This window comes from Streptomyces bluensis (assembly GCF_014650715.1).
In the GTDB taxonomy this organism is placed as follows: Bacteria; Actinomycetota; Actinomycetes; order Streptomycetales; family Streptomycetaceae; genus Streptomyces; species Streptomyces bluensis.
Map to the genome: position 1 here is coordinate 57,672 of NZ_BMVM01000014.1, position 57,671 is coordinate 115,342.

The window sequence follows — 57,671 nt, forward strand, 5'->3', positions numbered from 1 at the left end:
TGTTCATGAGCGCGCCACCCGCGGTGACGGCGCCCTCGAATACCAGCGGCTTCAGCGACGCGCGCGCGGTGTAGAGCGCCGCTGTGTAGCCGGCGGGCCCGGACCCGATGATGATCACGTTTCGGACGTCGCTCACGGCTTGATTCCTCGTCTCTGGAGACTGCTGCCTACTGCTGCCGGTGGGAGCTTCTCTGACAACTCTCATCCCACCCAACGGATCCTACGGGGCGTGCATTCCCGGTGTGTCCGGGCACACGGAGTCCCGGCATCGCGCAGGGATGCCAAGGGGAAACCGGTGTCGGGACGCGGCAGCTCAGCGACCGCTGGAAGGTGCTGCTGAGGGGCGCGGATAGGAGTGCTTCAGCAGGATGTCACCGGGGGATGCCGGGGTCTTGCCCACACAGGCGGCGTCGACGACGTACGCGGTGACGCGGTCGGTGCGGGAGACATCGGGCATGACCACGAGATACGCGGGAGCCTTCTTGTACTCGCCTTCCTTGGCCGCCAGCGGGCGCTCGCTGCGGCCGATGCCCTCGGTGATGCAACTGGGCACGTCGACCGTGTTGAAGATGTTCGGCCCGCCGGTCTTGGAGCCCGGTGGCTTGGTGCTGGTGCGGAAGTCGTCGTCGCCGCTGCCGGAGTCCTTCCCCGCGGAGTGATTCTTGGCAAGGAGGGTCTCCACCTGGTTCTTCACCGTGTCGCCGGAGAAGACGCTGACGGAGGCGTCCTGGCTGTGGTCTGTCCCGGGGTTGTCTCCGGAGTCGGTTCCCCCCATGGACTGAGCGAGCAGTGTTCCGAGCCCCAGGGCGGCAACCGTGAAGACGGCGCTCACTACGACGATCCTCCGGCGGGCGCTGCGCTTGCGGCTCGGTCGACCAGGGCCCGTGGCCCCACGCGAGTGGCCCGAGGGTCGGTCCGTGGGTCGGTCCGCAGGGGGCGATGTTTCACGTGAAACATGCGCGTCGTTGTTCTCGTCGAGCTCTGGACGCGACACATCGGCGGGTCGCAGAGCCGTCGTGGCGGGGGTGGCCTGGGCCTCGGGTGCCGTGGAGTTCAGCAGCGCTTCGGCGGCCAGGGCCGCGTCGATGCGGCCCGCGATGTCGGCAGGCATGCGGGGCGGCCCTGGCAGCGTGCCGAGCATGCCGCGGATCTCCTCCAGCGAGGCGTACACGTCGGCGCACAGCGGACACTCGTCCAGGTGCTGTCGCACGCTCGCGGTACGAGAAGGAGGGAGCAGACCTTCGGTGAGGTCGGAGAGCTCCGTGATCTCCGGGTGCTCGGCCGTCTCGGTCGTGGATGTCACGCTCGCCCACCTCCGCCCTTCACAGCAGCTGAATCGCTTGGCCCTGCATCATGTGGTCCTGCTGCGGGTGGGACGGATGTCCCCTGCGTCCGGTTCCGTCTGCCCGCAGACTTCTCGCCGTCCGCGCCTCCGCCGACATCCGCACGCAGATGGGCGAGCAAGGGGAGGAGTCTGGCTCTGCCACGGGAGCAACGGCTCTTCACGGTGCCGGTCGGCACATCGAGGATCCTGGCCGCCTCCGCCACGGGGTAGCCCTGCATGTCCACCAGGACCAGGGCTGCGCGCTGGTCGGCGGGCAAGGTTCCCAGCGCCTCCAGGAGCTGGCGGTGCAGGTCGTTGCGCTCCGCCGGAGCGGACGCAGACTCGTGCGGCTCCAAGAGCTGCTCCAGGCGCTCGGTGTCGTCGACAGGCGAGGTCTTCCGCGAGGCTGCCTTGCGGGCACGGTCGAGACAGGCGTTCACCGTGATGCGGTGCAGCCAGGTCGTGACGGCCGACTGCCCACGGAAGGTGTGAGCGGCCCGGTACGCGGAGACAAGCGCGTCCTGGACCGCGTCGGCTGCCTCCTCCCGGTCCCCCAGTGTGCGCAGCGCCACCGCCCACAGCCGGTCCCGGTGCCGCCGCACAAGCTCACCGAAGGCCTCCGGATCGCCCTCGACATGGCGGGCGAGGAGTTCCTGATCGCTCACCCCGTCGTGACCGACGCCGTCTGCCATCCGCCCCCCTCCCCTCAGCGCGCTGTCAGCCCTTGAACGTCACGTCGGTGATCGCCTGCTTGTAACCGGAACCGCTGTAGTCGTCGCCGGGTGCGTGGGGCACATCAGTGATCCACAGGAGTACATACTGCGTCTTCACCGATGTGGAGGCCTTCATGGTCGCGGTGGTGCCGCTCGTCGTCACGGTGCCGATTTTCTTCATTCCGTCCACGGACGTCGAGGGGGCCAGCGAATCAGCGGCGTACAGATGAATCGTCGTGTGGTTGCCGCTGTAGCGGAGCCCTATCGACGCCGCGGAGACGTCCTTGGCCGAGCCGAGGTCGTAGACGATGCCGACGCCGGGCTTGTACGGCGCGAGACGAGGGCCTTCGTTGTAGCTCTTGGTGCGCCAGTACGTGGAGGTTTTGCCGTCGTACGTGTTGCCCACGTCCTCGGGTGCCTGGGCGGAGCCTTCCACCACGTACTCTTCGGCGCCCTTGATCGCTATGGGCTTGGTCGGCCTGGTCTTGCCGCCGTCCTTGTCGTTCCCGTCCGTCGTCTGGTTCGTGTTCGTGTCGTCGGACGACTTGCCGCCCTGGTCCATGAGGGCGTCGGCGAGCTGCCAGCTGCCGAGGCCGAGGGCCGCGATGAGGAGTGCTGACACGGCCCACTTGAGGGCCTTGCCGGTACGGCTCTGCAGCGGAGGCGGCGGTGGGATCGGCTGCGTGACGCCCGGGTGGGGCGTCGGGCGGCCGTAGGACCCCTGGTGGTAGTTGGTGCGCTGGTACTCGGGCGGCGCGGTGAACGCGGGCTCCGGGGGGCGGATGCGGGGCATCTCGCCGATCGCCTTCACCAGGTCCTCCGGCGTGGTGCAGGCGGACTCGTGGCGGGAGGCGGTCGCGCCGTCGTTGACCAGCGCGCGCATGGCGAGCTCCGACAGGCCGCGGTGGACGCCGGCCCGCACCTGGTCCGGGGCGATGAGCCCGACGTCCTTCGGCAGGCCGGAGAGGCCGTACGCGTCCTCCTCGTACGGCCAGCGCTGGGTGAGCGCGGCGTAGAGCAGGGCGCCGATCGCTTCCGTGTCCGTGCGCTGCGGAGTCTCGGAGCTGATCCCGCGCAGCGCGGCGTTCACCGCGAGGCCGCGGATGCGCCACTGACCCGAGCCGGAGCGGAGCACGGCGCTGGGGTTGAGCCGCAGATGGGAGAGGCCCTCACGGTGCGCGGCGGCCATGGCGTGGGCGACTTGGGTGACCATCTGGTAGGCGTCATGCGGCTCCAGCGGGCCGGAGGCGAGCAGCGTCGTCAGCTCCGTCGCGTCCGGTAGCCACTCGTGCACCACGTACACGAGGTCGTTCTCCTCGACCGCGTCCAGGACCTGGACGAAGCGTGGGTCGCCCAGCAGAGCGGACGAGCGTGCCGCCGCCAGCACGGAGCGTGCCCGAGCGTGGTCGGCCGGCAGGATGTGTACGCCGACGGCCCGGCGGAGTTTCTCGTCCACCGCGCGCCAACTACTGAAACCGTCCAGACGGGTGACGCACTCTTCCAGCCGGTAGCGTCTGGCGAGCTTGTGGCCGCTGTGCAGTTCGGGCGGCGTGGTCTTCCCGACCTCGGTGCCGCCGCTCCCCTGTGCCTCTTCGCTCGCCGCGCTGTCCGTGTCCCGCTCCCGGTTCTGGGCCACCCCGTCGGCCGTGGACTGGTCCGCCTGTGCGGTCAGCGGCTTCTCGCCGCTGTTGTCTGCCACGTCGACGGCAGCCGTGCTCCGTTCCGCCACCGTCGTTCCTGCCTCCCCATCCGTGTGCGCGTTGTCCGACGCCAAAGCCAATTGTGCCCACAGTCCGCCGCTATGAGCGACACACGACGGCGGACGATGGTTGTGCGCTTACCCCCGCCTCAGCGTCCCAGGCGCCCGCGGACCATACCGACCATTGAGTTGAGCTCCTCGATGCGCATCCGTCGCGCCGCGACGAAGAAGACACCGAGCAGAACGATTCCGCCGCCGGCGAGCGCGAGCATCGAGCCGCCGACGCCCTGTCCCAGGGTGCGGCTGATGCCGTAGCAGGCGGCGCCGCTGAGCAGGGCCGCAGGCACCGAGGCGATGCACAGCCTGGCGTACGTCCGCAGCACCCTGGCCCCGTCCAGATCACCGCCCAGCCGCTTGCGCAGCCGACGCCAGGCCACGCCGACACCGGTCGCGTACGCCAGTCCGTACGCGGCAGCCATGCCCACCACGGCCCACCGGGCCGGCAGCACGAGGAAGCAGACCGCGGACGCCCCGGCGTTGACGGCCGCCACGATGACCGTGTTGTAGAAGGGCGTCCGGGTGTCCTCGTACGCGTAGAAGGCACGCAGCACGACGTACTGCACGGAGTAAGGGATCAGGCCGAGGCCGAACGCCATCAGCATGTAGCCCATGTTCGTGGCCGAGCTGGTGCCGGAGGAGCCGAAGATCAGGGTGCACATCGGGATGCCGAGAGAGAGGAACCCGAAGGCGATGGGCACGATGGCGACGGCGGTCGTGCGCAGGCCCTGGGAGATGTCGTCGCGGACGGCACCCGCGTCGTTCTCGGCGGCGGAGCGCGAGATCCGCGGCAGCAGGGCCGCCATCAGGGAGACCGTGATGATCGCCTGTGGCAGGCCCCAGATGAGCTGGGCGTTGGCGTAGGCACTGAATCCGGTGCCGGGGATCTTCGTCTCCGTGAGCGCGGCGGTGGCGAGCTGGATGACGACGAGGGCGCCCGCCTGGTTGGCGAGGACGAACAGGATCGTCCACTTGGCGAGCATCGCGGCCTTGCCCAGGCCGTGGCCCCTCCAGTCGAAGCGCAGACGCAGCTTGAAGCCCGTCTCCCGCAGGTACGGGATCATCGCGAGTGCCTGGACGACGAGACCGAGAAGGACACCGAAACCGAGGAGCCGCTCCCCCTCCGGCGGGATGTTCTCGACGGTCATGTGAGAGTTGGCGGCGCTGCCGTAGACCCAGAGGAACGCTCCCAGGGTCACGATGATGACGATGTTGTTCAGGACCGGGGTCCACATCATCGCGCCGAACCGGCCGCGGGCGTTGAGGATCTGCCCCATCACCACGTGGATGCCCATGAAGAAGATCGAGGGCAGGAAGTACTGGGTGAAGGTGACGGCGACCCCGTTGGCCGCGGAATTTGTGGCGAGGTCGTTCGACAGGGCGCGGACCAGAAACGGAGCGGCGAACATGGCGGCCGCGGTGAGCAGGCCAAGGACCACCATGACCAGGGTCAGCAGCCGGTTGGCGTACGCCTCTCCGCCGTCGTCGTCCTCCTTCATGGCGCGGACGAGCTGCGGCACGAAGACGGAGTTGAGGCCGCCGCCGACCGTCAGGATGTAGATCATCGTCGGCAGCTGGTACGCCACCTGGAATGACTCGCCCAGGAGGCCGAGGCCCAGCGCGGAGACGATCATCGCGGAGCGGATGAACCCGGTGAGGCGGGACACCATGGTGCCGGCCGCCATCACCGCGCTGGACTTCAGCAGCCCCGAGGCGCGGCCGCCCTTCTTCGCCGGAGGCGCGGGAGCGGGCTCGGGGGCGGTCTGCTGCGGTTCGGAGCCCTGGATCGGCATCGACGGCTGGGCGGGACCCGGTACGGACGCCGCCGACTCGGTTTGCTGACCCATGGGTGCGTGCGTGCCGCCCTGCTGCTGGTCGCGGAAGAGATGGGCGAAGGCATCCGGCTCGTGACGCTGCTGCCCGGCCCGCGTGACGAGATCGTCCACACCTACGAACTGCGTCGTACGGGGGTCGTCGCCGTACGGCAGATGTTGTGACGGCCCCTCGGGCTCGGGTGGCGGCGTCTGTGCCCACACCCGCGGGTCGGGGGCGTACGGGGAGGACGGCGGCTGGGCGTAGAGCGGCTGCTGCGGGGGGTACGTGCCCGGAGGCGGCGGGGGGTGGGCGGCGCGGTCGTAGAACGCCTCGGTGACCGGGTCCTGGGCGGAGAGGTCCTGTGCCCGGTAGGGGTCCTGGCCGTAGGCGTCCGGTCCTTGGGCATCCTGCGGGTACAGGTCGGTGTGGGGCTGCGGCGGGACATGGCCCGGCCCGGGCTGCGGGCGCTCGGGATAGCCCGAGTCGGCCGCGCCCTGACCGCGGTCACCGTCGTACGGCGCGTTCATCCTTACCCCACCTCATCGTCCCTGGCCCACTGGCCACGACATCGCTCAACGGTCCACTCTCTCACCCGTGCCGGACGGGTCGGCGCTTTCCAGTGCGGTGTCCGCCGACGGGTCACTCGGGTGCCCCGGCTCGTCTTCTCCGGACCGCGCGCGGGACTTCTCCTTGAGTCCGTCCGCCGCGAGGACTCCGGTGTCGCTCGTCTCCTCGGCCGCGGTTTCTTCCTCGGTGCCCTCCTCCTCGGCCTGCTGGGCCGCCGCGCGCTTGCGCTGCGTGTACATCCGGAAGCCGGCGAGTACGAGCAGGAGGACTCCGCCGGCGATGACCAGCATCACCGTGGGTGTGAACTCGGTGACGTTCACGTCGAAGGTGACGGAGGGACCATACTTCTGGCCGTCCTCCGTGTAGAGCTGCGCCTCCACGGCGACCTCGCCGTTGGCGTTGGCGTTGGTGTCGAACTTCACCGACTGACTGTGTCCGCCCGAGACCCGGATGGTCTGCTCCGCGTAGTCCTGGCCGTCGATCTCCAGGCGCTTCGGCTGCAACGACGTGAGGCGCAGCACCAGCTTGTCGACGCCCTGCACGAGATTGTTCTGCACCGTGACCGGGATCGTGGCGCTACGGCCCGAGAGCTTCGTCTCCGACTTCTCGATCAGCCTGACCTGGTCGGTGAGGGTGTCCAGGTAGGACTGCACGCTGTCGCGGTAGACGCGGGCCTCGGCGGCGCGGCCGCGCCAGGAGGTGGACATTTCCCGGTTCATGGCCCGTCCGAAGGGCGTGACGACGCGGGACTTGTCGGTGAGGACCACCTTGAAGCGGTCCAGATCGGTCTGCGTGTCCAGGATCGTCTCGAAGGCCGATGTCGGCAGCTGCTGCTTGCGCAGGGACGCAGGGTACGCGGCTGCCGACGGGACCTTCGTGGTGGCATTCGGGTCGGGCTTGGCGTCCGCGGCCGCCGACAGGTCCTGGGACTGCGACCAGTTTCCGCTCTGGAGGGCTGTCAGGGCCTGCGCCATCGTCTGGGCCTGACTCGGGGTCGGCATGCGCTGCGGGGCGATCACCACGCTGCGCTGCTTGTCCGGGGCCTGCAGGTCGGTCATCAGGCTCTGCGCGAGGAACTTCTGCACGGCCAGAGTCGCGTTGTCGGCCTTCGTCATGTCGCCCTGGAACGCCGTCGACAGCCGTGCGTCGGCGACGACCGCCGTGGTGCCGCCACCGATGGGGCGGGCAGCGTTCGGCGTGTAGGTCAGGTTTCTGGTGTCCTGGAGGCTGTCACTACGAGCGATCACCTTGTCGGCGCCCGCAGAGGTGGCGACCTTGACGATCGACGGGTCGACGGCTCCGTCCACAGGCCAGGAGAAGTCCGTCTCCGGTTTCACGTGGAGCACGGTCTCGACGGTGTCGGCGGCCACGTCCGTGGCGTCCTTGAGGTGGCTCAGGGATCCGGTGACGTTCTTGCCGTTGTGCGCCAGAGAGGCGATGTCGGGGTCGGCGAAGGGGAGGGCGACGACTTCCTTGCCCTGGACGGCCTCCTCCAGTTCGGCGAGCCATCGTTTGGCGACCGCCTGGTTCTTGCCGGTCGTGGTCTCGTTGCCGTTCGTGACCCGGTAGCTGCGCGTCATCGCGTCGACGGAAGCCAGGAGATCCGGGTCGATCACCCAGGTGATGTCGAGTTCCCTGCCCAGGCTCAGCAGCTGGTCCAGCCGGCCGCCGGGGGAGATCTCGTGGGCCAGGTCCTCGTTCTGGAAGACGGGCGTCTGCTGCTCGCCCGGACCCGTCTCCGCCGTCAGATGGGGGGTGGAGATGAGGGGCCAGAGGTATGTCGTCTTTGTCTTCGTGGCCGCGGTGTCCGGTTGCCAGGGCAGGAAGGTCCGCTGGATGCCGAGCACCCGCTCGTAAGGCGCGGCCGCGGTACGGCCCGCGAGGGAGACCCCGAGCTGGTAGACGCCGTCCGCACTGAGGTCCAGCTCCTTGACGGGGACCGAGATGCGGAAGGACTGGGCGACGCCCGGGGTGAGGCGGGAGAACTTCTCGACGTACTTCCCGCCGACCTCGGGTCCGTCCGCGTACTGGTTGAAGCCGCCGCGCCTGGCTGCGGTGTCGATCGCCGCGCGGCTGGACACGGTCCCGCCCACCCGGATGCCCACGTGGGCATCCGTGACCGGCTGCGTGCCGTTGTTTTTGACCGTGCCGGAGATGGTGAGGGTGTCGCCGTCGGTGGGGACGCTGGGCGTGAGCGAGTCCAAGGCTACGGCGACCGTGTTCGACCCGCCGGCCTTCGCCTGTGAGGGCCTTCCCGCAGAGTGCGCCTCCGGGGCGGCGGGCAGCTGGAGCAGCCCGGCCAGCAGGGGTGCCCCGGCGACCAGTGCCCCGGTACGCCGGAGCCACCGGCGGGCAGGTGAGGGACTCGTCCCCTGGGTGTCTGCCGCCTCGGCCACGCGCTCGCCCGTCCCTCGTCGTGTCAGTGGTCGTCGGAATGTGCGTCCACGCATGGTAACGATGTGCGCCGAGGGGAAGTGCCGCGGTCTGCCTCACAAGATCGACGACGGGACCATGAGTGTCCCGTATGTGTACGTATTAAAGGGAGCGACTGTGGGGGACGACTGTGCACGTTCCATGGAGGCGCTCCGGGTCGCCGGGGGCACGTACCCTTTTCTGTTGTGCCGAACGCCAACGAAGACAAGCCCAGTGCCCTGAGCCAGGTGCAGCACCGTGCGGTGAGTGAACTGCTGCGGGTGTCCCCTGTCGCCGATGACCTCGCCCGCCGCTTCCAGGAGGCCGGGTTCTCGCTCGCCCTTGTCGGCGGTTCGGTCCGCGACGCACTCCTGGGCCGGCTTGGCAACGACCTGGACTTCACAACGGACGCACGCCCCGAGGACGTACTGAAGATCGTGCGACCCTGGGCGGACGCAGTGTGGGAGGTCGGCATCGCTTTCGGCACGGTGGGAGCTCAGAAGGACGCCCGCGTCGGAGACGCTGTTCAACGCTTTCAGATCGAGGTCACCACGTACCGGTCGGAGGCGTACGACCGGACCTCGCGCAAGCCAGAGGTGTCCTACGGAGACTCCATCGAGGAGGATCTCGTACGGCGTGACTTCACGGTGAACGCGATGGCCGTGGCTCTCCCCGAGAAGGAGTTCATCGATCCTCACGGTGGTCTGGAAGATCTCGCGGAGCGTGTGCTGCGCACCCCCGGTACCCCGGAGGAGTCCTTCTCCGACGATCCCCTGCGGATGATGCGGGCTGCCCGTTTCGCCGCCCAGCTCGATTTCGAGGTGGCTCCGGACGTCGTCTCCGCGATGACCGAGATGGCCCGGCGGATCGAGATCGTCTCCGCGGAGCGGGTCCGGGACGAGCTGAACAAACTGATTCTTTCCGCGCACCCGCGCAAGGGCCTGACGCTGCTGGTCGGGACCGGGCTCGGGGACCACGTGCTGCCCGAGCTTTCGGCGCTGCGGCTGGAGCGCGACGAGCACCACCGGCACAAGGACGTCTACGACCACACCTTGATCGTGCTGGAGCAGGCGATGGCGCTGGAGGAGAACGGTCCGGACCTCACGCTCCGGCTCGCCGCGCTGCTGCACGACATCGGTAAGCCGAAGACGCGTCGCTTCGAGAAGGACGGTCGGGTCTCCTTCCATCACCACGAGGTGGTGGGCGCCAAGATGACCAAGAAGAGGATGACCGCCCTCAAGTACTCCAACGAACTGATCAAGGACGTCGCGCGCCTGGTCGAACTCCACTTGCGCTTCCATGGCTACGGGACCGGAGAGTGGACGGACTCGGCGGTCCGCCGGTATGTGCGTGACGCCGGCCCCCTCTTGGACCGTCTCCACAAACTGACCCGCTCCGACTGCACCACGCGGAACAAGCGCAAGGCGAACGCCCTGTCTCGCGCGTACGACGGCCTGGAGGAGCGCATCGCTCAACTCCAGGAGCAGGAGCAGCTGGACGCCATCCGTCCGGACCTCGACGGAAACCAGATCATGGAGGTTTTGGGTGTCGGGCCCGGCCCGGCCGTCGGGCAGGCCTATAAGTTCATGCTGGAGCTGCGGCTGGAGAACGGTCCGATGGAGCACGACGCGGCGGTGTCGGCGCTCAAGGAGTGGTGGGCCGAGCAAGGCTGAACCCGCGGACAACGGGGGCCGAGCCGTGAAACGGGGTCATGTTTCACGTGAAACATGACCCCGGAGGAGCGGTCGCGCACATACCGGGGGGCGATGTTTCACGTGAAACATCGCCCCCCGGACGTTCTGGCGTCAGCCTTACAGGGACTTCAGGCAGAGCACGACGTTGTGGTTGTTGCCCACCTGGTAGTACGAGATCTCGGCTTCCTTGACCGACTCGCACTTGCTGCTGTCGCTCGTGCCGTCGAACTTCTCGACGACCTTGTACTCGGCGTCGCCGGAGGAGCAGTCAACCGTCTTCAGTTCCGGCGAGGACTGCGTGCCCTCGTTCTGCATGCAGCTGCCCACGGCTGTGGTCTCGGCGTCGCTCTGGCCCAGGTACCACTTGCCGATGGCGACGATGATCGCGATGACGATGAAGCCGCCGATCCGAAGAAGCGTCTTGCTGACGCGCTTCTTGGGCGCGGGCGGTGGAACAGGAGCCCCTTGAAACGGTGCGCCCTGCTGCGGCGGATACGGCTGCTGGGGGACCCCCGGCTGAGTGGGCTGTGTGGCGAACGGATTCTGGCCCTGAGGCGGCGGAGTGCTCACTTGGGGTCCCCCTTGGATATGGGTGCGCATGGCGCGAAATAAGACGTGCGTAAGCTACCGGGCCCCACTGACAACACGGAACTTCAGGAACACTCTGTGGCGTTGATGTGACACTTACTGCCGTTCAAAGCGGGCCATAGCCGCCGCAATCGCCGCGTAGATAACGGCAATTGTTATCACCAACGCGGCTGAGCGGCCGTCAGGAGGGAGCATCAGAGCGGCCACGCCTGCGGCACCGACGAAAGCGACGTTGAACAGCACGTCGTAAACAGAGAAGATCCGGCCACGGAAGCCGTCGTCGACCGTGGACTGGACGATCGTGTCCGTGGCGATCTTTGCGCCCTGAGTGACAAGGCCAAGGACGAAGGCCGCGATCAGTATGGGGACTTCGGCGAACGGCAGGCCCAGAGCGGGCACCAGGACGGCCGCGGCAGCGGCACAGGTGACGATCCATAAGCCCGGTCCCATCCGCGAGACCGCCCCCGGCGTCACCACGGCAGCTGCGAAGAAGCCCGCTCCCGAGATCCCCACAGCGAGGCCCAGCAGGGCCAGCCCTCCGTTGGCGTCGGACGAGAAGGCGTACCGGCACAGCATCAGCACCATGACCGTCAGGGCGCCGTAGCAGAACCGCATCAGCGTCATCGAGGCCAGCGCCCAGGTGGCTTCGCGTCGTTGGGGCTCCGCGAGATGCCGTATGCCCGCCACGAGGTCCCGCGCGGTGCCGCTGAGCGCCGCTCGCAGCCGTGGTTGCACCAGGTCCGGCTCGGGCCCGAGCAACTCCCGCGTCATACGCAGAGAGGCGAGAGCGGAACACAGGTACAGGGCCGCGCCGAGGAGGACCACCGCGGCGTCGGAGTTCGCCACCACCAGCCGTACGACGAAGGCAAGTCCGCCGCCCGCGGTCGCGGCGAGGGTGCCGGCCGTCGGGGAGAGGGAGTTGGCCATCACCAGGCGATCGGCGTCCACCACGCGCGGCAGGGCCGCCGAGAGCCCGGCCAGGACGAACCGGTTGACCGCGGTGACACAGAGCGCGGAGACGTAGAAGAGCCAGCTCGGCACATCGCTCAGGATCAGGACGGCCGTCACACAGGCCAGGACGGCACGCAGCAGGTTGCCGTACAGAAGGACCTGGCGGCGTCGCCAGCGGTCCAGCAGGACACCGGCGAAAGGGCCGATGAGCGAATACGGGAGGAGCAGAACGGCCATTGCCGAGGCGATCGAGGCTGCCGATGTCTGCCTCTCCGGTGAGAAGACGACGTACGCGGCGAGCGCGACCTGATAGACACCGTCGGCGCCCTGGGACAGCAACCGTACGGCGAGCAGGCGCCGGAAGTTCCGGAAGCGGAGCAGGACGCGCAGGTCACGCACGACGGACATGAAGCACAGCCTCACATACGGGAAGGGCCCCCGGAGCCATGCGACCCGGGGACCCTCAGCAGTGATCGAAGCCAAGCGCCTCGACGCCCCGTTGTGCCGGAGCACGGCGCCCTGTGCGCTGCTAGCGCTCGACCTCGCCCTTGATGAACTTCTCCACGTTCTCGCGGGCCTCGTCGTCGAAGTACTGGACCGGCGGGGACTTCATGAAGTAGCTGGACGCGGAGAGGATGGGGCCGCCGATGCCGCGGTCCTTGGCGATCTTCGCGGCACGCAGGGCGTCGATGATGACGCCCGCGGAGTTCGGGGAGTCCCACACCTCAAGCTTGTACTCCAGGTTCAACGGGACGTCACCGAAAGCACGGCCCTCAAGGCGGACGTACGCCCACTTGCGGTCGTCGAGCCAGGCCACGTAGTCGGACGGGCCGATGTGGACGTTCTTCTCGCCGAGGTCCCGGTCGGGGATCTGCGAGGTGACGGCCTGCGTCTTGGAGATCTTCTTGGACTCCAGGCGCTCACGCTCCAGCATGTTCTTGAAGTCCATGTTGCCGCCGACGTTCAGCTGCATCGTGCGGTCCAGGATGACGCCCCGGTCCTCGAAGAGCTTCGCCATGACGCGGTGCGTGATGGTGGCGCCCACCTGCGACTTGATGTCGTCGCCGACGATCGGGACGCCCGCCTCGGTGAACTTGTCCGCCCACTCCTTGGTGCCGGCGATGAAGACCGGAAGGGCGTTGACGAACGCGACCCCGGAGTCGATGGCGCACTGGGCGTAGAACTTGGCCGCGTCCTCGGAACCCACCGGCAGGTAGCAGACGAGCACGTCGACCTGCTTGTCGTTGAGGACCTGGACGATGTCGACCGGCTCCTCCTCGGACTCCTCGATGGTGGCCTGGTAGTACTTCCCGAGGCCGTCGAGGGTGTGGCCTCGCTGCACGGTCACACCGGTGCTGGGGACGTCGCAGATCTTGATGGTGTTGTTCTCGGAGGCGCCGATGGCGTCGGCGAGATCGAGACCGACCTTCTTGGCGTCGACATCGAAGGCGGCGACGAACTCGATGTCACGGACGTGGTACTCGCCGAACTGGACGTGCATCAGGCCGGGGACCTTGGACGCCGGATCGGCGTCCTTGTAGTACTCGACTCCCTGCACCAGCGATGCGGCGCAGTTGCCCACACCGACGATGGCTACGCGAACCGAACCCATTCCGGTTGCTCCCTGTGTGTACGAGTGAGGCCCTGGCAGGGGTCTCACGTGGCAGTGTCGCCGGGCGTATCCGGTCCGGGGTCGCCCCCGGGCCGGGGCAGGACGCCCGGCGCTCCCTCTGTGGTGTCGCGAGGGGGTTCTCCGTGGGCGGGACCCTTCAGGTCCCGGCCCGCCCGCTCGCTTTCGATGAGCTCGTTCAGCCAGCGCACTTCGCGCTCCACGGACTCCATCCCGTGGCGCTGGAGCTCAAGCGTGTAGTCGTCGAGGCGCTCCCGGGTGCGCGCCAGCGAGGCGCGCATCTTCTCCAGCCGTTCCTCCAAACGGCTGCGACGGCCTTCCAGGACGCGCATGCGCACATCACGGGAGGTCTGTCCGAAGAAGGCGAAGCGAGCCGCGAAGGTCTCGTCCTCGTATGCGTCCGGACCCGTCTGCGAGAGCAACTCCTCGAAGTGCTCCTTACCTTCTGCCGTCAACCGGTAGACGATCTTGGCCCGGCGCCCCGTGAGCGGAGCGGCGGAAGCGTCCTCCTGCGCGCCCCCTGATTCCTCGATCAACCAGCCGTTGGCGACCAGCGTCTTGAGGCAGGGGTAGAGCGACCCGTAGCTGAAGGCTCGGAACACACCCAGTGATGTATTGAGTCGTTTGCGCAGCTCATAGCCGTGCATCGGAGATTCGCGGAGCAGCCCGAGTACGGCGAACTCAAGGATCCCGGAACGCCGGCTCATCGTCGCCTCCCCTCTGCCGCGGCCTCGCCGGCACGTCTTTATGCCGTGCTGATGTATCGACTCGATACATCTCGACGATAGGGCGCCCCTCCGGCTGCGACAAGAGGAGAATCGGTGAACGGGATCACATCACCGATTCGTTGCAGGCAAGTTGCCTGGTTTGGGGTGAAGTTCGGTGCTCGGAGGGTTTTGGTGGTGCGTAGTCTGTGCGCCATGCACACCACCGGGAACCGAGTGACTTCCGAGCACGTCGTTGTCCTCGGTGCAGTACGGATGAATGCCAACACGACCGCATCCGTACTTCGGGGGGACAGGAAACCAGCCGCCGTTTCCAGGCGCGCACGGGTGCGCCTGCCCGAGGAGTAGTCGTTCGATGAGTGAGCACCGTCGCAAACCGACGCAGCCGCAGGGAGGCGGACGTGCCGCGGCCCGACGCGGCCAGTCGGCGTCCTCCGGTCGCCGCGCGGCACCGCGAGGCGCCACCGGGTCTCCTTCAGGCTCCCATGGCTTGGGAGGTGAGGACCGTCCTTACGGCGGTCGTGCCGAGGCCCGGCGGGCAGCCCAGAGAGGCGGAGCGGGTGGCCGCCGCAGAGCGGCACCCGACGGCGCGGGACGCGGTCCCGGGCGTGGCAGAGGGCGTGCCGCGCCACCGGACAGGAAGCGGATCATCGACTACCCGCGCGCCGGGAAGTACGGCGCTGCTCGCTGGGTGCCGTCGTGGAAGCTGGTGACCGGAGCCTTCATCGGCATCTTCGGCGGTCTGCTGGCTCTAGCGGGTGTGGGGTACGCCTGGGTGAGTGTGCCGAACGTCCAGCAGACGGCGAAGGCACAGAACAACGTCTTCTACTGGGCGGACCGCTCTGAGATGGTCGCGACAGGTGGTGAGACGAACCGGCAGATCATCAACCTCTCGCAGATCCCCAAGAACATGCAGTTCGCGGTCATCTCGCAGGAGAACAAGACCTTCTACGAGGACAACGGCATCGACCCGATGGGCATCGCGCGTGCCGTACTCAACATGGCCAAGGGTGGTGAGACCCAGGGCGGCTCCACGATCACCCAGCAGTACGTGAAGAACGCGATGCTGGACGATCAGTCACAGACGATCTCCCGCAAGTTCAAGGAGCTGTTCGTCTCCATCAAGGTCGGCACCGACATGGACAAAGACGAAATCATGGCCGGCTACCTGAACTCCGCCTACTACGGCCGCAACGCCTACGGCATCCAGGCTGCCGCGCGCGCGTACTTCGACAAGGACGCTGCCGACCTGAACGCAGGCGAGTGTGCCTTCCTGGCGGCGACGCTCAAGGGCGCCACGTACTACGACCCCGCGGGCGCGACGTCCATCGACCCGGCAGCGACCCCCCAGGACAACAGCAGGCGAGCCCTGCGGCAGATGCAGGACACCCTCGACAAGATGGTCGAGTACCGCCATCTGAGCGCCACGGAGCGGGCCAAGTACACCAAGCTCCCGAAGTGGAAGAACCCGCGCGCCAACAACAAGTTGAGCGGCCAGGTCGGCTACCTGGTCGACCTTGCCAAGGCCTACCTGATCAACAACGACATCGTCAGTGCCGACAAGCTTCAGCAGGGTGGGTACTCGATCTACACGACCTTTGAGAAGAAGAAGGTCGACCAACTCGAAGCCGCGGTCAAGAAGGTCCAGAAGGCGAACATCAAGCCCAAGGAGCGCCCGGAGACGGACACCCACGTCCAGTTCGGCGGGGCGTCCGTGGACCCGGCCACCGGCGCGATCAAAGCCTGCTACGGCGGTGAGAACGCGACCAAGCACTTCACCAACAACTGCGACGTGACCGGCGCCCAAGTCGGATCGACGTTCAAGCCGTTCGTCTTGGCGGCCGCCATGAAGTGGGGCGTGCGCGACAAGGACGGCGACCCGACCCAGGCGCAGGACGAACGCACGATCGCCTCTCCGAAAAGCCTGTACAGCGGTAAGAACAAGCTGAAGATCAGGACTTACGACGGGGAGATCTGGCGAAACGAGAAGGACCAGGAGTGGCTGCAGGTCAACGACGGGGACGAGTCATACGGATCGCCGCCCGACTACAAGATTGACCTTCGTGAAGCGATGAGGGTCTCGGCCAACTCCGCGTTCGTCCAGCTCGGCATGGACGTCGGCCTGGACAAGGTGAAGGAGGCCGCTGTGGACGCGGGTCTCCTCGAAAGCAGTCTGGCCGGCACAAGCTTCCCGTCCTTCTCGATCGGCATCTCCGACCCGAGCGCGATCCGCATGGCCGGGTCGTACGCCACCTTCGCGGCCAGGGGCAAGCAGCGCGATCTGTACTCGGTCACAGAGGTCACGAACCAGGACGGCACGGTCTTCAATCACGATGACGTCGCTGAGACCAAGCAGGCCTTCACGGCACCGGTCGCCGACAACGTCACCGACGTCCTCAAAACCGTGGTAGAGGACGGAACAGGCACCAATGCCCAGCTGCCCGGTCGTGAGGTGGCGGGCAAGACCGGTACCACCGACGGTAACAAGTCCGCCTGGTTCGTCGGGTACACACCACAGCTGTCGACGGCGATTGGCATGTACCGCATGGACGACAACGCCTCCGGCAAGGAGCGCCAGTTCCTGGAGATGTACGGGACCGGCGATCAGGAGTCGATCCACGGCGCTTCGTTCCCGTCCGAAATCTGGCACGACTATATGGAGCAGGCACTCAAGGGTGAGCCGGCAAAGGGCTTCCCGGAGCCCGAGCCCATCGGCGTGATCGTCAACGATGATCCGGACCCGACGCCGTCCCCGACGCCGACCGAGACGGAAGAGGAGAGCCCCGAGCCCAGCCCGACGCCGAGTGAGAGCGAGGCCGAGCCGTCGCCCTCGCAGTCCGAGACCTGCAACAACCCGTTCGACCCGACCTGCAACGACACGGGTGGCAACGACACGGGTGGGACAGACAGCGGAGGGACGGACGGCGGTTCAAGCGCCTCACCCAGCCAATCCGAGGGCAGCACGAGAGGCAATGGCAACAACGGAGGCATCTTCGCAGGCCCGAACGGCTAGTCGCCGCGATGATCACTATCGAGGGTGTTTCACGTGAAACACCCGTCGTGAGGTGTTTCACGTGAAACGAGGGCCGCCGCACCCCACCGGGTACGGCGGCCCTCGGCATGTTCCTGGGTACGTACGGCAGGATGTGCGACATGCCCAGTGCAGACACGACGCGAGTGAGCGTGGACGAGCCGGAGCCGGTGCAGCCGACCAAGGAGGACGGGGTCGCCGCCAGCGGCAGCGAGCTGATCGGCGGACCCATCGGGCGGCGCGCACTGCTCGGGACGTCCTGGTGGACTCCCGTGCGGGTGGTCGCGCTGGTGGCGATCGGCATGTTCGCCCTCGGCATGGTGCAGAAGCTGCCCTGCTACGACGGTGCCTGGTTCTTCGGGGTCAGCTCCCAGTACACGCACGCGTGCTACTCGGACATCCCCCACCTCTACCAGGGACGGGGCTTTGCGGACGGGCTTGTGCCGTACTTCGACAAGCTCCCCGGCGACATGCAGTACCTGGAGTACCCGGTGCTGACCGGTGTGTTCATGGAGGTCGCCTCCTGGCTCACTCCTGGCAGCGGCAGCATCCAGCACCAGGAGCAGTGGTACTGGATGGTCAATGCCGGGATGCTCATGGTGTGCACGGCCGTCATCGCCGTCTGCACCGTACGCACTCAGCGTCGACGCCCCTGGGACGGCCTCCTGGTCGCCCTCGCGCCCGCGTTCGCATTGACGGCCACCATCAACTGGGACCTGCTCGCTGTCGCCCTGCTGGCCGCCGCGCTGCTGATGTGGTCGCGTCGGCGCCCCCTCGCCTTCGGCGTGCTGGTGGGGCTCGCCACGGCCGCGAAGTTCTATCCGTTCCTGGTTCTCGGACCGCTCTTCGTCCTGTGCTGGCGTGCGGGCAAGTGGCGGGAGTTCGGTACGGCGCTGCTCGGCGCCGTCGGCGCCTGGCTCGTCGTGAATCTTCCGGTGATGTTCCTCGCTCCGGAGGGGTGGGCCAAGTTCTACAGCTTCAGCCGTGAGCGCGGAGTCGACTTCGGCTCGATCTTCCTGATCCTTTCGCAGCGGTTCGACATCCAGATCACCGCGGAGGCGGCGAACACCTCAGCAATGATCATGATGGTGCTCGCCTGTGGGGGCATCGCCGCGCTCACGTTCACCGCTCCGCGCCGGCCGCGCCTCGCCCAGCTCGCCTTCCTGATCGTCGCGGCGTTCATCCTCACCAACAAGGTCTACTCGCCGCAGTACGTGCTCTGGCTGATCCCCCTCGCCGTGCTGGCCAGGCCGCGCTGGCGGGACTTCTTGATCTGGCAGGCGTGCGAGGTCGCGTACTTCCTCGGGATCTGGATGTACCTCGCGTACACGACCAGTGGGGACGCCCACAAGGGGCTCCCCACCGAGGGCTACCAACTCGCCATCGTCGTCCACCTGCTGGGAACGCTGTACCTGTGCGCCGTCGTCGTACGGGACGTCTACCTGCCGGAGCGTGACGTGGTGCGCCGGGCCGGCGACGACGATCCGGCGGGCGGCGTACTGGACGGCGCGGAGGATGTCTTCGTCCTCGGTGTGGCGGCCCGTCCCCCAAGGCCTGCGGCGCACCTCGAAGGGCCGCATGTCGAGTGGGGCAGCCACGGCACCGGTGGGAGTTCGCCCTGAGCGAACAGGGCGGAGGGAAGGTACTCAGAAGGCCGTACACGGGATCCGTGTACGGCCTTCTGAGTGCTGAGGGGCGATCCGGCGGGCGAGGCTCCGCTCGGCCCGGTGACCGCCGGTCAGCGGTCGACGATCCGGTCGAACTGCGTGGTGGTGTGCCGCAGGTGGGCCACCAACTCCTCGCCGACCTTCGGCTCCGGGGCGTCCGCGGGCACGAAAAGGATCGACACCTGCATGTGCGGCGGCTCCGCGAACCAGCGCTGCTTGCCGCCCCAGACGAACGGAGAAAGGTTCCGGTTGACCGTGGCGAGGCCGGCGCGGGCGACGCCCTTGGCGCGCGGCATGACGCCGTGCAGCGCCTTCGGGGCCTCCAGACCCACCCCGTGCGACGTACCGCCCGCCACGACCACCAGGAAGCCGTCGGAGGCCGCCTTCTGCTGGCGGTAGCCGAAGCGGTCGCCCTTGGAGACCCGGGTGACGTCCAGGACGGCGCCCCGGTACTCGGTCGCCTCGTGGTCCCCCAGCCACAGCCGCGTGCCGATGCGGGCGCGGAAGCGGGTCTGCGGGAACTGCTGCTGCAGACGGACGAGTTCCGCGGCCTTGAGGTGGCTGACGAACATGGTGTGGAGCGGCAGGCGGGCCGCGCGCAGGCGATCCATCCAGCCGATGACCTCCTCGACGGCGTCGGATCCGTCGGTGCGGTCCAGCGGCAGGTGGAGGGCGAACCCCTCCAGGCGAACGTTCTCTATGGCGGCGTGGAGCTGGGGCAGGTCCTGCTCGCTCACGCCGTGCCGCTTCATCGAGGACATGACCTCGATGACCACGCGGGCGCCCACGAGGCCGTACACGCCGTCCACGGATGACACGGAGCGGATGACGCGGTCGGGCAGCGGCACCGGCTCCTCGCCCCGCCGGAACGGCGTGAGCACCAGCAGGTCGCCGCTGAACCAGTCCTTGATCCGGGCGGCCTCGTATGTGGTGCCGATGGCGAGGATGTCCGATCCGAGGCGTGTGGCCTCCTCGGCCAGCCGCTCGTGGCCGAAGCCGTAGCCGTTGCCCTTGCAGACGGGGACGAGCCCCGGGAACTGCTCCTGCACGTGCTTGTGGTGTGCCCGCCAGCGCGCGGTGTCGACGTAGAGCGTGAGCGCCATGGCCGGTCCCGGAACCTTTCTCGTGGCTGCGGTGTATCAGAGGTATGAAGCGCAATTGTGATGCATCCGCCGGACCGGCGGGGCGATACCGGACCGCGTCACCGGCGCGACATGTAGATGTCGAGCGCCTTGTGGAGCAGCTTGTTGAGCGGGAAGTCCCACTCACCCAGGTATTCGGCGGCCTGCCCGCCCGTCCCCACCTTGAACTGGATCAGGCCGAAAAGGTGGTCCGTCTCGTCCAGCGAGTCGGAGATGCCGCGCAGGTCGTAGACGGTCGCACCGAGGGCGTAGGCGTCACGCAGCATCCGCCACTGCATCGCGTTCGAGGGCCGGACCTCCCGCCCGATGTTGTCCGAGGCGCCGTACGAGTACCAGACGTGTCCACCGACGACCAGCATCGTCGCCGCCGACAGGTTCACGCCGTTGTGCCGGGCGAAGTACAGCCGCATGCGGTTGGGGTCCTCCGTGTTGAGTGCCGTCCACATGCGCTGGAAGTACGACAGCGGGCGGGGCCGGAAGCGGTCGCGCACGGCCGTGATCTCGTACAGCCGCTGCCACTCCTCCAGGTCGTGGTAGCCGCCCTGGACGACCTCGACCCCCGCCTTCTCCGCCTTCTTGATGTTGCGCCGCCACAGCTGGTTGAAGTTCTTGTGGACCTCTTCCAGAGAGCGGTTCGCGAGCGGCACCTGGTAGACATAGCGGGGCTGGACGTCACCGAAGCCGGCCCCTCCGTCCTCGCCCTGCTGCCAGCCCATACGGCGCAGCTTGTCGGCGACCTCGAAGGCACGCGGCTCGATGAAGTCGGCCTCGATGTCGCGCAGGCGCTTCACGTCCGGGTCCTGGATGCCCTTCTTGATGGACGCGGCCTCCCAGCGCCGAATGATCACCGGCGGGCCCATCTTCACGGAGAAGGCGCCCTGCTGCTTGAGGTGCGCGAGCATCGGTTCCAGCCAGTCGACCAGGTTCGGCGCGAACCAGTTGATCACCGGGCCCTCGGGCAGATAGGCGAGATAGCGCTTGATCTTGGGCAGCTGCCGGTACAGGACGAGGCCGGCCCCGACCATCTCGCCCGTCTTGTCGAACCAGCCGAGGCTCTCGGAGCGCCACTCCGCCTTGACGTCGGCCCAGGCCGGGACCTGCATGTGGCTCGCCGCCGGCAGGCTCTGGATGTATGCCAGATGCTGCTCTCGGCTGATCGTCCTCAGGGTCAGGCTCATTCGGGGCGCTCCTCGGGCTGGTGTGTCCCCATGGGTACAGGGGCTCCGGCTCTCGCGCCGAAGCCTACTGCGCCCTGCGAGCGCGCCGTCTGGCCGTATGCAACCCGGGCTCCGACCGGTGCGTGGCCGGGGCGCCGCGAGGTGTGGTTCGGCCGGCTGACGGGTCGTCGGGGGAGTCCCCCGACGACCCGTCAGCCGCCGCGACGAGTTCAGCCGATGAGCCCGCCGAAGAGGCCGCCATGTGCCATGCCGAGGAAGAAACCGACCGCCGAGGCACCGAGACCGAGGATCAGGCCGAAGCGCTCACGGGTCGTCTCCGAGATGAACTGTCCGTACGCTCCGGTCAGGATCCCCACCAGACCTGTCCAGGAACTGAGCAGGTGCAGGTGGTCGAACATCGCCGTGACGAGGGAGACCACCCCGAGCACGAGCGTCACGGCGACCAGGGTGTCCTGCACGGGGTGGGGCTTGTGATCGGTGGCGAACAGGGATCCGGCGATGTTGGGTCGCATTGTCTGTGCCATGGGGCACCTCCTGCGGAAGGCGGCGCATCGTAGCGCCTTACTCACCCGATCCGTACAGATTGACGGTCCCCGCCGCCTGATTTCAACCGGAAGCGGGGGTGCGGGTACTCTGGACCGTCTGCACCGGTGTCTGCCCAGGCCACGACGGGGAATCTCAACCGGGACCCCCGATTGTCAGTGGCGGCCGATACCGTTGCGTACGCATCACAACCCTCCTGCCACGGAACGACCGTGGCCGCTGAGTCCAAAGGAGGTGGGTTCCACATGCGTCACTACGAGGTGATGGTCATCCTCGACCCCGATCTGGAGGAGCGCTCTGTCGCCCCCCTGATCGAGAACTTCCTCTCCGTGGTCCGCGAGGGCAACGGCAAGGTGGAGAAGGTCGACACCTGGGGCCGTCGTCGTCTCGCGTACGAGATCAAGAAGAAGCCCGAGGGGATCTACTCGGTCATCGACCTGCAGGCCGAGCCTGCGGTCGTCAAGGAGCTCGACCGCCAGATGAACCTGAACGAGTCGGTCCTCCGGACCAAGGTCCTCCGCCCCGAGACCCACTGAGCACTCCCGCTCAGCTGATCTCGGGAATCGAGTAGCAGCACAAGCAGCCAGCAGCAAACCCGCCGAGAGGTTCCCCCATGGCAGGCGAGACCGTCATCACGGTCGTCGGCAATCTTGTCGACGACCCCGAGCTGCGCTTCACCCCTTCCGGTGCGGCGGTCGCGAAGTTCCGTGTCGCGTCCACCCCCCGCACCTTCGACCGCCAGACGAACGAGTGGAAGGACGGCGAGAGCCTCTTCCTGACCTGCTCGGTCTGGCGTCAGGCGGCGGAAAACGTCGCCGAGTCGCTTCAGCGAGGCATGCGCGTCATCGTGCAGGGTCGGCTGAAGCAGCGGTCCTACGAGGACCGTGAGGGCGTCAAGCGCACGGTCTACGAGCTCGACGTCGACGAGGTCGGCGCGAGCCTGCGCAACGCCACGGCCAAGGTCACCAAGACCGCCGGCCGCGGTGGCCAGGGCGGTTACGGCGGCGGGGGCGGCCAGGGTGGCGGCGGCTGGGGCGGAGGCCCCGGCGGCGGCCAGCAGGGCGGCGGCGCTCCTGCCGACGACCCGTGGGCCACCGGCGCTCCCGCCGGCGGCCAGCAGGGTGGCGGCGGCTGGGGCGGAGGCTCCGGCGGCGGTGGCGGCTACTCGGACGAGCCCCCCTTCTAAGCCTTCGGACCGGGACACCGGTCCTTCGGGGCGAGGGGCGGGGCCGCACCCCAAACTTCTTGATCACACAGGAGAAACACCATGGCGAAGCCGCCTGTGCGCAAGCCGAAGAAGAAGGTCTGCGCTTTCTGCAAGGACAAGGTCACGTACGTGGACTACAAGGACACGAACATGCTGCGGAAGTTCATTTCCGACCGCGGCAAGATCCGTGCCCGCCGCGTGACCGGCAACTGCACGCAGCACCAGCGTGACGTCGCTACGGCCGTGAAGAACAGCCGTGAGATGGCGCTGCTGCCCTACACGTCCACCGCGCGCTAAGGGAAGGGTGACCTACTCATGAAGATCATCCTCACCCACGAGGTCTCCGGCCTCGGTGCCGCGGGCGACGTCGTCGACGTCAAGGACGGTTACGCTCGCAACTACCTGATCCCGCGGAAGTTCGCGATCCGCTGGACCAAGGGCGGCGAGAAGGACGTCGAGCAGATCCGTCGCGCTCGCAAGATCCACGAGATTCAGACCATCGAGCAGGCCAACCAGGTCAAGGCCCAGATCGAGGGTGTCAAGGTCCGTCTGGCCGTTCGCTCCGGCGACGCCGGTCGTCTCTTCGGTTCCGTCACCCCGGCCGACATCGCCTCGGCGATCAAGGCCTCCGGTGGCCCCGAGGTCGACAAGCGCCGCATCGAGCTGGGCGCGCCCATCAAGACGCTGGGCGCCCACGAGACGTCCGTGCGTCTGCACCCCGAGGTGGCCGCCAAGGTCAGCATCGAGGTCGTTGCGGCCTGAGTGCCGCGCTCGCTGAAGCGGTAGCAGGGGCCGCACCCTTCGGGTGCGGCCCCTGCTACTTGCTTGGCCCCTCGGAGGACGACGAACCAGTCTCGGGGCGGGTGGGACGCCTGCCTGTTTCACGTGAAACAGGCAGGGACCAGGGCGACGTTTCTCATCACACGCGGGTGGCTCGACTCGGACGACGGCGCCGACACCGCGTGACTCGGGCGTCGACTTGCTCAGCGCGTCGCCCCCGTGACGACCCAGCGACCGGAGCGGGAGCGCAGCCACAGTGTCAGCATGCGCATCGTCATCATCAGCGTCATGGCTCCCCAGAGTGCGGTCAGTCCGCCATCGAAGGCCGGAACGAGTAGCGCCGCGGGCGTGAAGATCGCGAGGGTCAGCAGCATCGCCCACGCCAGATACGGGCCGTCTCCCGCGCCCATCAGCACGCCATCGAGAACGAACACGATGCCCGAGATCGGCTGGGAGAGCGCCACCACCATGAGGGCGGGCAATGCGGCGTCCTGGACCACCGGATCGCCCGTGAAGAGCGGGATGAACACGGGGCGGCTGATGAGCACCAGCAGTCCCAGCACGACGCCGGTGGCGATGCCCCACTGCACCATACGGCGACATGCCTCCCTGGCTCCCTGGGCGTCGCCCGCGCCGAGATAACGGCCGATGATGGCCTGCCCCGCGATGGCTATCGCGTCGAGCGCGAAGGCGAGCAGGCTCCATAGGGAAAGGATGATCTGATGCGCTGCGATATCGGCGTCTCCGAGGCGCGCTGCGACCCCGGTGGCGATCATCAGGATGGCCCGGAGTGAGAGCGTACGCACCAGCAGCGGTGCACCGGCCTGGGCACTGGCCCGTATCCCGGCGACGTCCGGTCGCAGCGAGGCACCGTGCCTGCGTGCCCCGCGGACCACGACCCAGAGGTACACGGCGGCCATGCCGCACTGGGCGATGACCGTGCCCCAAGCGGAGCCGGCGATGCCCAGACCGGCGCCGTAGACGAGGCCCACGTTGAGGGCGGCGTTGGCGACGAAGCCAGCTATGGCGACGTACAGCGGAGTCTTCGTGTCCTGGAGTCCACGCAGAACACCTGTGGCGGCGAGCACTACCAGCATCGCCGGAATACCGAGCGCGGAAATGCGGAGGTATGTGGTGGCGAACGGGGCAGCGGTGTCCGAGGCGCCGAACAGGTTCACCAGTGCAGGCGCTCCGGGCAGGACGACGACCACGACGGCGGCGCCGAGAAGGAGAGCGAGCCAGATGCCGTCCATGCCCTGGCGGATGGCGGCCCGCGGATCACCGGCCCCGACACGGCGGGCGACCCCGGCCGTGGTGGCGTACGCGAGGAAGACGAAGATGCTCACCGCGGTGGTGAGGAGGGCGGAGGCGACGCCGAGACCGGCCAGCTGTGCGGTGCCGAGGTGGCCGACGATGGCGGTGTCGGCCAACAGAAAGAGGGGCTCGGCGACGAGTGCGCCGAAGGCCGGAACGGCCAGCGTGACGATCTCTCGGTCGTGCTGCCGCCGGGCGGCCCTGGTTGCCGCGGAAGCCTGTGTCATGGACATCAATCTAATCGTCCACAGGTAAGAGATGCAACGCCGTGCCACCCCTTACGAGCGGCTCGCCCGGGCGTGTCGTGGCAGCTCGTTCGAGAGGATCTTGGTCTGGCTGTGAAAGTTTTTCTTCTGCACAGCCGGTGGATGGCAAAGTAGCAGGTCAGAGCTGTTGGGTCCGGATGTCCCGAGGCTTGTTCACAGGCCTGTCCACCGTGTCGTGCACAGGTTTTGCGGAGTTCTCCACAGCATCGGGGCCGTCGTCCACATGGCCTGTGGATAACCAGATTGGCTGACGGTGCCGAGCGGCCTACCGTGGTCCGGCGCCCGCCCTGTCTTCAGGTCTCGGAATGCACGCAAAACCGACGTGCCCGATGCGGAGTTGGGCCTCTCATTTGTCAGTGTCGTGCCGTAGGAAAGAGGGGCACGGCGAGGTCCGCGTGGGCGGACGGGAGGAGGTGGCCCGGTGAGCATTTCCGAGCCCTTGGACGAGCCGTGGGCCGACAGCGGACCCAGCGATCGTCTGCCCGCCTCCCGTCGCGGCGGCACTGGTGGCCGCGGCCGTGACGAACAGCACGACCGGGGCCGCGAGGACAGTGCATGGGACGGTGCGGCGCCGTCGTTCGAGCGGGTGCCGCCACAGGACCTCGATGCCGAGCAGTCCGTCCTCGGTGGCATGCTCCTGTCCAAAGACGCCATCGCGGACGTGGTCGAGGTACTCAAGGGCCATGACTTCTACAAGCCCGCACACGAGACCATCTTCCAGGCCATCCTCGACGTCTACGCCAAGGGTGAGCCGGCCGACCCCATTACGATCGCCGCCGAGCTCACCAAGCGCGGCGAGATCACCAAGGTGGGCGGCCCCGCGTATCTGCACGCCCTCGTCCAGACGGTCCCGACGGCGGCGAACGCCGAGTACTACGCCGAGATCGTCCACGAGCGCGCGGTCCTCCGCCGCCTGGTCGAGGCCGGCACGCGGATCACGCAGATGGGATACGCGGCCGATGACGACGTCGACGAGATCGTCAACAGGGCACAGGCCGAGATCTACGCCGTCACCGAGCAGCGCACCACCGAGGACTATCTGCCGCTCGGCGACATCATGGAGGGCGCGCTCGACGAGATCGAGGCGATCGGCTCCCGGTCGGGGGAGATGACCGGTGTGCCGACCGGCTTCACCGACCTCGACCAGCTCACGAACGGCCTGCACCCGGGCCAGATGATCATCATCGCCGCGCGTCCGGCGATGGGCAAGGCGCTCGCCCTGGACACCCCGCTGCCCACGCCCACGGGATGGACGACGATGGGCGAGGTCGCGGTCGGCGACCAGCTGATCGACGCCGCGGGCAGGCCCACTCAGGTCGTCGCCGCGACGGAGGTCATGGTCGGCCGCCCCTGCTACCGCATCACTTTCGATGACGACACCACCGTCATCGCCGATGCAGAGCACCAGTGGCTCACTGACACCCGCGCTTCACGTCGTGCGGCCGGTGAGAGCGGCCCCGGTCGGCACGCCGACCCTGCGGTGAGGACGACGAAGGAGATCGCGGAGACGGTCCGTTGTCCGACCGACGGGCGGATGAATCACTCGGTGAAGAACGCAGCCCCTGTCGAGTTGCCTGCCCGAGATCTCCCTGTGCCGCCGTACACACTGGGCGCATGGCTGGGCGGCGGGCACGGGAAGAACCACGGCAGTCTCCCCGTGGTGCTGCGGGAGATGGGCCTTCTGGGGAACAAGCACATCCCGCAGAGCTACCTGAGGGGCTCCGTTGCCCAGCGGCGCGCGCTCCTTGCCGGCCTGTTGGACACCGACGCGACCGTCACGGACGCCGGCAGCGTCCAGTTCACCTCCACCAGCAGGGCTCTCGCTGAGGGCGTTCATGAGCTGGTAGTAAGCCTCGGCTACCGCTGCGGTATCGCCACCAAGAAGGTCAAGGAGAGTTCTGAAGCGTCCTCCACGGCCTACAACGTCAACTTCACGACCTCGGACGTTGTCTTCGGCCTGGAGCGGAAGCAGCAAGTGCATGCCGAGCGGTGCCGGAAGGCCACGCCGAAGCTGACAGAGCGGTTCATCAAGGACGTCGAGCTGGTCGAGAGCGTCCCGGTGCGCTGTGTCCAGGTGGACAACGAAGCCCACATGTACCTGGCCACGCGGTCGATGGTGCCCACGCACAACTCCACGCTGGCTTTGGATTTCGCGCGGGCCTGCTCGATCAAGCACAACATGCCGAGTGTGATCTTCTCGCTCGAAATGGGCCGCAACGAGATCGCGATGCGTCTGCTGTCCGCCGAGGCGCGCGTGGCCCTGCACCACATGAGGTCCGGGACGATGACCGACGAGGACTGGACCCGCCTCGCGCGCCGGATGCCGGACGTCTCGGCCGCTCCCCTCTACATCGACGACTCCCCGAACCTGTCGATGATGGAGATCCGTGCCAAGTGCCGCCGTCTGAAACAGCGCAACGACCTCAAGCTGGTCGTCATCGACTACCTGCAGCTGATGCAGTCCGGCGGTAAACGGTCCGAGAGCCGCCAGCAGGAGGTCTCCGACATGTCGCGAAACCTCAAGCTGCTGGCCAAGGAGCTGGAACTGCCGGTGATCGCGCTGTCCCAGCTCAACCGTGGCCCCGAGCAGCGCACGGACAAAAAGCCCATGGTCTCCGACCTGCGTGAGTCCGGATCGATCGAGCAGGACGCGGACATGGTGATCCTGCTGCACCGCGAGGACGCCTATGAGAAGGAGTCCCCGCGTGCGGGCGAGGCGGACATCATCGTGGGCAAGCACCGCAACGGCCCGACGGCCACGATCACGGTTGCCTTCCAGGGGCATTACTCACGCTTCGTGGACATGGCGCAGACCTGATAAATCCGCTCGACTTCCGGTTCCGGGTGTAGGGCCTCAAATGTCGTGGCCGAATCCCATGGCCGGTGGCCAAGTGGTGGCCGAATAGCCATGAACGTGAGATCGCCTTGCTGCTCACCGAGAACGGCCCGGTGGTGGTGGATGGCAAGCCGCATCGACGGCTGCCCGACCCGGTGGTGGCGTTCACGTTCGCGTGGACCCGGCAGGCGGTCGAGTCGCGTGACGGGCGCTCAGCGCCTCGTCTCGTACCTGGTCAGGATCGTGCCGCCGGGCAACGTCCGCGTCTCCACCAGGTTCAGGTTCACCCAGTTGTCCAGCGCGGTGAAGAACGGCGTGCCGCCGCCCACCAGGACCGGCGCGGTGGCCAGCACGTACTCGTCAATCAGCCCGGCCCGCATGGCCGCCCCGGCCAGCGTCGCGCCGCCGATGTCCATCGGGCCGCCGTCCTCGGCCTTGAGCCGGGTGATCTCGGCGACCGCGTCGCCGGTGACCAGGCGGGTGTTCCAGTCGACCTTGTCGATCGTCGAGGAGAACACCACCTTCGACATGTCCCGCCAGCGGCGCGCGAACTCGATCTCCGCCGGAGTGGCGTTGGGCTGCTGGTCGCCGGTCGGCCAGTAGGAGCTCATCGTCTGCCACAGCTTGCGCCCGTACAGCGTCAGGTCGGTCGCCTGCAACTGGTCGGACCAGAACTGGAACAGCTCGTCGCTCGGCACGCTCCAGCCGATGTCGTCGCCGGGCGCGGCGATGTAGCCGTCCAGGCTCAGGTTCATGCCGTAGATCAATTTCCGCATGGTGGCAGCCTTCCGTGAGTCGGTCTCACGCGTACAGACCGGCGCGGCGCGGGAAACTCATCGGTGCGCGATCTGAGCTTCGCATGTAGTCCTCGTGCTCGGTGGCTCAGTCGCAGACTCATCGTTTCGCCGGGGAAATGGCATCGATCTGCAACTGATCTTGGGTGACAGCGCGGTGAGACAACAGAGAACCAGCAGGTCACAGAAGATCGACAGGTCGTCGGCGGCGAGACCCTGCAATTCGCTCGACTCCCGGTTCCGGGCCGGGTGGACTGGTCCGCATGACAACACCTCAGGAAGAGTTGCTGCCTGCCACGCGTCGCGCCCTGCTGCACCGCATCGCCGTGGCTCAGGCCGAGGGGCGGGCGCCGTCCATGGTCGCTGCGGTCGTCCGCGGTGGTCGGACGGTGTGGACCGGGGCACGGGCCTCCGTTGAGGGCCATGCTCCGGACGAGAACACGCAGTACAGGGTTGGTTCGATCACCAAGACGTTCACTGCTGTCCTGGTGCTGCGGCTGCGCGACGAGGGCGTACTGGACCTCGGTGACCCGCTGGAGAAGCACCTGCCGGGCACCGGCGCGGGGGAGGCCACGATCGCCGAACTGCTCGCGCACACCGGCGGGTTGGCGGCGGAGTCGCCTGCGCCCTGGTGGGAGCGCACCCCCGGCTCGCTGCGTCCGGAACTCGCCGATGTCCTGGGCGAGCAGCCGCACCGGCATCCCGTGGGCCGCCGCTTCCACTACTCCAACACCGGCTACACGCTCCTGGGTGCCCTCGTCGAAGAGCTGCGAGGTGCCCCCTGGGAGGAGGTGCTGCGGCGCGAGGTACTCGAACCGCTGAGCCTGCACCGCACGAGCGGCGACCCGCAGGCGCCGCATGCGGGCGGCTGGGCCGTACATCCCTGGGCGGACGTGATGCTGCCGGAGCCCATCGAGCACCTCGGACGCATGGCGCCGGCCGGACAGCTCTGGTCCACCACCGGGGACCTCTCCCGCTTTGCGGCGTTCCTCGCGGGCGGCGACGACCGAGTGCTGAGCGCCAAGTCCCTGCTGGAGATGCGGACGCCCGCCGCGCCGGCCGAGGCGGCGGATGTGGCGGCAGGCGTGGCGTACGGACTGGGCATGCAACTCCAGCAGCGCGACGGCCGCTTCCTCGTGGGGCACAACGGGTCCGTGCCGGGCTTCCTCGCGAGCCTCACGATCAGTGTGGAGGATGATGTGGCGGCCGTCGTACTGGTCAACTGCACGTCAGGCCCCGTCGCGTCGAACGTCGCCGCCGACCTTGTCCACATCGTGGCGGAGGCCGAGCCGCGGATTCCCGAGCCGTGGCGGCCGCTGCCCGAGGTCGACCGGTCCGTGCTGGAGTTGGTGGGGCAGTGGTACTGGGGCACGCAAGCCTTCGCGCTGCGGCTCGTGGCCGGCGGGGGTCTCTCGCTGGATTCTCTGTCGGGCAACGGCCGCCTCGGTGCGCGTTTCAGGGCGAACGGTGGCGGCATGTGGACCGGACTCGACGGCTATTTCGCGGGTGAGTCTCTGCGGGCCGTAAGGAGGCCCGACGGGTCCGTGGACCATCTGGACCTCGGCTCGTTCGTGTTCACGCGGCAGCCGTACGACGAGGGGGCCTCGGTGCCGGGTGGGGTGGACCCTGAGGGATGGCGCGGGATCTCGTAGACCCTCAGAGGGGCAATTTGAAGCCCACGTGAGAGGCCTCGAAGCCCAGTCGCTCGTAAAACCGGTGGGCGTCGGTGCGGGTGGCGTCGGAGGTGAGCTGGACCAGTCGGCAGTCCTGGCGCCGGGATGTGTCGATCGCCCACTGGATGAGCCTCGTGCCGAGGCCGCTGCCGCGCTCGTCGGCGTGGATGCGGACACCTTCGATGACCGATCGGGTGGCACCCTTGCGGGACAGTCCGGGAATGATCGTGAGCTGGAGGGTGCCGACGACGCGGCCCTCGCGTACGGCGACGACCACGTGCTGATTCGGGTCGCCGCTGATGCGCTCCAGGGCTGTGAGGTAGGGCGTCAGGTCGTTCGGTGACTCCCGCTGGGCGCCCAGGGGGTCGTCGGCGAGCATGGTGACGATGGCGGAGACGTCGTCGGCGACCGCCGGGCGTATTTCAAGATCTCCCATGGATGCAGCCTATGCGGGTGTGCTCAGTGACTGGACGACCAGGACGAGGGCGGTCGGTGGGGCACAGATAGCACGAGCAGGCGCACGGCGAGGCCCTCAGCCCGCCGCCACCGTCACAGGAGCGAACCGCCGGGTCCAGTCGCCCGGCAGTTCGGCGACCCCATAGGTCATCACCGCATTGAAGGCCACGGAGGCCAGCCCGCGGTCTTTCACCCACGTCAGCAGCTCGGCGTGGCGCACGTCGATGTCGGTACGCACGGCGCGGTCGGTGCGAGCGGCCAGGGAGGTGATGAGCGCCTTCGCCGTCTCCGTGTCCCGTGCGATGAGGGGGCCGACGACCTGGGTGTCCACGTTGGGCCAGGCAGCTCCGTACCCGATGATCCGACCGTTGTCCACGGCGACGTGAAGGTGGTCGGCGAACGCCGGAAGGCGCGTGAGCACATGGGTGCGGTCGACGCCGAAGACCTCCTCGTCGAGCCGGAGTATCGTGGCGACGTCCTCGGCTGTGGCCGGCCGGGTGGCGATCACAGGGGGCCTCCCGCCAGGCGTGAAGTGCCCGAGGACCATCTCCGCCCGGCCGGTGACTTTGAAGCCCAGCTCCTCATACAGAGGCTGACCGTACGGCGTCGCGTGAAGCGTCAGCGGGGTCGTGTCCGCCTCCGTGAGGACGTACTGCATCAGTCGGCGGCCGACACCCTGGCGTGCATGACGCTCGGCCACCAGAACCATGCCGATCGCGCCGAGGGCCGGGCGGCCCGTTGTGCCGTACTCGGTCACGACGCAGGCACTGACGAGGCCGCCGTCGGGGTCATCGATTCCGTACCCCTTGCCTGCCGTGAGAAGCAGCCCCCATTTGTGCTCCTCGCGGGGCCACCCCCGATCCTCGGACAGGTCGGCGCAGGCGGTGAGATCGCGAGGTGTCAGGCGGCGGATGGGCAGAGCGGCGAGGGAAGGTGTCGGCACGCAGGTCAGGCTGTCTGACCTGCGCCCCTGCCGTCCACCCGTTTGCGGGGATGTGCACGGGCTTTTGGCCAGGTGTTCAAGACGACGGCGAGAGGACAGGTGTTTCACGTGAAACAACGAGCAGGCTCGTCGTGCCGACGGCACTTGGTCTCCCGCACTGGGCACAGCGCCAGCCTTGGCCCTTATGGTCCGGCCGGTAGTGCGGCGCTTCGCTGTCTGGGCCACCCATGAATTGAGATGCCGCGCCCAGCAGTTGAAGAAACCTTGACTTTCGCACCCTGTGCAGATCGTGGTGAAGGAAGGGGGGACTTGTGTGTGGGACGTCTGCCGGTATGGTCGAGTCCGGTTCTTGTCCGGGGCGAGGTGCGGTCATCTCACGAAGGCATGAACGCAGGCCAATGCAGCGTAATGGGACGGAGAGATCGAAGACCCGCATTCTGCGTTAAGTGATCGGGCCGCCGGTGCACGGTGGGACGCTGCGGTGCGAGAACTGCGGTCCATCTCACTCGCCTACTCGTCCGTATCCAGCGGGAATCCGGGTTGAATGTGGCCGCTTGGCCGATGGGTCCGAACGGGCAATGCAAGGCCGTCTGCGGGGGACAGCAGGCAACCTCCCACCAGGGGGGTACGCAGAACGACCGAAAGAAGTTCGAGGCGAGGCACACCATGGACGCTCCGACCACCACGTCGGCCGATAGCGGCACGTCCGGCGGCGACGGCGTGGGCGGCTGGTTCACCCCGCGCAAAAAGTCCCCACCCACTGACGGAGAGCAGGAGACCGAGGGCAGCCGTCTGGCCGCGCTGCGCCCGCTGGGCCGGTCTACAGAGGGTGAGCCCGCATCTGGCGGCGACCTCCCTGCGGCGGGCGGAAGCGCCGGTATCGAGGAACGACTACCGGACGAGGGCGAGCCGGCATCCGCCGAGGCCCCGGCGCCCCAGGCGCTTCTCCAGCAGGAACGTGTACCCGCCCAACGCTCCGCCCCCGCTCCCCAGGCCTCCGCCTCCCCGGACGCCGTGCTCATCCGGCACACCATGGCCGAGATCACCCCGGTCGCCGACAAGGTCACGTCCTACTTCTACGCCCTGCTCTTCGTGCGGCATCCCGAGCTGCGTCCGCTTTTCCCGCCGGCGATGGACACCCAGCGCGATCGCCTCCTCAAAGCTCTGCTGATCGCGGCCGAACACATCGACAACGCCCCGGTGCTGGCCGATTACCTGCAGAATCTCGGACGGGGACACCGCAAGTACGGCACCCGGCCCGAGCACTACCCGGCCGTCGGTGAGTGCCTCATCGGGGCGCTGAGCCGGTTCGCCGGCGCCATCTGGGACGAAAGGACCGAGGCGGCCTGGGTACGGGCGTACACCACCATCTCCCAGGTGATGATCGACGCGGCGGCCGAGGACGAGCTGCGCTCCCCGCCCTGGTGGATGGCCGAGGTCGTCTCGCACGAACTCAGGACGCCGGACGTCGCGGTCATCACCCTCAGGCCCGACCAGCCGTATCCCTTCCTCGCCGGGCAGTACACGAGCCTGGAGACCCCCTGGTGGCCGCGGATATGGCGGCACTACTCGTTCGCCTCGGCGCCCCGCTCCGACGGCTTGCTGTCGTTCCATGTGAAGGCGATCCCGGCAGGCTGGGTGTCCTCTGCCCTCGTGCACCGGGCTCGCCCCGGCGACGTCGTACGACTCGGGCCGCCGGCGGGTTCGATGACCGTCGACCACACCACCGACAACGGACTGCTGTGCGTCGGCGGCGGCACTGGCATAGCGCCCATCAAGGCGTTGGTCGAGGACGTCGCAGAGCACGGCGAGCGGCGTCCCGTCGAGGTGTTCTACGGCGCACGCGCCGATCACGACCTGTACGACATCGACACGTTGCTGCGGATGAAGCAGAGCCACTCATGGCTGGAGGTCCGCACGGTTGTGGACCGCCACGGGCTCCTGCAGCTCCCCGACGCCGTGCGCGAGTTCGGACCGTGGAACGAGTACGACGCGTATCTCTCGGGTCCGCCCGGCATGATCCGCAGCGGGGTGGACACGCTCAGGGGCATCGGCATCCCCTGGAACCGCATACGGCACGACTCGGTGGAGGAACTGGTCGCGGCAGCGGACTGAGGCTCGTCGGATTCAGCCCAGGTCGGGCGCGTGCATCGCCCGGACGCCCTCGATGTTCCCGTCGAGGTAGTGCCGCAGGGACAGGGGTACGAGGTGGACGGATGCGATACCGACCCGTGTGAACGGCACGCGCACGATCTCGTACTCGCCCTGAGGTTCGTCGACCTCGGGTCCGTGCCGCTGGGAGGTGTCCATGGATTCCAGTCGGCAGACAAAGAAGTGCTGCACCTTCACGCCGGTCGCGCCGCCGTCCTCGCCGATGTGCTCGACGGTGTCCACGAAGCAGGGCACCACATCGGTGATCTTGGCACCGAGTTCCTCGTGTACCTCACGATGGAGCGCGTCGACGACGGTCGTGTCATCGGGCTCGACCCCGCCACCCGGTGTGAGCCAGTAGGGATCGACGCCTGGCTTGGTCCGCTTGATCAGGATCAGGTCGTCGCCATCGAGCAGGATGGCGCGGGCGGTGCGCTTGACCACGGGTCGGACGGTCATGGGAGAAATGTGGCCCGGTTGGTTCCACGTGAAACATCGCGCAGCCCCGGAAAGACGTCGTCATCGCCCCCGACACGTGTGCCGTACGCACAAGCAGCCTCCGGTGCTATGACCAGTCCGAGGCCGCCCGCAGCAGCCGCTCGTGCGCCCGCGCGATGTGCGGCATGGCCAGTGTGCCGGTCCGCACCGCCAGGAAGTACGTGCGCAGCGGGGGCACCGCCGGTTCGAGGAGCGCCACGACGGCACCGCGCTCCAGGGCGGACGCGCACAGATAGCGGGGCAGTACGGCCAGGCCCGCGCCGGTGACGGCGCAGGCGAGGACCGCACGGAGGTCGGGCACGATGACGGTGCCCGAAGCGGCGGGCCGGGAGTCGAAGACGGAGGCCCAGTAGCGGGCGACGAAGGGCAGCGACTCGTGCACCTCGACCACCGGGAGGTTCTCCAGTGCGTGAGCGTCCTTGCGACGCAGCTTGGCCGCACTGACATGGGAAGCCCAGCCCGGATCCGCGATCAGCACGTGTTCCTCGTCGCAGAGCGCAGTCGCGGTGAGCAGAGCGCCACGCGGCCGCGCCGTTGTGATGGCCAGATCGTGGTGTCCGGCGGCAAGCCCCTCCAGCGTCTCCTCGGCATTTCCGAACGACGCCCGCAACGCAAAGCCCTGCCCGTGCTCCCCGGTCAGCTCGGTGAGGGCGGGCAGGGCGCGCTCGGCGGTGAATTCCGGTGGCCCGGCGAGGTGCAGGGTGCGTAAGGAGGAGTCCTCGTCCAGCCCGGTCTCGGCGATTTCGACCAGGGCATCGAGATGGGGGGCCGCTTTGTGGGCGAGTTCGTCGCCGATCGTCGTGGGGGTCACCCCGCGCGCCTGGCGCAGGAACAGGGGGCGGCCCAGCTGCTGCTCCAGCGTGCGTATCTGCGAGGTCACGGCCGGCTGCGAGAGACCGAGCAGCGCGGCGGCGCGGGTGAAGGAGCCGGCCCGGTGCACGGCGACGAACGTGCGCAGCAGGGCCAAGTCCATGGTGCTCCCCTCTCCTCCCCTCCCCGGAGCGCCCAACTATAAATAAGTCGATAGGCCCCTGTCGCTACTGTGATTGGACACTGACACAGAGTCAACTAGCCTTGTTGGCACGGTTCTTCGCGCGCAGAACCGGGGGCGGTCCGAGCCACGAGGGGGGGAGGTTCGGACCGCCCGACACACGTAGCGGGGTACCAGTCGGTAACCGCCGGCTCGTCAGCGCGCCGGCCTCGTCAGCGCGCTGACTCGTCAAGAGCGCGCAGCACATCGGCCACCAGGTCGTCGCTGTCCTCCACGCCCGCCGAGAAGCGGATGAAGCCCTCGGCAACCGCGTCCCCGCCCCACCGGCCGCGCCGCTCGGCGGTGGACCGTACCCCGCCGAAGCTCGTCGCGTCGTCCACCAGGCACAGTGCGTCGAGAAAACGATCTGCACGCGCGCGCGTGGGCAGCGAGAACGACACCACACACCCGTAGCGCCGCATCTGCTGCGAGGCGACCTTGTGGGCCGGATCGTCGGGCAGTCCCGGATGGCGCAGCCCGGACACCTCGGGTCGTCCTTTCAGTGCTTCGGCGACGGCCAACGCGTTGGCGCTCTGTCGGTCGGCGCGCAGATGCAGCGTGGCCAGCGAGCGGTGGGCGAGCCATGCCTCCATGGGCCCCGGGATCGCTCCGGCGATCTTGCGCCAGCGTCGTACCGCCGTCATCAGCCCCGCGTCGCCGCTCACCACGTACCCCAGCAGGAGGTCGCCGTGTCCGGTGAGTTGCTTGGTGCCGCTGGCCACGGCGAAGTCGGCACCCAGTTCCAGCGGCCGCTGCCCGAGCGGGGTCGCCAGGGTGTTGTCGACGGCGACGACGCACCCACGCGCGTGTGCTGCCTCGGTGAGCCGCCGGATGTCGCACACGTCGAGGCCCGGGTTCGACGGCGTCTCGATCCACAGCAGCTTCGCGCCGTCGAGAACGTCGAGTTGCGCGTCGCCGGCCGTCGGTGCGGTACGTACCTCGATGCCGTACGCCTCCAGTTGCTCGCGTACCAGCGGCAGTGCCTGATAGCCGTCGTTCGGCAGTACCGCGACATCACCGGCGCGGAGCTGGGAGAAGAGGACGGCCGAGATGGCGGCCATGCCGGAGGAGAAGACGAGCGTCCCGGCGTCGTCCTGGCCCGGAGCCTCCAGCTCGCCTATGGCACGCTCCAGGAGGGTCCAGGTGGGGTTCTCGTCGCGGCCGTAGGTGTAGGGGCCCGTGGGGTCGCCCGGCAGGTGGTAGTGGGCGGCGAAGACCGGGCCCGGGAGGGTGGGCTCGTGCTTGACGGGCTCGGGCAGCCCTGCCCGTACCGCACGCGTGCCGTCGCCGAAGACCGCCGAGTCGCTCATGCCGCCTGTCCTTCCACATGCTCCCGTACGACGGCGAGCAGGCCGGGGCTCGCCGCCTCCAGCATCTCAAGGCACTCCTCGAAGCCGTCCATGCCCCCGTAGTACGGGTCCGGTACGTCGAGGTCATCGCCCGCGGCGGGGTCGTAGGAGCGCAGCAGCCGGACTTTCGCGGCGTCCTCCGGAGTGGGCGCGAGACGGCGCAGGGCCCTCAAGTGGCCGGAGTCGAGGGCGATCACGAGATCGAGGCGCGCGAACCAGGAGACCTGGAACTGCCGGGCAACGTGCTCGCTCCCGTAGCCGTTCGCCTCAAGAACGGAGACGGTGCGCGGATCGGCGCCGTCGCCCTCGTGCCAGCTGCCCGTGCCCGCGCTGTCGACCTCGATCTCGCTGCCGAGCCCGGCATCCTCCACGCGCGCGCGAAAGACGGACTCGGCCATCGGGGAACGACAGATGTTGCCGGTACAGACGAAACAGACACAGTAGGTCATAACGGGGTTCTCAGTCGTTGTCGGGCAGGACGACGTGGAGGGCCCAGGAGACGATCGAGATGATCAGGCCGCCCAGGACCGCGGTCCAGAAGCCCTCGACATGGAAACTCAGGTCGAGTTTGTCGGCCAGCCATGAGGTGAGCAACAGCATCAGTGCGTTGATCACCAGGGTGAACAAGCCGAGGGTCAGGATGAACAGGGGGAAGGTCAGCAGCTTGACTATGGGCTTGACCACGGCATTCACCAAGCCGAACACAAGTGCGACGAGCAGGAGTGTCCCGACTTTCTGGCCCGTGCTGTCACCGGTCAGAATGATCTTGTCGAGGACCCATACGGCGACCGCCAGGGCACCTGCGTTGGCGATCGTCTTGACTACGAAATTCTTCATGTGTCTGATCGTGGCAGACGAGATCGGGCAGCAGCACTGGGGCAAGGGGCGGACAAGGGCGATGAAGGCATTCCGGCTGGACGAACTGGAGGCGGAGCGCGCCGCCAACGACGGTGCCTACCTGCAGTTTCTGCGTGAGCGGAACATGTCGGTCGGTCTGTACGCGCTTGATGCCGGCGAACAGGACCCACAGAATCCGCACAAGCAGGACGAGGTCTACTTCGTCGTGAGCGGCCGGGCCTCGCTCACGGTCGGTACGGAGACGACGCAGGTGGCGCGTGGCAGCGTGGTGTACGTGCCCGCCGGGGTGGCCCACAAGTTCCATCACATCACCGAGGATCTTCGGGTCCTGGTGGTGTTCTCTCCGCCCGAGAGCTGAGGCGGCCCCGGGATTCCCTAGGGGAACGATCAGGGACGGACAAGGGGCGCGAAGCCCCCGGACCCACCCGGTTCCGCCCTAGCATCGAAGGCGGGACAACACAGGACCCCGACGCAGGCCCCGAACACGGGGCACCGGGGGGCGACAAAGTAAGGACAAGGGCGATGCGGGAGATCTTGGCGGGATTGCCGTGGTGGGTGAAGTGGGTCGCAGTGCCGATCATCGCCCTGGTCGTGTTCGGCGGCCTGATACTGAGCGTGCTGCAGTTCGTCGTGGCCCTGCTCTTCAAGGTGCTGGTCTTCGTCGCGCTGGTGGGCGGGCTCATCTATGTCGTCCGGAAGTTCATGGCGAGCTCGTCGTCGCGCAGTGACTGGTGAGTCGTCAGCGTGCGGCGTGCAGTGACACGGAACCGGGTGAGCCGCCGGTAACGGTCGAGGTACCAACAGGAACCCGAGGTTCGCTCGGGGGAGGGAAGTTTCCCTGCGGGGCCGTCCGCGGGGGATGACGGACCGTTAAAGTCCGGAGCTCGCTGCGGGGGCGACCCCGCGGGCGGCGCACATCCCTCCCGTGTTCCCTCGCACGGGCGGCCCTCCTCGTGCTTCGGGAGTGACCCTTGGCCACGGCTGACACCGTACCCGCCGATCCGCAGATCCGGCCCGCGACGCCCACCAGGGCCCCGGCTCCCCCTGTGCAGCCCCGTACATCACCCGGGGAGCCGCCCGTCCGATCGCCGGAGCCCCGTTCGTCCCGCATCGAGACAGCCCCGGCGGTGCGCGTTCCCTCCCCGAAGCGGCCTCCGGCGCCGGCCGCGGAGGCACATCCCACCACCCTCATCGGCTCGGTGCAGCGCGCGATGCGGCTGCTGGAGGCCGTGGCCGCACGCCAGCACGGGGCGCCTGCCAAGCAACTCGCCCGGGACGCCGGACTCGCGCTGCCCACGGCGTACCACCTGCTGCGCACGTTGACGCACGAGGGCTATCTGCACCGGGACAAGGGGCTGTTCTTCCTCGGTGAGGCGGCCGAACGGCTGAGCAGCAGCGGGGCACAGCAGAAACGTCGCAGCACGGTGAGCGACGTCCTCGCGCACTGGAGGGACATCATCGGAGCTCCCGTGTACTACGCGGTCTACCGCGAGGGCGAGATCGAGGTCATGTGCGTCGCCGACAGCCCGGGAAATCCAGCGGTCGAGGAGTGGGCCGACTTCCGTGAGACCGGGCACGCGCACGCCGTCGGACAGTGCCTGCTGTCGCAGCTCGGTGAGGAGGCGCGGAGCGATCACCTCGACCGCTATCCCGTGCAGGCGATCACTCCGTACACGGTGCGTGACGAGCAGGCCCTGTCATGGCGCCTCAACCGGATCGGACGGATGGAACCGGTCGTCGAGCGACAGGAGTACGCGCTGGGCACGGTCTGTGCCGCCCTCCCCCTCACGCTGGGAACGACCGCAGCGACCATGGCCATTTCGCTGCCCTCCCACCAGTCCGATCGACTGCTGCCCGCAGCACGGCAGTTGCAGGACGAGATCGGAAGGCTGCTGGGGACACTCGCGCTCTCTATCAGCATCTGAAAAATCACTCCTTGTGATCTCCCGTGTACTTTCAGCAAACTGCGGGCAGTGTCAGGGCTGATTCCCGGCCCGTCGACGGCAACTGACGAGGTAGGCGAATGCGCGAGTCAGTACAGGCAGAGGTCATGATGAGCTTTCTCGTCTCGGATGAGCTCTCCTTCCGGATCCCGGTGGAGCTGCGGTACGAGACGTGTGATCCCTATGCCGTGCGGCTGACCTTTCATCTCCCCGGAGACGCCCCGGTTACCTGGGCCTTCGGGCGGGAACTGCTGGTCGACGGAGTGGGGCGGCCGAGCGGCGACGGTGACGTGCACATCGCGCCCGCCGATCCGGAGGCGCTCGGCGAGGTACTGATCCGGCTTCAGGTGGGCTGTGACCAGGCGTTGTTCCGGTCCGGAGCAGCGCCGCTCGTGGCCTTCCTTGACCGTACGGACAAACTGGTGCCGCTGGGGCAGGAGCGTTCCCTCGCCGACTTCGAGACACACCTCGATGAGGCTCTGGACCGCATCCTCGCGGAGGAGCAGAGCGCGGGCTGAGCCGCGTGCCTTGGGGGTGCCGTAACGCTTCTGCGTGCAGCTGCCAGGACTCCGTACACCGGTCTCACTGCTTACGGCGGCGCCCCCTGCCCGCGCGTGCCGGTGCCGCGGCCGCCGCCGACTGAGGACTCGGGCGATCGGCCGAGACCACCAGCGCGGCCAGGGCAGTGGTCACCGGGACCGAGGCCACGAGGCCGATCGAGCCGACGAGCGTACGGACGATCTCCTCGGCGACCAGTTCGCTGTTGGCCACCGTGCCGACGCTGCTCTGCGCGATCGAGAAGAGCAGCAGCAGGGGCAGCGCGGCCCCCGCGTAGGCGAGGACGAGCGTGTTGACGACCGAAGCGATGTGGTCGCGGCCAATGCGGATGCCGGCGCGGTACAGGCCGCGCCAGCCCATCGACGGATTGGCCTCGTGCAGCTCCCAGACCGCCGAGGTCTGGGTCACCGTCACGTCGTCGAGCACACCGAGTGAACCGATGATGACGCCCGCGAGCAGCAGACCGCTCATGTCGATCGACGGGTAGAGGCCGTGGATCAGGCCTGTGTTGTCGTCCGTGTTGCCGGTCAGCGAGGCCCAGCCGATGAACTGCGAACCGAGCACACCGATCAGCAGCAGCGAGACCAGGGTGCCGAGCACGGCCACCGAGGTGCGGGCGGACAGACCGTGACACATGTAGAGCGCGATCAGCATGATGGCGCTTGCTCCGACCACCGCCACGACCAGCGGATTCGAGCCCTGCAGGATGGCGGGAAGGATGAAGAACGTCAGCACCAGGAAGCTGATGGTGAGCGCGACCAGCGCCATGACGCCGCGCATGCGGCCCACCGCCACGACGGCGAGCGCGAAGATCCCGGCGAGCAGCGTCATCGGGAACTTCCGGTTCACGTCGGTGACCGAGTACTGCAGGTCCTTGGGCGCCGAGGGCTCGTACGCGACCACGACTTCCTGGCCCTGCTCCAACTGCCGTGACTGGTCGGGCTGGACGATCTCTGTGAAGGTGCGGCCCTTGTCCTTGCCGGTGTCGACCGTGATCGTCGCCTTCGTACAGGTGCCGTTTGCCTGCTGCTGAGCGGATGAGCCCTCGGCGGTCGAGGTGTCGCCGGTCGGGGGTGTCCCTGAGGCGTTCACGGACTTGCAGTCCACCTTCTCGACCTTGGTGACCGTGGCCTGGTGGGTCTGGCGGTCGAAGCCCACGCCGGTGCGCTCGTGCGGTGGGGCGCCGCCGGGCCAGAGCACCACGAGGCCCACGACGACCGCTGTCGCGAAGGGGATCAGCACGGCGGCGATGACCTTGCGCAGGTGCCGGGAGACGGGGGTGGCGGGGCCGTGGCTGTGACTGTGGGAGTGCCCATGGCTCCCGCTGGAACCCGGGCCGTGGCCTTGCCCCTGCCCGCCACCAGGACCGTGGTCGCCCGCAGCGCCGTGTCCATGGCCGCGTTCAGGGCTGGATCCGCGCGGGGGCTCCGAAGGTGGGAGCGGGGGCTGTCGCATCGTGGTCACCGACCGATCATCGCAAGAACGGCGGAGGCCCACTGTTCACCGCGCCACATCTGACGTTAGCGTAGACGCACCTTTGCACACGCGGGAGCTCGGAGCACCGGGCTGAGAGGGCGCTGACCTCCGCACAAGCGATGTTTCACGTGGAACATCGCCGGGCGGAAATCGCTGCGTCGACCGCTGAACCTGTTACCGGGTAATGCCGGCGTAGGGAGTTCGGTCTCATGACCAACAAGGACGCACACACACCTGCCTCCAGCCAGATGAACGGGGCGTTCACTGCATCTCAGGGCGAAAAGCCGCAGGGGGAGGGGAAGCCCATCGGCTGGCACAAGGCGTACGTCGAGGGATCACGCCCCGACTTGCGGGTGCCGGTCCGGCAGGTGCACCTCACCAACGGGCAGTCGGTCACGCTGTACGACACATCAGGTCCGTACACCGATCCGGGCATCGACACCGACGTTCGCAGGGGGCTCCCCGCTCTCCGGGAGAACTGGATCCTCGCTCGCGGAGACACCGAGGAGTACGCGGGCCGCCCCGTCCGGCCCGAAGACGACGGGATCAAGCACACGTCACCGCGTGGTGGGCTGCGCAACCTCGACGCGGTGTTCCCGGGGCGGCCCAGGCAGCCGCGCCGGAGCCGTGAGGGCAAGGCTGTGACGCAGCTCGCATACGCGCGGCGCGGAGAGATCACCCCCGAGATGGAGTTCGTGGCCGTCCGGGAGAACGTCCTGCCCGAGGTCGTCCGCGAAGAGATCGCGGCGGGCCGGGCCGTGCTGCCCGCGAACGTGAACCACCCCGAAACCGAGCCGATGATCATCGGTAAGCGGTTCCTGGTCAAGGTCAATGCCAACATCGGCAACTCGGCGGTCACCTCCTCCATCGAGGAGGAGGTCGAGAAGATGACCTGGGCGACCCGTTGGGGCGCCGACACGGTCATGGACCTGTCCACGGGACGCAACATCCACACCACGCGTGAGTGGGTGCTGCGCAACTCCCCTGTCCCCATCGGCACGGTGCCGCTCTACCAGGCGCTGGAGAAGGTCGACGGCAGGGCCGAGGAACTGACCTGGGAGATCTACAAGGACACGGTCATCGAGCAGGCCGAACAGGGCGTGGACTACATGACGGTCCACGCGGGCGTGCGCCTGCCCTATGTACCGCTGACGGCCAACCGCAAGACCGGCATCGTCTCGCGCGGCGGCTCGATCATGGCGGCGTGGTGCCTGGCGCACCACAAGGAATCGTTCCTGTACGAGAACTTCGAGGAACTGTGCGAGATCCTCGCCGCATACGACGTCACATACTCGCTCGGTGACGGCCTGAGGCCCGGTTCGATCGCGGACGCCAACGACGAGGCGCAGTTCGCGGAGCTCGGCACGCTCGGGGAACTCAACCGGATCGCGAAGCGTTTCCACGTACAGACCATGATCGAGGGCCCGGGGCACGTCCCGATGCACAAGATCAAGGAGAACATCGACCTTCAGCAGGAGATCTGCGATGAAGCGCCGTTCTATACGCTCGGCCCGCTGACCACCGACGTCGCGCCGGCGTACGACCACATCACCTCAGGCATAGGTGCCGCGATGATCGCGTGGTGGGGCACAGCGATGCTCTGCTACGTCACGCCCAAGGAGCACTTGGGCCTGCCCCATCGTGACGACGTCAAGACGGGCGTCATCACCTACAAGATCGCGGCCCATGCGGCGGACCTCGCCAAGGGACACCCCGGCGCACAGGAGTGGGACGACGCGCTGTCGGACGCCCGCTTCGAGTTCCGCTGGGAGGACCAGTTCAACCTGGCCCTCGACCCCGACACGGCCCGCGAGTTCCACGACGAGACGCTGCCCGCTGAGCCCGCCAAGACGGCCCACTTCTGCTCCATGTGCGGTCCGAAATTCTGTTCGATGAAGATCTCCCAGGACATCCGCCGCGAACACGGCGGATCCCAGGCCGAGGTCGAGGCGGGTATGGCTCAGAAGTCGAAGGAGTTCGCGGCGAGTGGGAACCGGGTGTATCTGCCGGTCGCGGACTGAAGCCCTGCCTGGGAACGGTCCGTGCTTCCGGGTGGCTTCACGGCCGTCCGAGAGCACGGGCCGCTTGCCAGCGGCAGGCTGTTCGGAATCAGGGAGGTACGACCGGCTCCTGTGCGCGCTCCCGGCTGTCCGCACCGCAGCAGGACGCCCACGGCCGGAGCGATGCTCCCGGGCGGCCGCCGAGGCCGGAGTAAGGCGGCTCCGGCAGGGCGGTCTCCGGTGCGTCACTCCGGCTGGTTCTCCGGACCTCCGAAGTCCGGGCTTGTGAAGTCCGGGCTGGAGAAGCGGGGGCGGTGGCCCGCTCCGGGGCCGCCCTCGGGGCTGCTGAAGCCCGGGCGGTTGTAGCCGAGGGTCGGGATGCGGCTGGGCGGGGTGGACGGGACCGTCGGGCTCATGGCGCCGGCGCCCGGGGCGGTGAGGGCCTCGCGGAAGAACGGCAGGATGCCGCGCTCCAGCAGGGCCTCCAGCCAGGCTTCCCTCGCCCGGGCCACCTCGTCGTCCAACTCACGCTGGGCTCCGGCGTCCAACGAGGTGGCGCCGTTGCGCAGGGCGGTGAGAAGGAGGCCGACGGCGGCCACGAGGATGGCGGCCGCCGTGATCGCCCCGAAGACCCACCCGGTCGTGGTGAGGGTCTGGGCGATGCCCGGCTCGGGGTCGAGCATCTTCAGGACGTACCCCACGAGCAGGAAGATCGCCGCGGCGGTACCGGCAAGGACGGGAGCGAGGACGGCGACGACTGCTCCGGCGCCCGCCCCGGCCGTCTCGGTGGTCTCTCCCCTGGTGGTCGCGAGCCCCACCGCGGCGCCGCCCGGCTCGGCCGAGCCGGAGGTGCCTTCGCGGGAGGACGGGGTGGACGGCGCCGGGTGGCGCAGTTCCTCGCGGACCTTCACGTAGTACTCGTATTCGGTCGCCGCGGCAGCTGTGATGAGCCCGGTGGCGTTGAGCGCCATGGTGCGCAGTTGTTCCGGGTTGAGCCGCCGACCGACGGCGGCGAGTTCCGGGCGGTGTGGTGCGGAGCGCAGCGCCTTGCCGAGGAGCCGCTCGAAATCCTGGCGGTCCTCGCTCGGCAGGTGCTGCGGAACGCTGTTCATGTGCATCCCCCGATGCTCCGTAGGGCTTGGGGCTCGGCATGCTGACGAGCCGTCGGGCAGAAACGGAGGGGAGCCTGCTACGGATAAGCCGATGGTAGAGCGATGAAGGTACGCGGTGACAGGGGGTTTCCAGAAAATGGCCCCTGGCCAGCACAGTTCTTCGACGGTGCTCCGTGGGGGGACGCCTGCCCAGAGAACGTTCAGCTATCCAGCGGCAGTTGCTGGACCAGCAGCTTTCCGGCCATGGTCACTCCGCCGTCCATGGCGATGGCCAGTCCGTCCGCATAGATGTGCGGTCCATCGACCACGGGCCCCGACTCGTCCTCGCCGTCCTCCGAGCCGACCTCGCCCAGGAGGTACGGGATGGGGCTGTGGCCGTGGACGATGCGGGTGCCGCCGTAGACGTCGAGGAGCGACCGGACGGCGTCGGCACCGCCCTCGTCGCGGAAGGAGAAGCGCTTGGTGAACTTGCGGAAGAGGTCCCAGACCTCGTCCGCGTCGTTGCGGGCGATGGTCTCGCGGACGGTGTCGTTGACCGCCTCGATGGAGTCGCCGTAGTCGAGATAGGCGGTGGTGTCGGAGTGCACCAGCAGGTGGCCGTCGACCTGCTCCATGGCGTCCAGCCGGGCCATCCACTGCAGATGGTGGTCCTGGAGGCGGTCCATGTCGGTCTTCTGGCCGCCGTTGAGCAGCCAGGCGGCGTGGAAGGTGGCGGTGCCCGCGCCGGAGTTGACGGGGGTGTCGCCGAACCGTTTCGCGCCGAGCAGCAGCAGTTCGTGGTTGCCCATGAGGGCCTTGCAGTAGCCGCCGGCCGCGGCCGCCTCGGCGGACAGCCGCATCACGAGATCGATGACGCCGATGCCGTCCGGGCCCCGGTCGGTGAAGTCGCCCAGGAACCACAGCCGTGCGGTGCCCGCCGACCAGTTGCCCGCGGCGTCGAGGAGACCCTTCTCCTGGAGCGCGGCGACGAGCTGGTCGAGGTAGCCGTGCACATCTCCGACGACGTAGAGGGGACCCTGCCCGGTCTCGGGCTGGGCGGCCCCCGCGGCCTCGGGGACGACGGAGACCAGAACGGTGTCTCCCCGGTTGATCACGGGCAGATCGCGCTGGGTGGGCGTGTACCCCTCCGGGTAGTCCTCGGACTCGTCGCGGGGTGGGACCACCTCGCCCGGGTGTGTGCCGTGCGCGTAGGGACCGGCCTCGTGGACGTACGCGGGTACGCGGAAATCGCGCACCGTCGGCGTCCGCACCTCGGGTCCCTGACCGGCCCCCTGAGTCATCGACCCCTCCACCACCATCGCCCGCATCTGCACCTGATCGGACTGCCTGGTCGTGGCGGCCCGCGGTGTCGTGCGCCCATCATAGGAACGCGGATCGCGCCATGTGATGACCCAGGGGTGGTGAAATGGCGCAGGACCCCGGTTCACCACGGTTTTCTCCCGAATTGGGCGGGGCTCTCCCTGCCCAGTTCCTCATCGGATCCCCGAAGGGCCCTCACTGGATCCTCGTTCGGTGGTCACCTCTCCTCGGGTGACCGGGGCGGGCTGATCGTCGTGCGCGGCGAACGTCGCTCGGAAGAGGTCCGCACGATCAGCTCCGTGGGTATCACCTGCTCGACCGGCTGGTCCGACTTCACTCCTTCGATGGCGTCGATGAGCAGCTGGACCACCGCCGTGCCGATCCGGCGCGGTTTCAGGGACAGCGTGGTGATGGGTGGCTCGGTGCTGGCGTACACGGTGGACTCGCTGCAGCAGACCAGCAGCAGGTCCTCGGGGACGCGCAGGCCGTATCGCCGGGCCGCGGCCAGCAGATCGGTGCCGTTCGGGTCGAAGAGACCGTAGACGGCGTCCGGGCGGTCGGGCCGGGCCAGCAGCCGGTCGGCGGCCACCGCTCCGGCGCACGGATCGTGCGCCGGGTAGGCCTCGTACACCGGATCCTGGCCGACTCGCTCGCACCAGCGCAGGTACGCGGTCGTGGACAGACGGGTGTACGTGTCCGTCGTGGTGCCCGTCAGGAGGCCGATCCGGCGGGCGCCGGCGTCCGCCAGGTGGTCGAGGATGCCCAGGACTGCGGCCTCGTGGTCGTTGTCGACCCACGCGGTGACCGGCAGTGAGCCGGCCGGGCGGCCGTCGGAGACAACCGGTAATCCCTGGCGGACCAGCTCGCCGACCACGTGATCCTCGTCGGACGGGTCGATGACCACGGTGCCGTCCAGGGCCACGTTCGACCACACGTCGTGGCGCGAGGTCGCGGGGAGGATGACCAGGGCGTAGCCCCGGGCGAGCGCGGCCGAGGTGGCGGCCCGCGCCATTTCCGCGAAGTACGCGAACTCGGTGAAGGTGAAAGGTTCATCCCCGTACGTGGTCACGGTCAGGCCGATCAGCCCGGACTTCCCCGTACGAAGTGTTCGGGCCGCGGCCGACGGGCGGTAGCCCAGCCGGTCGGCGACCTCACGGACATGGCGTCGGGTGGCGTCCGGGAGCCGGCCCTTGCCGTTGAGGGCGTCGGACACGGTCGTGATGGAGACCCCGGCCGCGGCGGCCACGTCTCTGATGCCCGCCCGGCCCGGCCGACTGCCTCGGCGGGGAGTGTCTGCCCGGCTCACCTGATGCTTACCTGCTGCTGTCATGGCGAGCCGATAGTAGGGCTCATGCGGTGGGGTAGTGCGGACGCATATGCGCTCGTTGACAGGTACGTTTCTGCAAGGTCAATCTCCATCAATTACCTTGGAACACAAGGGACTTGACTCAACCAATATCAGTAGGTGACTTGTCGGCGTGCAAGGGCCTGGCTAATAGCTCATCCTTTGAAGCGGTCTCAACTCACCTTCACGAGGGATGCGCGCTACGGCGCGAGCCACCGGCGCGTGCGGTTGAGAGCGGCGCGCCCCCCGTTTTGTACGCCTTCGTGCAGTGATCACTGCGGAACGTCCGTGACCGGTGGAGACGAGGGCGACGGAGAGGAAAGGGGGTGGTCCACAGGCCGTTCGCAGTGGCGCCGAATCCTCATAAAGTGAGGAGCATTAGGTGTCGACGAGGAGGACTGCGGTGAGCGAGACGAGCCCCAAGCTGCGAGCCCAGCTGGAGGGAATCCCCACCTACAAGCCCGGCAAGCCTGCCGCGGCGGGTGGCCCCGTGGCGTACAAGCTGTCCTCCAACGAGAACCCCTACCCGCCGCTGCCCGGCGTGCTGGAGAGCGTGACGGCGGCGGCCGGTTCCTTCAACCGGTACCCGGACATGATGTGCACGGCCCTGATGAACGAGCTGGCGGACCGTTTCGGAGTGCCGGTATCCCACCTGTCCACGGGCACGGGCTCGGTCGGTGTGGCCCAGCAACTGCTCCAGGCGACCTCCGGTCCCGGCGACGAGGTGATCTACGCCTGGCGGTCCTTCGAGGCGTATCCGATCATCACGCAGATCAGCGGGGCCACGTCCGTGCAGGTGCCGCTGACGCCGGGCGAGGTGCACGACCTGGACGCGATGGCGGACGCGATCACCGACCGGACGCGGCTGATCTTCGTGTGCAACCCCAACAACCCGACGGGCACGGTGGTCCGCCGGGCCGAGCTTGAGCGCTTCCTCGACCGGGTGCCGGGCGATGTGCTTGTCGTGCTGGACGAGGCGTACCGGGAGTTCATCCGCGACACCGGCGTTCCGGACGGGGTCGAGCTCTACCGCGAGCGGCCGAACGTCTGCGTGCTGCGTACCTTCTCCAAGGCGTACGGCCTCGCCGGGCTCCGGGTGGGCTTCGCGATCGCCCACGAGCCGGTGGCGGCCGCCCTGCGCAAGACGGCGGTGCCGTTCGGAGTGAGTCAGCTCGCCCAGGAGGCGGCCATCGCCTCGCTCCGCGCGGAGGACGAACTGCTCGGCCGCGTCGGTGCGCTGGTCTGCGAGCGCACGCGTGTCGCCGAGGGCCTGCGGGGGCAGGGCTGGACGGTGCCCGAGACCCAGGCGAACTTCGTATGGCTGCGCCTGGGAGATCGCACGGTCGAGTTCGCCGCGGCGTGCGAGCAGGCCGGCGCCGTCGTCCGGCCGTTCCCCGGTGAGGGCGTCCGCGTGACGATCGGCGAGCCCGAGGCGAACGACATCTTCCTGAAGGCGGCGGACTCGTTCCGCAAGGACCTGTAACCGCGGCGGTTGCGAGGGTGCTTCCAACGGGCGTCGGGTCGCCGGGGCGACGGCGTCCGCTGGTGGCGTGGGGTGTGCCGCTGGGCACGGGATGGTCAGGCCCGTCAAGGTGTGACGAGTTCCACACGGATCGGGCCGTCGTCCTGTACGGCGCATGGAGATGCGGGTCGCGTCGGCGAGCCACAGCAGACCGCACGGGCCGGTGAGGACACGGTTGTTGCCCCGCGAGCCCGGCGCGGGCCGGGTGGGGAGGGCGAGCGGGCCGCTGTCGGCGGCAGCTTCGTTCCGGGCCGCGCAGGGGCTGCGGAGGGGCGATCTGTTGAAGCTGCCGCCGGGGGGTTGACTTGAAAGAGGGGACCCCCCTTGGGGCGTCCCAGTCCCGTGGGTCATAATAGCTTGTGAATGTGAACGCGTTCACAAGCTGCCCGGTTGCTCCCGAGGTGTGGGTGACACAACGGGCGAAACTGCCGCCATGACCACGGCATGTAAGGAGAAGACGTGGACATCGCTTTGGCGCCGGAGACTCTGGCGCGATGGCAGTTCGGCATCACCACCGTCTACCACTTCCTCTTCGTCCCCCTGACGATCTCGCTCGCCGCGCTCACCGCGGGACTGCAGACCGCATGGGTCCGTACGCAGAAGGAGAAGTACCTCAGGGCCACCAAGTTCTGGGGCAAGCTCTTCCTGATCAACATCGCGATGGGCGTCGTCACCGGCATCGTGCAGGAGTTCCAGTTCGGCATGAACTGGTCCGACTACTCGCGCTTCGTCGGTGACGTCTTCGGCGCCCCGCTGGCCTTCGAGGCCCTGATCGCCTTCTTCTTCGAGTCGACCTTCATAGGCCTGTGGATCTTCGGCTGGGACAAGCTACCGCCGAAGATCCACCTCGCCTGCATGTGGATGGTGTCGATCGGCACGATCCTGTCGGCGTACTTCATCCTCGCGGCCAACTCGTGGATGCAGCATCCGGTCGGCTACCGGATCAACGAGCAGAAGGGCCGCGCCGAGCTGACCGACTTCTGGCTCGTCCTGACTCAGAACACCACGCTGACCCAGGTCTTCCACACCCTCACCGCGGCCTTTCTCACCGGCGGCGCGTTCATGGTCGGCATCGCCGCCTACCACCTGGCCCGCAAGAAGCACATCCCGGTGATGAAGACCTCGCTGCGGCTCGGCCTGGTCACCGTGGTCATCGCCGGCATGCTCACCGCGATCAGCGGTGACCTGCTCGGCAAGGTCATGTTCAAGCAGCAGCCGATGAAGATGGCCGCCGCCGAAGCCCTCTGGGACGGCCAGGCGCCCGCGCCCTTCTCGGTCTTCGCCTACGGTGACGTGGACAAGGGCCACAACAAGGTCGCCATCGAGATCCCGGGCCTGCTGTCCTTCCTCGCCAACGACGACTTCGACTCGTACGTCCCCGGCATCAACGACGTCAACAAGTCCGAGCAGCAGAAGTACGGGCCCGGCGACTACCGGCCCAACATCCCCGTCGCCTACTGGGGCTTCCGCTGGATGATCGGCTTCGGAATGACGTCCTTCGCTCTGGGACTGGTCGGACTGTGGCTGACCCGCAAGAAGTTCCTCCTGCCCCAGCACCTGAGGGTGGGCGACGACGAGGTGCCGCATCTCACGCTGCTGCCCGGGAAGGCCCTCGGCCCGACCCTCACCAGGTGGTACTGGCGCATCGCGGTCCTCACCCTGGGCTTCCCGCTGATTGCCAGCTCCTGGGGCTGGATCTTCACCGAGATGGGCCGCCAGCCCTGGGTCGTCTATGGCGTGTTGCGCACTCGCGACGCGGTCTCCCCCGGAGTCTCGCAGGGCGAGGTCCTCACCTCGATGATCGTGTTCACCACGCTGTACGCGATCCTCGCCGTCGTCGAGGTCAAGCTCCTCGCGAAGTACGTCAAGGCCGGGCCGCCCGAGCTCACCGAGGCCGATCTGAACCCGCCCACGAAGATCGGCGGCGACTCCCGTGACGCCGACAAGCCGATGGCCTTCTCCTACTAGGCCGAGGGAGCTGCACAGTCATGGAACTTCACGACGTCTGGTTCGTCCTCATCGCGGTCCTGTGGATCGGCTACTTCTTCCTGGAGGGGTTCGACTTCGGGGTCGGTGTCCTCACCAAGCTGCTGGCCCGGAACCGCCCGGAGAAGCGGGTCCTCATCAACACCATCGGACCCGTCTGGGACGGTAACGAAGTCTGGCTGCTCTCGGCGGGCGGTGCCACCTTCGCCGCCTTCCCCGAGTGGTACGCCACGCTGTTCTCCGGTTTCTACCTGCCGTTGCTGCTCATCCTGGTCTGCCTGATCGTCCGCGGAGTCGCCTTCGAGTACCGGGCGAAGAGGCCGGAGGAGAGCTGGCAGCGCAACTGGGAGACCGCGATCTTCTGGACCTCGCTGCTCCCCGCGTTCCTCTGGGGTGTGGCCTTCGCCAACATCGTGCGCGGGGTGAAGATCGGCCCCGACCTGGAGTACGTGGGCAACGTCGCGGACCTGTTCAACCCGTACGCCCTCCTCGGCGGTCTGGTCACGCTGTCGCTCTTCACCTTCCACGGCACGGTGTTCGTCGGACTCAAGACCGTGGGGGACATCCGCGAAAGGGCGCGCAAGCTCGCGCTGCGCGTCGGCCTGGCCACAGCCGTGCTGGCACTCGTCTTCCTGCTCTGGACGCAGGCCGACAAGGGCGACACCACGTCGCTGGTCGCGCTGATCGTGGCGGTGGCCTCGCTTGCTGTCGCGCTGGGAGCGGCTCACGTACGCCGTGAAGGCTGGGCATTCGCACTGTCGGGGCTCACCATCGTGGCGGCCGTCACGATGCTCTTCCTGGTGCTGTTCCCGAACGTCATGCCGTCCTCGCTGAACGCGGACTGGAGCCTCACAGTCACCAACGCCTCGTCGAGCCCGTACACCCTGAAGATCATGACCTGGTGCGCGGGGATCGCCACACCGATCGTGCTGCTCTATCAGGGCTGGACGTACTGGGTGTTCCGCAAGCGGATCGGTACGCATCACATCGCCGACGCCTCGCACTGAGTCCGGCCGGGAGGTGTGGTGTGCGGTTTCACGTGAAACACACCTCCCCGAGTCGAAGGGCATGTTTCACGTGAAACATGCCTGTTGAGAAGAGGGTGTGTTTCACGTGAAACCGATCGACCCGCGACTGCTCCGGTATGCCCGCGCCACCCGCCTCTTTCTGGGAGCGGTGGTCGGTCTGGGCGTTGCCGGGGCTGTCCTCGTCATCGCCCAGGCGATGCTCCTTGCCGAAGTGGTGGTCGGTGCTTTCCAGCACGGGATGGACGTCGCCGCACTGCGCACTCCCCTGCTGCTGTTGATCGTCGTCGCATGTGGCCGGGCGCTGGTCTCCTGGCTCACCGAGCTCGCCGCGCACCGTGCGAGTGCGGCGGTGAAGTCGGAGTTGCGGGGGCGGTTGCTGGAGCGGGCTGCCGCGCTGGGGCCCGGCTGGTTGAGCGGGCAGCGCACGGGTTCGTTGATCAACCTCGCCACAAGGGGCGTGGACGCCCTCGATGACTACTTCGCGCGTTATCTGCCGCAGTTGGGGCTCGCGGTGGTCGTGCCCGTGGCGGTGCTCGCGCGCGTCGTCACCGAAGACTGGGTGTCGGCGGCCATCATCGTCGGCACGCTGCCGCTGATCCCCGTTTTCATGGTGCTGATCGGTTGGGCCACGCGCTCGCAGATGGACCGCCAGTGGCGGCTCCTGTCTCGGCTGTCCGGGCACTTCCTGGATGTGGTCGCCGGGCTGCCGACGCTCAAGGTGTTCGGGCGGGCCAAAGCGCAGGCCGAGTCGATCAAGCGGATCACCGGCGAGTACCGGCGAGCGACCATGCGGACGCTGCGGATCGCGTTCCTCTCCTCCTTCGCGCTGGAGTTGCTTGCCACGATCTCCGTCGCGCTGGTCGCGGTGACCATCGGGATGCGACTCGTGCACGGCGAGATGGACCTGTACATCGGATTGGTCATCCTCGTCCTCGCGCCTGAGGCATATCTACCGCTGCGGCAGGTGGGGGCACAGTTCCACGCGGCCGCCGAGGGACTCGCGGCGGCCGAGGAGATCTTCGAAGTGCTGCAGACGCCCGTGCGGGCCTCCGGCTCCCTGCCCGTGCCGGATGGCGGGGTTCGCTTCGAGAGCGTGACCGTCCGCTACCCGGGTCGGTCGTACGACGCGGTCGCGGACGTGACCTTCGAGGTCGCGCCCGGGGAAACGGTGGCTCTGGTCGGGCCGAGCGGTGTGGGCAAGTCCACCCTGCTGAACGTTCTGCTGGGCTTCGTGGAGCCGGCTGGGGGGCGGGTACGGATCGGGGGCGCCGACCTGGCCGGACTCGATCTGGAGAAGTGGCACTCGCGGGTGGCCTGGGTGCCGCAGCGGCCCCATATCTTCGCCGGGACCATCGCCGAGAACGTACGACTTGCTCGGCCGGACGCGGACGACGCGGACGTGCGGCGGGCCCTGACCGATGCGGGAGCGCTGGACTTCGTCGACGCACTGCCCGCCGGGCTCGACACGGTCCTGGGCGAGGACGGTGCCGGTCTCTCCGCCGGGCAGCGCCAACGTCTGGCCCTGGCGCGGGCATTCCTCGCGGACCGGCCCGTGCTGCTGCTCGACGAGCCGACGGCTTCCCTCGACGGGGAGACCGAGGCGGAGGTCGTGGACGCCGTACGGCGGCTCGCGGTCGGCCGGACCGTGCTGCTGGTGGTCCACCGGCCGGCGTTGCTGAAGGTGGCTGATCGGGTGGTCCGGCTGGAGGCCGAGACGACCGCCATGGTTCCGTCTGTACCGCGGACCGGAGGGACGCGGACAGACACGCGAGACGAGGACGCGACCGCGCTCCCCACCAGCGAGGAGGAGATGCCGCTGGAACGGCATCACTCCGTGCTGACCCGCGTCCGTGCCATGGCCGGCCCTCGTCGAGGTCGCCTCGCGCTTGCCCTGCTGCTCGGCAGTCTCGCTCTCGGCAGTGCCGTCGGCCTCATGGCGACCTCTGGGTGGCTCATCTCGCGGGCGTCACAACAGCCGCCGGTGCTGTATCTGATGGTCGCCGTGACGGCCACGCGGGCCTTCGGGATCGGGCGGGCCGTGTTCCGGTACGCGGAGCGGCTCGTGTCGCACGACGCCGTACTGCGGATGCTGGCCGACACCCGGGTCGCCGTTTACCGGCGGCTGGAGCGGCTGGCGCCCGCAGGGCTGCGGCGCACCCGGCGTGGGGACCTGCTCTCGCGGCTCGTCGCGGATGTGGATGCGCTCCAGGACTACTGGGTGCGCTGGCTGCTGCCGGCCGGAGCCGCGATCGTCGTGTCGGTCGCCTCTGTCGGGTTCACCGCGTGGCTGCTGCCCGAGGCCGGTGCCGTACTCGCCCTGGGACTGCTCGCGGCCGGGGCCGGGGTTCCGCTGGTCACCGGAGCCGTGGCGCAGCGCGCCGAACGCCGGCTCGCCCCCGCCCGCGGCACGCTGGCCACCCGTGTGGCCGATCTGCTCACCGGGACAGCCGAACTGACGGTGGCGGGCGCCCTGCGCACACGTACCACCGAGGCGCGCCGGGCCGACACCGCGCTGACCCGGATCGCGTCCCGTGCCGCTACCGCCACCGCGCTGGGCGACGGGCTCACCGCACTCGTCACCGGGCTCACCGTGGCCGCCACCGCGCTCGTGGGGGCGCAGGCGGTTGCCGACGGCCGGCTCGGCGGAGTCGTGATGGCCGTAGTCGTCCTCACTCCGCTCGCCGCCTTCGAGGCCGTCATGGGCCTGCCGCTCGCCGTGCAGTTCCGGCAGCGGGTACGCAAGAGCGCGGAGCGCGTGTACGAGGTGGTGGACGCCCCCGATCCCGTACGCGAGCCCGAACAGCCGGTGCCCGATCCGCAGTCGCCGTTCCCCCTCGTTCTCACTGGGCTCGCCGCCCGGCATGCCGAGCAGAACCGGGACGCGCTCGCCGGGATCGACCTCACCCTTGACCAGGGCCGCAGGATCGCCGTGGTCGGCCCCTCGGGATCGGGCAAGACGACGCTCGCGCAGGTGCTGTTGCGGTTCCTGGACGCGCATGAGGGGACGTACACACTCGGAGGAGTGGACGCCTACGCGCTCGAAGGGGATGCCGTACGGCGACTCGTCGGCCTGTGTGCCCAGGACGCGCACCTTTTCGACAGCTCGGTGCGTGAGAACCTGCTGCTGGCCCGGAAGGACGCCACGGAGGCGGAGGTACGGGACGCCCTCGCACGGGCGCGGCTCCTGGACTGGGTCGACGGACTGCCCGACGGGCTGGACACCCTCATCGGCGAGCACGGGGCGCGGCTGTCCGGCGGCCAGCGCCAGAGGCTTGCCCTGGCTCGTGCCCTGCTCGCCGATTTCCCCGTGCTCGTCCTTGACGAGCCCTCGGAACACCTCGACCTGGCGACCGCCGACGCGCTCACCGCGGACCTGCTGGCCGCGACGGAGGGCCGTACGACTCTGTTGATCACCCATCGACTGGCCGGGCTGGAGGCCGTGGACGAGGTCGTCGTTCTCAGGGAGGGACGCGTCGTGCAGCGTGGTCCCTTCTCCGCACTGGCCGCTGTGGACGGGGCGTTGCGGGCGATGGTGGAGCGAGAGACCGCGGGGGCACTGCTGGCCGGCGCGCAGGGAAGCTGATGGTTCGCGACGGGCCGGCGGGCGACGGGCCGGCGGGCGAGGGCCTTGCGGTCGCGCTGGGTGTCGGGACGCTGAGGACGCGCACACGTGTGCTGGCAAGCCGCCGTGCGGGACTCCCCCGTACCGGCCCCCTGTTCGGCTCAGCGCGTCTGGTCCATTGGTGGCACCCGATCCCCCAGCCGTACGACTCGAACAGGACCTCGCCCCTCGGAGGGCGCCACGATCGCTGGCATGCGTTCATCTTGGCGACGTCACTCATTGCTCGTCCCGGTGCTGTTGTGCGCCTGTCTGGTCCTCGTCCCGCAGCCGACGGCTGCCGAGGGCGACAGCCGGAGCACGGAGGCCTCCGATGCCTCCGAGCCCGGCCCCAGGGTGGCGCGGCTGCACCAGGAGGCGGCCGCGGTGGCGCAGCAGTATGAACTGGTCCGGCGCGAAGGCAAGGCACGCCGTGCTGAGGCACAGCGGCTGGAGAAGCTCCTGGCGCGCGAGCGGAAGCAGATGAAGACGCTGCACCAGGACCTCGGACGGGTCGCACGTGCCCGGTACCGCGAGGGCGGCGGACTGCCGTCCACCATGCGTCTGCTGCTCGCGGACAGTCCCGACGAGCTGATGCGCGGCCACCGAGTGGTGTGGCAGAGAGACCTGGCGGTCGACCAAAAGGTGTCCAGGAACCTCCGTGCGGAGGCGCGGCTCGCGGCCGACGAGAAGCGGGCGGCTACCGAGTGGCGAAAGCTTCAACGGCGGAACGCCGAACTCGCCAGGACGAAGCGGGCGATCGAGAAGAAACTCGAAGAGGCGCGATGGAGCCTCCAGAGACAGGCCGACGCGTCGGCGGCAGCGGGCGCCTGCCGGAAAGCCACCCGGCTGGACCAGCCGGACACGGGTTCCAAGCGCGGATGGGTCGCGCCTGTGGAACGGTACGTACTCTCCGCGAGATTCGGCGGAGGCGGCGCGCACTGGGCGAACGGGCACACCGGGCAGGACTTCGCGGTGCCCATCGGAACACCGGTACGGGCAGCCGGGGAGGGGCGGGTCGTGCAGGTGTCCTGCGGGGGCGCCTTCGGCATCCAGATCGTCGTCCGGCACACCGACCGCTCCTACACGCAGTACGCCCACCTCGCCGCCGTCGCGGTCAACCCGGGCGAGCAGGTGGCCCCCGGGCAGTGGATCGGACAGGCGGGCACGACCGGCAACTCCACCGGTCCGCACCTGCACTTCGAGGTACGGAACACACCGGAGCTGGGGTCAGGGATCGATCCGGTGCCGTGGCTGCTGAAGCACGGTGTGAAGCTGTAGGCGGACCCCGGGCGCCCGCTACGCCCGCAACCGCTCCGCCACTATCTGCTCGATCACGACAGCGACCCCGTCCTCGTTGTTGGCGACGGTCTGCCCCGAGGCCGCCGCGACCACATCGGGGTGCGCGTTCCCCATGGCGTACGACCGGCCCGCCCACGTCAGCATCTCGACGTCGTTCGGCATGTCCCCGAAGGCGACGACCTCCTCGTGGGAGATGCCGCGCTCGGCGCAGCACAGCGCGAGCGTGCTGGCCTTGGAGACGCCGGGACCGCTGATCTCCAGCAGCGCGCTGGGACTGGAGCGGGTGATGGTGGCCCGGTCACCGACGGCGATGCGAGCGGTGGTGAGGAAGTCGTCGGGGTCGATAACGGGGTGGTACGCCAGGATCTTGAGTACCGGCTCGTCGGCGGCGACTCCGTCCGGCGCCAGCAACTTCTCCGCGGGCGCGAGGGTGTCGGGGACCTCCATGTGCAGCTTCGGATACTCCGGCTCCTGATGGAAGCCGTAGGTCTGCTCGACGGCGTACACGGTTCCCGGCGCAGCCGCGCGCAGCAGTTGTACCGCGTCGAGCGCGTTCTCCCGTACGAGCTCGCGGATCTTGACGAAGCGGTGGGTGCCGGGACCGCCGTGCA

The 57,671-nt window shown here is 68.3% G+C and carries 47 protein-coding genes (2 of these 47 cut by a window edge); 20 read left to right on the forward strand and 27 right to left on the reverse strand.

All coding sequences use genetic code 11. The features are described from left to right. From trxB to IE262_RS28855, 6 genes are all read right to left on the reverse strand, one after another. Positions 1 to 136: the 5' end (the start) of a thioredoxin-disulfide reductase gene (gene trxB, locus IE262_RS28830; protein ID WP_189877782.1), read on the reverse strand. It extends 836 nt beyond the left edge of the window; 136 of the gene's 972 nt are visible here — the first part of the coding sequence; it begins with the start codon at positions 134 to 136; its stop codon lies beyond the left edge, outside the window. Positions 137 to 313: 177 nt separating this feature from the next. Further along, on the reverse strand, positions 314 to 1,303 hold the full coding sequence (locus IE262_RS28835; protein WP_189877784.1) for an anti-sigma factor family protein: 990 nt from the start codon (positions 1,301 to 1,303) through the stop codon (positions 314 to 316). After that, entirely contained in the window at positions 1,300 to 2,016 is a 717-nt protein-coding gene (sigM, locus tag IE262_RS28840; RefSeq protein WP_134038166.1) for an RNA polymerase sigma factor SigM, read from the reverse strand. Before sigM ends, IE262_RS28835 begins: the two co-directional genes overlap by 4 nt. A gap of 25 nt (positions 2,017 to 2,041) precedes the next feature. Continuing rightward, a complete protein-coding gene (locus IE262_RS28845; protein WP_189877786.1) occupies positions 2,042 to 3,766 on the reverse strand; it encodes a protein kinase family protein in 1,725 nt (574 codons plus the stop codon). Between the two features lie 119 nt (positions 3,767 to 3,885). Continuing rightward, positions 3,886 to 6,135 (reverse strand): murein biosynthesis integral membrane protein MurJ, encoded by a 2,250-nt coding sequence (gene murJ, locus IE262_RS28850; protein WP_189877788.1) that lies wholly within the window; start codon positions 6,133 to 6,135, stop codon positions 3,886 to 3,888. A gap of 45 nt (positions 6,136 to 6,180) precedes the next feature. Continuing rightward, a complete protein-coding gene (locus tag IE262_RS28855) occupies positions 6,181 to 8,571 on the reverse strand; it encodes a DUF6049 family protein (RefSeq protein ID WP_189877790.1) in 2,391 nt (796 codons plus the stop codon). Between the two features lie 222 nt (positions 8,572 to 8,793). Here IE262_RS28855 and IE262_RS28860 point away from each other — a divergent pair, with 222 nt between their 5' ends. Further along, complete coding sequence (locus tag IE262_RS28860) at positions 8,794 to 10,260, forward strand: CCA tRNA nucleotidyltransferase (RefSeq protein ID WP_189877792.1); 1,467 nt, start codon at positions 8,794 to 8,796, stop codon at positions 10,258 to 10,260. 138 nt (positions 10,261 to 10,398) lie between these two features. On the opposite strand, the gene IE262_RS28865 is transcribed toward IE262_RS28860, so the two are convergent. The 4 genes from IE262_RS28865 to IE262_RS28880 all read right to left on the reverse strand — a co-directional run bounded on the left by IE262_RS28865 (position 10,399) and on the right by IE262_RS28880 (position 14,157). After that, complete coding sequence (locus IE262_RS28865; protein ID WP_189877793.1) at positions 10,399 to 10,851, reverse strand: LppU/SCO3897 family protein; 453 nt, start codon at positions 10,849 to 10,851, stop codon at positions 10,399 to 10,401. Between the two features lie 114 nt (positions 10,852 to 10,965). Then, positions 10,966 to 12,228, reverse strand: coding sequence for an MFS transporter (locus IE262_RS28870; protein ID WP_189877795.1), 1,263 nt, complete (start codon positions 12,226 to 12,228; stop codon positions 10,966 to 10,968). Between the two features lie 121 nt (positions 12,229 to 12,349). Beyond that, positions 12,350 to 13,432, reverse strand: a complete 1,083-nt coding sequence (locus IE262_RS28875) for an inositol-3-phosphate synthase (RefSeq protein ID WP_189877798.1) — start codon at positions 13,430 to 13,432, stop codon at positions 12,350 to 12,352. Positions 13,433 to 13,476: 44 nt separating this feature from the next. Continuing rightward, positions 13,477 to 14,157: a PadR family transcriptional regulator gene (locus IE262_RS28880; protein ID WP_134038143.1), complete on the reverse strand. Its 681-nt coding sequence runs from the start codon at positions 14,155 to 14,157 to the stop codon at positions 13,477 to 13,479. Between the two features lie 373 nt (positions 14,158 to 14,530). Between IE262_RS28880 and IE262_RS28885 the strand changes: the two genes are divergently transcribed. Continuing rightward, the gene (locus IE262_RS28885; RefSeq protein WP_189877800.1) at positions 14,531 to 17,188 is read left to right on the forward strand and encodes a transglycosylase domain-containing protein; all 2,658 of its coding nucleotides are present in this window, start codon (positions 14,531 to 14,533) and stop codon (positions 17,186 to 17,188) included. 131 nt (positions 17,189 to 17,319) lie between these two features. After that, positions 17,320 to 18,828, forward strand: a complete 1,509-nt coding sequence (locus IE262_RS28890) for a glycosyltransferase family 87 protein (RefSeq protein ID WP_189877909.1) — start codon at positions 17,320 to 17,322, stop codon at positions 18,826 to 18,828. A 116-nt stretch (positions 18,829 to 18,944) separates the two neighbouring features. On the opposite strand, the gene IE262_RS28895 is transcribed toward IE262_RS28890, so the two are convergent. From IE262_RS28895 to IE262_RS28905, 3 genes are all read right to left on the reverse strand, one after another. Next, a complete protein-coding gene (locus tag IE262_RS28895; protein WP_134038137.1) occupies positions 18,945 to 19,976 on the reverse strand; it encodes an alanine racemase in 1,032 nt (343 codons plus the stop codon). 98 nt (positions 19,977 to 20,074) lie between these two features. Next, positions 20,075 to 21,193 (reverse strand): peptidoglycan bridge formation glycyltransferase FemX, encoded by a 1,119-nt coding sequence (gene femX / locus IE262_RS28900; protein WP_134038134.1) that lies wholly within the window; start codon positions 21,191 to 21,193, stop codon positions 20,075 to 20,077. Between the two features lie 209 nt (positions 21,194 to 21,402). Then, the gene (locus IE262_RS28905) at positions 21,403 to 21,717 is read right to left on the reverse strand and encodes a hypothetical protein (protein ID WP_134038131.1); all 315 of its coding nucleotides are present in this window, start codon (positions 21,715 to 21,717) and stop codon (positions 21,403 to 21,405) included. A gap of 264 nt (positions 21,718 to 21,981) precedes the next feature. On the opposite strand from IE262_RS28905, the gene rpsF reads away from it, so the two are divergent. The 4 genes from rpsF to rplI all read left to right on the forward strand — a co-directional run bounded on the left by rpsF (position 21,982) and on the right by rplI (position 23,705). Beyond that, positions 21,982 to 22,272 (forward strand): 30S ribosomal protein S6, encoded by a 291-nt coding sequence (rpsF, locus tag IE262_RS28910; protein ID WP_100827172.1) that lies wholly within the window; start codon positions 21,982 to 21,984, stop codon positions 22,270 to 22,272. Positions 22,273 to 22,349: 77 nt separating this feature from the next. After that, positions 22,350 to 22,922 (forward strand): single-stranded DNA-binding protein, encoded by a 573-nt coding sequence (locus tag IE262_RS28915; RefSeq protein WP_134038128.1) that lies wholly within the window; start codon positions 22,350 to 22,352, stop codon positions 22,920 to 22,922. A gap of 81 nt (positions 22,923 to 23,003) precedes the next feature. Beyond that, complete coding sequence (gene rpsR / locus IE262_RS28920) at positions 23,004 to 23,240, forward strand: 30S ribosomal protein S18 (RefSeq protein WP_003949403.1); 237 nt, start codon at positions 23,004 to 23,006, stop codon at positions 23,238 to 23,240. An 18-nt stretch (positions 23,241 to 23,258) separates the two neighbouring features. Then, positions 23,259 to 23,705 carry a 50S ribosomal protein L9 gene (rplI, locus tag IE262_RS28925; protein WP_134038125.1) on the forward strand — a complete coding sequence of 149 codons (447 nt, stop codon included), beginning with the start codon at positions 23,259 to 23,261 and terminating at the stop codon, positions 23,703 to 23,705. Positions 23,706 to 23,926: 221 nt separating this feature from the next. On the opposite strand, the gene IE262_RS28930 is transcribed toward rplI, so the two are convergent. Next, positions 23,927 to 25,273, reverse strand: coding sequence for an MATE family efflux transporter (locus IE262_RS28930; protein WP_373305168.1), 1,347 nt, complete (start codon positions 25,271 to 25,273; stop codon positions 23,927 to 23,929). 451 nt (positions 25,274 to 25,724) lie between these two features. On the opposite strand from IE262_RS28930, the gene dnaB reads away from it, so the two are divergent. After that, entirely contained in the window at positions 25,725 to 28,121 is a 2,397-nt protein-coding gene (gene dnaB / locus IE262_RS28935; RefSeq protein ID WP_308432800.1) for a replicative DNA helicase, read from the forward strand. Between the two features lie 230 nt (positions 28,122 to 28,351). On the opposite strand, the gene IE262_RS28940 is transcribed toward dnaB, so the two are convergent. Then, on the reverse strand, positions 28,352 to 28,915 hold the full coding sequence (locus tag IE262_RS28940; RefSeq protein ID WP_189877804.1) for a dihydrofolate reductase family protein: 564 nt from the start codon (positions 28,913 to 28,915) through the stop codon (positions 28,352 to 28,354). 281 nt (positions 28,916 to 29,196) lie between these two features. Here IE262_RS28940 and IE262_RS28945 point away from each other — a divergent pair, with 281 nt between their 5' ends. After that, complete coding sequence (locus IE262_RS28945) at positions 29,197 to 30,585, forward strand: serine hydrolase domain-containing protein (protein WP_189877806.1); 1,389 nt, start codon at positions 29,197 to 29,199, stop codon at positions 30,583 to 30,585. Between the two features lie 4 nt (positions 30,586 to 30,589). Here the strand turns inward: IE262_RS28945 and IE262_RS28950 are convergent, their stop codons facing one another. Continuing rightward, the gene (locus IE262_RS28950; protein ID WP_134038096.1) at positions 30,590 to 31,042 is read right to left on the reverse strand and encodes a GNAT family N-acetyltransferase; all 453 of its coding nucleotides are present in this window, start codon (positions 31,040 to 31,042) and stop codon (positions 30,590 to 30,592) included. Positions 31,043 to 31,138: 96 nt separating this feature from the next. After that, on the reverse strand, positions 31,139 to 32,005 hold the full coding sequence (locus tag IE262_RS28955; protein ID WP_134038093.1) for a GNAT family N-acetyltransferase: 867 nt from the start codon (positions 32,003 to 32,005) through the stop codon (positions 31,139 to 31,141). A gap of 666 nt (positions 32,006 to 32,671) precedes the next feature. Here IE262_RS28955 and IE262_RS28960 point away from each other — a divergent pair. After that, a complete protein-coding gene (locus IE262_RS28960; RefSeq protein ID WP_189877808.1) occupies positions 32,672 to 34,120 on the forward strand; it encodes a globin domain-containing protein in 1,449 nt (482 codons plus the stop codon). 12 nt (positions 34,121 to 34,132) lie between these two features. Here IE262_RS28960 and IE262_RS28965 read toward each other — a convergent pair whose 3' ends face one another. The 5 genes from IE262_RS28965 to IE262_RS28985 form a co-directional block, all read right to left on the reverse strand. Next, positions 34,133 to 34,615, reverse strand: coding sequence for an NUDIX domain-containing protein (locus IE262_RS28965; RefSeq protein ID WP_134038088.1), 483 nt, complete (start codon positions 34,613 to 34,615; stop codon positions 34,133 to 34,135). A gap of 106 nt (positions 34,616 to 34,721) precedes the next feature. Next, positions 34,722 to 35,627, reverse strand: a complete 906-nt coding sequence (locus IE262_RS28970) for a LysR family transcriptional regulator (RefSeq protein WP_189877810.1) — start codon at positions 35,625 to 35,627, stop codon at positions 34,722 to 34,724. A 230-nt stretch (positions 35,628 to 35,857) separates the two neighbouring features. Then, positions 35,858 to 36,994, reverse strand: coding sequence for a cystathionine gamma-lyase (locus tag IE262_RS28975; RefSeq protein ID WP_189877812.1), 1,137 nt, complete (start codon positions 36,992 to 36,994; stop codon positions 35,858 to 35,860). Then, positions 36,991 to 37,482: a low molecular weight protein-tyrosine-phosphatase gene (locus IE262_RS28980; RefSeq protein ID WP_189877814.1), complete on the reverse strand. Its 492-nt coding sequence runs from the start codon at positions 37,480 to 37,482 to the stop codon at positions 36,991 to 36,993. Before IE262_RS28980 ends, IE262_RS28975 begins: the two co-directional genes overlap by 4 nt. 10 nt (positions 37,483 to 37,492) lie before the next feature. Next, entirely contained in the window at positions 37,493 to 37,870 is a 378-nt protein-coding gene (locus IE262_RS28985) for a phage holin family protein (RefSeq protein ID WP_134038076.1), read from the reverse strand. Positions 37,871 to 37,931: 61 nt separating this feature from the next. On the opposite strand from IE262_RS28985, the gene IE262_RS28990 reads away from it, so the two are divergent. The 4 genes from IE262_RS28990 to IE262_RS29005 all read left to right on the forward strand — a co-directional run bounded on the left by IE262_RS28990 (position 37,932) and on the right by IE262_RS29005 (position 40,352). Then, positions 37,932 to 38,249: a cupin domain-containing protein gene (locus IE262_RS28990; RefSeq protein WP_134038621.1), complete on the forward strand. Its 318-nt coding sequence runs from the start codon at positions 37,932 to 37,934 to the stop codon at positions 38,247 to 38,249. A 164-nt stretch (positions 38,250 to 38,413) separates the two neighbouring features. Further along, positions 38,414 to 38,626, forward strand: coding sequence for a DUF5326 family protein (locus IE262_RS28995; protein ID WP_134038074.1), 213 nt, complete (start codon positions 38,414 to 38,416; stop codon positions 38,624 to 38,626). Between the two features lie 392 nt (positions 38,627 to 39,018). Beyond that, a complete protein-coding gene (locus tag IE262_RS29000) occupies positions 39,019 to 39,816 on the forward strand; it encodes an IclR family transcriptional regulator (RefSeq protein WP_229877556.1) in 798 nt (265 codons plus the stop codon). A gap of 98 nt (positions 39,817 to 39,914) precedes the next feature. After that, positions 39,915 to 40,352 (forward strand): SsgA family sporulation/cell division regulator, encoded by a 438-nt coding sequence (locus IE262_RS29005; RefSeq protein WP_134038071.1) that lies wholly within the window; start codon positions 39,915 to 39,917, stop codon positions 40,350 to 40,352. A 64-nt stretch (positions 40,353 to 40,416) separates the two neighbouring features. Here the strand turns inward: IE262_RS29005 and IE262_RS29010 are convergent, their stop codons facing one another. Beyond that, positions 40,417 to 41,856 (reverse strand): YibE/F family protein, encoded by a 1,440-nt coding sequence (locus IE262_RS29010; protein ID WP_189877816.1) that lies wholly within the window; start codon positions 41,854 to 41,856, stop codon positions 40,417 to 40,419. Positions 41,857 to 42,077: 221 nt separating this feature from the next. Here IE262_RS29010 and thiC point away from each other — a divergent pair, with 221 nt between their 5' ends. Next, positions 42,078 to 43,889, forward strand: coding sequence for a phosphomethylpyrimidine synthase ThiC (gene thiC / locus IE262_RS29015; protein ID WP_229877557.1), 1,812 nt, complete (start codon positions 42,078 to 42,080; stop codon positions 43,887 to 43,889). A gap of 224 nt (positions 43,890 to 44,113) precedes the next feature. On the opposite strand, the gene IE262_RS29020 is transcribed toward thiC, so the two are convergent. The 3 genes from IE262_RS29020 to IE262_RS29030 form a co-directional block, all read right to left on the reverse strand. Continuing rightward, positions 44,114 to 44,986: a hypothetical protein gene (locus IE262_RS29020; RefSeq protein ID WP_189877818.1), complete on the reverse strand. Its 873-nt coding sequence runs from the start codon at positions 44,984 to 44,986 to the stop codon at positions 44,114 to 44,116. A gap of 194 nt (positions 44,987 to 45,180) precedes the next feature. Continuing rightward, the gene (locus tag IE262_RS29025; protein WP_268249588.1) at positions 45,181 to 46,275 is read right to left on the reverse strand and encodes a metallophosphoesterase; all 1,095 of its coding nucleotides are present in this window, start codon (positions 46,273 to 46,275) and stop codon (positions 45,181 to 45,183) included. A gap of 221 nt (positions 46,276 to 46,496) precedes the next feature. Further along, positions 46,497 to 47,609: a LacI family DNA-binding transcriptional regulator gene (locus IE262_RS29030; RefSeq protein ID WP_134038058.1), complete on the reverse strand. Its 1,113-nt coding sequence runs from the start codon at positions 47,607 to 47,609 to the stop codon at positions 46,497 to 46,499. 418 nt (positions 47,610 to 48,027) lie between these two features. Between IE262_RS29030 and hisC the strand changes: the two genes are divergently transcribed. From hisC to IE262_RS29055, 5 genes are all read left to right on the forward strand, one after another. Beyond that, positions 48,028 to 49,107: a histidinol-phosphate transaminase gene (gene hisC / locus IE262_RS29035; protein ID WP_134038055.1), complete on the forward strand. Its 1,080-nt coding sequence runs from the start codon at positions 48,028 to 48,030 to the stop codon at positions 49,105 to 49,107. 498 nt (positions 49,108 to 49,605) lie between these two features. After that, on the forward strand, positions 49,606 to 51,114 hold the full coding sequence (locus tag IE262_RS29040) for a cytochrome ubiquinol oxidase subunit I (protein WP_189877820.1): 1,509 nt from the start codon (positions 49,606 to 49,608) through the stop codon (positions 51,112 to 51,114). A 20-nt stretch (positions 51,115 to 51,134) separates the two neighbouring features. Then, a complete protein-coding gene (cydB, locus tag IE262_RS29045) occupies positions 51,135 to 52,139 on the forward strand; it encodes a cytochrome d ubiquinol oxidase subunit II (RefSeq protein WP_189877822.1) in 1,005 nt (334 codons plus the stop codon). Between the two features lie 106 nt (positions 52,140 to 52,245). Continuing rightward, positions 52,246 to 55,743, forward strand: a complete 3,498-nt coding sequence (cydD, locus tag IE262_RS29050) for a thiol reductant ABC exporter subunit CydD (protein WP_189877824.1) — start codon at positions 52,246 to 52,248, stop codon at positions 55,741 to 55,743. Between the two features lie 231 nt (positions 55,744 to 55,974). Continuing rightward, positions 55,975 to 57,039, forward strand: a complete 1,065-nt coding sequence (locus tag IE262_RS29055) for a M23 family metallopeptidase (RefSeq protein WP_134038042.1) — start codon at positions 55,975 to 55,977, stop codon at positions 57,037 to 57,039. An 18-nt stretch (positions 57,040 to 57,057) separates the two neighbouring features. On the opposite strand, the gene IE262_RS29060 is transcribed toward IE262_RS29055, so the two are convergent. Further along, positions 57,058 to 57,671, reverse strand: the 3' portion of a protein-coding gene (locus IE262_RS29060; protein ID WP_229877558.1) for an HAD family hydrolase. The gene runs 262 nt beyond the window's last position; 614 of the gene's 876 nt are visible here — the last part of the coding sequence; its start codon lies beyond the right edge, outside the window — the gene reads right to left on this strand; it ends in the stop codon at positions 57,058 to 57,060.

Excerpts from the sequence above, each read along its gene's own strand:
- IE262_RS28875 (WP_189877798.1), bottom strand. The coding sequence starts at position 13,432 with ATGGGTTCGGTTCGCGTAGCCATCGTCGGTGTGGGCAACTGCGCCGCA.
- rplI (WP_134038125.1), top strand. The coding sequence starts at position 23,259 with ATGAAGATCATCCTCACCCACGAGGTCTCCGGCCTCGGTGCCGCGGGC.
- rpsR (WP_003949403.1), top strand. The coding sequence starts at position 23,004 with ATGGCGAAGCCGCCTGTGCGCAAGCCGAAGAAGAAGGTCTGCGCTTTC.
- IE262_RS29030 (WP_134038058.1), bottom strand. The coding sequence starts at position 47,609 with ATGACAGCAGCAGGTAAGCATCAGGTGAGCCGGGCAGACACTCCCCGC.
- IE262_RS28960 (WP_189877808.1), top strand. The coding sequence starts at position 32,672 with ATGGACGCTCCGACCACCACGTCGGCCGATAGCGGCACGTCCGGCGGC.
- cydB (WP_189877822.1), top strand. The coding sequence starts at position 51,135 with ATGGAACTTCACGACGTCTGGTTCGTCCTCATCGCGGTCCTGTGGATC.
- IE262_RS29055 (WP_134038042.1), top strand. The coding sequence starts at position 55,975 with ATGCGTTCATCTTGGCGACGTCACTCATTGCTCGTCCCGGTGCTGTTG.
- sigM (WP_134038166.1), bottom strand. The coding sequence starts at position 2,016 with ATGGCAGACGGCGTCGGTCACGACGGGGTGAGCGATCAGGAACTCCTC.
- IE262_RS28990 (WP_134038621.1), top strand. The coding sequence starts at position 37,932 with ATGAAGGCATTCCGGCTGGACGAACTGGAGGCGGAGCGCGCCGCCAAC.
- IE262_RS28970 (WP_189877810.1), bottom strand. The coding sequence starts at position 35,627 with ATGGACTTGGCCCTGCTGCGCACGTTCGTCGCCGTGCACCGGGCCGGC.
- IE262_RS28995 (WP_134038074.1), top strand. The coding sequence starts at position 38,414 with ATGCGGGAGATCTTGGCGGGATTGCCGTGGTGGGTGAAGTGGGTCGCA.
- IE262_RS28980 (WP_189877814.1), bottom strand. The coding sequence starts at position 37,482 with ATGACCTACTGTGTCTGTTTCGTCTGTACCGGCAACATCTGTCGTTCC.
- femX (WP_134038134.1), bottom strand. The coding sequence starts at position 21,193 with ATGAGCCTGACCCTGAGGACGATCAGCCGAGAGCAGCATCTGGCATAC.
- IE262_RS28880 (WP_134038143.1), bottom strand. The coding sequence starts at position 14,157 with ATGAGCCGGCGTTCCGGGATCCTTGAGTTCGCCGTACTCGGGCTGCTC.
- IE262_RS28890 (WP_189877909.1), top strand. The coding sequence starts at position 17,320 with ATGTGCGACATGCCCAGTGCAGACACGACGCGAGTGAGCGTGGACGAG.
- IE262_RS28985 (WP_134038076.1), bottom strand. The coding sequence starts at position 37,870 with ATGAAGAATTTCGTAGTCAAGACGATCGCCAACGCAGGTGCCCTGGCG.
- IE262_RS28870 (WP_189877795.1), bottom strand. The coding sequence starts at position 12,228 with ATGTCCGTCGTGCGTGACCTGCGCGTCCTGCTCCGCTTCCGGAACTTC.
- thiC (WP_229877557.1), top strand. The coding sequence starts at position 42,078 with ATGACCAACAAGGACGCACACACACCTGCCTCCAGCCAGATGAACGGG.
- IE262_RS28915 (WP_134038128.1), top strand. The coding sequence starts at position 22,350 with ATGGCAGGCGAGACCGTCATCACGGTCGTCGGCAATCTTGTCGACGAC.
- IE262_RS28965 (WP_134038088.1), bottom strand. The coding sequence starts at position 34,615 with ATGACCGTCCGACCCGTGGTCAAGCGCACCGCCCGCGCCATCCTGCTC.
- IE262_RS29020 (WP_189877818.1), bottom strand. The coding sequence starts at position 44,986 with ATGCACATGAACAGCGTTCCGCAGCACCTGCCGAGCGAGGACCGCCAG.
- IE262_RS29005 (WP_134038071.1), top strand. The coding sequence starts at position 39,915 with ATGCGCGAGTCAGTACAGGCAGAGGTCATGATGAGCTTTCTCGTCTCG.
- rpsF (WP_100827172.1), top strand. The coding sequence starts at position 21,982 with ATGCGTCACTACGAGGTGATGGTCATCCTCGACCCCGATCTGGAGGAG.
- IE262_RS28950 (WP_134038096.1), bottom strand. The coding sequence starts at position 31,042 with ATGGGAGATCTTGAAATACGCCCGGCGGTCGCCGACGACGTCTCCGCC.
- IE262_RS28885 (WP_189877800.1), top strand. The coding sequence starts at position 14,531 with ATGAGTGAGCACCGTCGCAAACCGACGCAGCCGCAGGGAGGCGGACGT.
- IE262_RS28975 (WP_189877812.1), bottom strand. The coding sequence starts at position 36,994 with ATGAGCGACTCGGCGGTCTTCGGCGACGGCACGCGTGCGGTACGGGCA.
- murJ (WP_189877788.1), bottom strand. The coding sequence starts at position 6,135 with ATGAACGCGCCGTACGACGGTGACCGCGGTCAGGGCGCGGCCGACTCG.
- IE262_RS28940 (WP_189877804.1), bottom strand. The coding sequence starts at position 28,915 with ATGCGGAAATTGATCTACGGCATGAACCTGAGCCTGGACGGCTACATC.
- IE262_RS28905 (WP_134038131.1), bottom strand. The coding sequence starts at position 21,717 with ATGGCACAGACAATGCGACCCAACATCGCCGGATCCCTGTTCGCCACC.
- IE262_RS28895 (WP_134038137.1), bottom strand. The coding sequence starts at position 19,976 with ATGGCGCTCACGCTCTACGTCGACACCGCGCGCTGGCGGGCACACCAC.
- IE262_RS28945 (WP_189877806.1), top strand. The coding sequence starts at position 29,197 with ATGACAACACCTCAGGAAGAGTTGCTGCCTGCCACGCGTCGCGCCCTG.